The organism is Fodinibius salicampi, from assembly GCF_039545095.1.
GTDB classification, from domain to species: Bacteria; Bacteroidota; Rhodothermia; order Balneolales; family Balneolaceae; genus Fodinibius; species Fodinibius salicampi.
In genome coordinates this window covers 230,686-288,356 of record NZ_BAABRS010000003.1, presented here as the reverse complement: position 1 = coordinate 288,356, position 57,671 = coordinate 230,686, and the positions used below count along the sequence as shown (strand labels likewise).

Genomic DNA, 57,671 nt, shown 5'->3' with positions numbered 1-57,671 from the left:
TGCATCTGTGCCAGTACTTTGTGGGGGGTGGTATCCTCCAGGGGTGGCGTACTTATGCGTTCTGAGAGAATTTCCCCTTTCACCGTATCTACAATACATCCCTTGAGACCGTAGCTTCCAATATCGATTCCTAAAACTTCCATATGTTGTTATTGGGCAATGGTTATTTATTATTGGTTTTCCCCCTGACCAATAATCAGTAACCATTAACTATTTTTCTATAAGGACCCAGCTGTCTTCTTCGATCATGCGTTTGGCTTTCTTCCACTTGATGTCGATTACTTCCCCGCTACCCATGTTTTGTATTTTAACATAGTCGTTGCGTCCTGGTTCTTCTTCTACAGTAACCGGCTGGGGTTTTTGGTCACTCCGCTGTTGTTGTTGCTGTTGACCTCCATTTTGACTCTGCTGGGCATTGGTTTTAAAGCCCATGTTGGTAGCATCCGAATGCTCTGTTTTAGCTTGGTTCATATTCACCTTAGCGCGTTTTTCGGGTGCTTGCTGGAGCCGCTGTTTGTCGGCCTGCATTTCGGGAATCGCTTTCCAAATCAGGGAAATTGCCTCTTGGTTGATCTCATCAAGCAGCTGTTTAAACATATCAAAAGCTTCACGCTTGTATTCCAGGAGGGGGTCCTTTTGGGCAAATGAGCGAAGGCCGATCCCTTCTTTTACGGAATCAAGCTCCCGCAGATGATCCATCCATTTATCATCAATAATAGAGAGAACGGCCGTACGTTCAAGGGCACGCGCCACCTCATGTCCTTCATTTTCGAGTGCATTTTCTACATCCACCACAACGCGCATGCGACGAATGCCGTCAGTAAAGATAACCTGAACTTTGGAAGGTTTGTCCTCGGCATCGGAAGCCTCAATATTTTTGATAACTTCATAGAGCGGCTCTGAAATCATCTTTTCCTTTTTGTTGTAGACCTCGTAGGCCCGCTCTATAATATGGTCAATAAGCTTATCCTCTCCCAGCTTGCCCATTTCTTCACGTTCCAGGTCAATATCTACTGCCAGGAATCGGAGGATGGTATCCCGAATTTCTTCGAGTTCTCCTTTAGGATAGTGCTCCTCTACAACGCTTTGAACCAAGTCTTCGAGCATATCATAAATATCGCTCCTCAGTTCATCACCCGAAAGAGCGTGCTTTCGGCGGGCATAAATAACTTCCCGCTGATTATTGAGAACATCATCGTACTCCAGCTGTTTCTTACGAATGCTGAAGTTGTTTTGCTCTACCTTGGACTGTGCCCGTTCCAGCGATTTGGTAATCCAGGAATGGGTAATGACTTCGCCTTCTTCAAAGTTGAGCCGGTCCATTACTTTGGCGACGCGGTCAGAACCGAAAAGCTGCATCAAGTCATCTTCGAGAGAGACAAAGAACTGGGATTCTCCGGGATCTCCCTGACGCCCGGAACGTCCTCTCAGCTGCAAGTCAATGCGGCGCGATTCATGGCGTTCCGTTCCCAAAATAGCCAGTCCGCCTTTTTCCCTGACGCCCGGCGCCAGTTTAATGTCCGTACCACGACCGGCCATGTTCGTTGCTACGGTTACTGCCCCCGGCTGACCCGCATTTTCGACAATTTCACTCTCCTGGGCATGGTGTTTAGCGTTGAGAACGTTATGTGGAATTTCTTCGCGCTTGAGCATCCGGCTGATCGTTTCGGAAACATCCACGCTGGTAGTACCCACAAGTACGGGTTGTCCTTTTTCGTGATATTCGCGGATACGCTCGATGGCAGCGTTATATTTTTCGCGCTTAGTCCGGAATACCAAGTCCTCTTTATCATCACGGATAACCGGTTCATTCGTGGGAATGATAACTACATCCAGATCGTAAATTTCATTAAACTCCCCTTCTTCCGTAGCCGCTGTCCCCGTCATACCGGCAAGCTTGTTGTACATCCGGAAGTAATTCTGCAGAGTAATAGTGGCGTAGGTTTGAGTAGCTGCTTCCACGCTAACATTTTCTTTCGCCTCAATAGCCTGATGGAGGCCATCCGAATAGCGGCGTCCCGATAGTACACGGCCGGTGTGTTCGTCAACAATCTGCACTTTGCCTTCCTGTACGATATATTCTTCTTCTCGTTCGAAGAGGGTATAGGCTTTCAGGAGCTGGTTAACCGTGTGGATACGGTCACTGCGTTCGGCAAACAGTCGGTGAAGCTCATTGAAACGGCGTTCTCGTTCCTGTTCAACCTCTTGCCGCGCTTCTTTTATCTTCTTTTCCTTGTATTCTTCGCTGAACTCATTATTTTCTTTAATTTCGCTGATTTTTTCTTCCCGGAGTTCTTCGATCTCTTCTTCTATTTGGGAAGTTTCCGTACCCAGATCCGGAATAATAAAGAAATCGGGATCCTCATTCGCCTTTGTAATAAATTCCTGGCCCTTTTCGGTAAGCTCGATATTATTCATTTTCATATCGACCGAATAGTAAAGTTCTTTATCCACTTCAGGCAGTCGACGAGCATTATCCTGCAGGTAAAAGGCCTCTGTTTGCTGAACCAGCTTTTGATTGGCGGGCACCTGCATCATTTTGCGGAACTTCTTGTTCTTGGGAAATCCGCGCTGGGCACGATAAAGCGCCAGACCTGCCTCTTCCTCATTCCCCTCATCTAGTGCTTCCTGACCTTTTTTAACGAGAGAGGCCACCAGTTTCTTTTGTGCGTTAACCAGAGACTCAACACGGGGTTTAAGCTCTTCATATTTTTGGGATTTATTATCTTCCGGAACGGGGCCAGAGATAATGAGTGGCGTTCGCGCTTCATCAATCAGAATAGAATCAATCTCATCAATTATAGCAAAGTTGTGATCACGCTGAACAAGCTGTTCAGAGTTAATCACCATATTGTCACGCAGGTAATCGAACCCAAATTCGTTATTGGTTCCATACGTTATATCTGCCCTGTAGGCATTTCGGCGTTGCTCAGAGTTCGGATCGTAGAGATCCACGCAATCCACTTCAAGTCCGTGAAAGTTAAACAGGGGTTCGTTCCACTCGGCATCACGCTTGGCGAGGTAGTTGTTGACCGTTACGATATGTACTCCACGCCCACTGAGTGCATTCAGATAGGCAGGCATGATTGCGGCCAGTGTTTTACCTTCACCGGTTTTCATTTCGGCAATTTTCCCTTGGTGCATCGCTACGGCCCCGGCCAGCTGAACATCGTAGGGAATCATCCCCCATTCGTTCATGCTGCCGCCTACCTTCCATTTTTCACCGACAAAGCGGCGGCAGGTATCCTTCATTACCGCAAATGCTTCAGGCAGGATTTCCTCCAGAACATCTTCAATGGTATCGGTGTGTTCCTGTTCGAGCTCCTCCAGCTCTTCGCCGAGTTCCCGGCGCCGATCAACCGATAGTTCTTCATTGCTGTTCAGGATTTCCTTAACAGAGGCAATATCTTCCTTAACTTCCGCTGTTGCATTGGATATTTTTTGTCTGAAATTTTCGGTCTTTTGTTTGAGCTCTTCGTCGGAGAGCTGCTCCATCTTTTCATAGTGCTCATTAATTTCTTCAACGATGGGCCAGATTTTCTTAAGGTCCTGCTCGCTCTTCGTACCGAAAATACTAGTTAAAATGTCGCCTATTTTGTCGAACATAAAGCGTATTACTTAATCTCTGTATTATATATGATTTACGAAAGTTACAGCTAACTTAGAGTCTGTTCAAATTAATTAAGGCTTAAAAGCCGGTTTTTTCTATCTTTTTACTAATCCTTTCATTTAATGTAACCAATAAATTATGGTTCTTATTGTCTAAATTTATTTTTAAATTGTGGGTCTATCTACGAATTGAAGTTTTCATAAACCGATTTACCCATGAAGCGTACATATCAACCAAGCAATCGGAAGCGTAAGAATAAGCATGGTTTCCGTAAACGGAAGAAAAGTAAGAACGGAAAAAAAGTACTGAAAAGTCGACGTAAGAAAGGACGACATCGTTTGACGATTAGTGATGAAAAAGGACCGAAGTAATCAATCTTCGACCTCAAACGGTGATTTAAGCTTACCAAGAAAAAAAATCCTGAGGGGCCGGAAGAACTTTCAGCGTCTTTTCGAAAAAGATGCTCATATAATTCGCGGACGTGTTTTGGCGTTGCGATATCAAATTATCAATAAAACTTCTTCCGGTTGCCTTATGGGTTTTATTGTAAAGAAAAGCTTAGGAAAAGCTCATAAACGAAATCGCATGAAACGGCTTCTCAGAGAGGCTTATCGTCGGCATCAGCATATAGTAACCGATTCTTTAAGTAATGTGCAAAGAACATTACATGGAGTATTGATGGCCCGGCAAATCGATGCCACCTATACCGATGTTGAGAGTGATGTGAAAAAAGTATTGACTCAACTTCGCGATCAACTTCCCACCATTTCCTAATATATCCATGAAATATCTTTTTATAGGATTTGTACGGTTTTATCAGCTGGTGATTTCTCCATGGATGCCCAATAGTTGTCGTTATCATCCTACATGTAGTTCGTATAGCATTGAAGCATTTCAAAAGCATGGGGCTTTGAAAGGTTTATGGCTCACCGTTAAGCGCATCAGCCGATGCCATCCCTGGGGGGATGAAGGTTATGACCCCGTACCCGAATCGAAAACAAAAACAAAAGTTTAGACTGAGGTTTTCTCTTGGATCGTAATACTGTAACTGGACTCATACTAATATTACTTGTAATGGTTGCATGGGCCTATTTTACCATGCCAACAGAAGAAGAATTGCGTCAACAGCAGGCAGAGCAAGCCCGTCAGGATAGTATTGCTGCTGTGCAGGAAGATAGTCAGCAGGCTCGCCAGCAGGCCAATGATAGTGCCCAGGTTGTGGAACAACAAGCTGATGATACTGGCAATGAGAGTCGCAGTCCGTCTTTAAGTGCAGAAGATGAGGATGAACAAGCAGAAATGGGGATGTTTTCTGAGGCCAGCGTGACGGATACATCAACGACCGTTGTAAATACGCCTCTTTATAGGGCGGTGTTTACGAATGTAGGTGGCGGACTTTCGCAAATGATTTTGAAGGATTACGAGAGCTGGGACCATCAGCCCCTTCGCATGATCGCTGATACTACAAGGTCAGCTTATTCCCTGGGCTTTCTAACGAGTGAAAACTATAATGTCGAAACGGATGAGCTGGTCTTTGAGCCCCTGACGGAAGCTGATTCTTTATCGATTGGGGAGGGAGACACCACAGAAGTAAAATATGCCTTAAATATTGATGACGAACGACGCATCATTTATACCTATGTACTGAATGGGGATTCACATCAATACGAGCTGAATGTTCAGTTTGTAGGATTAGAGCGTGACATAATTGGAGGAGCGGTTGATTTTGGATGGAAGCCCCGGCTTCGGTTTACTGAGAAAGATCCGAGTGCGGAAGCTGTCTATGCTTCAGCTTATGTCTATACTGGCGGTGAAATGGAACAGCTTAAGCTAAGCGAAGCAGGCCAAAGCGAGCAGAATTATAACGGTGATATTGACTGGGTAGCAACACGCACGAAATTCTTTTCTCAAATTATTAAAACAGATAACCCAACACAGGGAGCCCTGCTGTTGGGAGAGCAGACAGGTACTACTGAGCAACGAAGTACAAAACATCATTATCAGTCGTTTATTACTACCGATATTTCTGATCAGGGAACGGCATCATTCCAGATGTATACGGGTCCCATGGCATACCATGCCCTGAGGGATTATAGCAGTACTACCTATGACATGGTTGATACAGGATATAGTTGGCTGAGCTGGATTTCTGATCCGCTGGTTAAATATCTCATCATACCCTACTTTGGTTTTGTGGATCCATATATGAATGTGGGGTTGGCTATTATCCTGTTTGCTGTTTTGATTAAGCTGGTGCTCTACCCGCTTACGAAGAAAAGTTATAAGAGTATGGCTGCCATGAAGGAATTACAGCCCAAAATGCAGGAGATAAAGGAAAAGTATGCGGATGATCCCGAGAAGCAGCAGAAAGCAACTATGAAGTTGTACAAAGAGGAAGGCGTTAACCCACTTGGAGGATGCCTGCCGAATCTATTACAGCTCCCAATTTTGATTACCCTGTGGCGATTTTTCCAAAATTCTATTCTTATCCGGCAACAGGAATTTTTATGGGCAGAAGACCTTTCGGCTCCTGATTATATTCTAAGCCTGCCTTTTGAAATCCCTTTTCTGGGCGACCAACTGGCTGGATTTGTATTACTAATGACTGCCGCAATGATGGTTCAGAGTCAGCTTACCGGGGGTATGGGTCCCGGTGGCGGAGGCGGTGGTGCCGCTGGTGGACCAAATATGAAGGCCCTTCAATATATTTTCCCCTTCATGCTGCTGTTTATTTTCAACAATTTTGCAGCGGGACTTAGCCTCTATTATCTGATCTATAATGTTGTTTCCATTGGTCAGCAACTGCTTATTTACCGTCAAATTGACAAGGAAAAAGAGGCTGCCGCAGCATAACGTTCAGAGTATCTTCAAAAAAAGGCTCCAATTGATCGGAGCCTTTTTTATTGGTTTTCGCTTTAAGATGTATCGCTATATTAAAGCCCTATGGAAAGTATAGCCATTTCAACATATCCACAGGTGGTGTGGAGGGCGGGTAAAAAAATGCTCTGGAATACCATCCATCGGAAACCGTTAAAAAACCTCCCGGAAGAGCGGGTTCGGCTTCGTATTATTGAGTTTTTAATCCGAGCTGGTTGGTCAAAGCATCGCATTTCTACAGAAGAGTCCATTGGTAAGCTGGCGGGTACAGAAATGCGCACGGATATTATTTGTTATAGTCAGCAGTTTGAGCCCCGGATTTTGGTCGAATGTAAAGCTGAGTATGTTCCTATATCGGGAGATACCGCCCGGCAGGCGGCCCGGTATAATCAACATGTGGAAGCCCCTTACCTGCTGTTAACCAACGGTGTAACGGATTTTTGGTATCAGATGGGCGGACAAAAAGTGAAAAAACTCGGAACTCGTCCCTCCGGCTTACCAGAAAACTTATCACAATTCCAGAAAAATTTTGAATACTGGAGGGAACGGGGATTTGCCGGTGAAAAAGCTTCACCTGTTCTTCGTAAGTGGTTTATGAAAATGCTACCCGAAATATGGGATTCTCGTCATTATGCAGATATTCGGTATCTGTCATTCAACCAGGAACTAAGTGATCTTAATTTGAGCCATTACTATTATGTGCATTCGCTGGAAGAAGAACGCCGGTTGGCATTTTCCACTTTAACAACGGCTTATGGAGGTAGTCGAATGACGGCCATTCTGAATGAGCAAAATAAAAACAGAGCGGTATTGGAAATTAATCTTGACCTTCTTTTTGACGAAAGCAGTCGTAACACAACAGTATATTCAAATGGGGGGACTCATTTATTCGACCTGTCCGATTATTTTGACCTTGATACGTTTTTAAAGCCATCTGAACTCTCTGAGAAGCTATTGGAAGTTATTAAGGAATATGCGACATAAAAGTCTATGAATACAGTTTTATCCCCTCTGAATTTCTCGTAAGTTTCAGACTCATTTTTTCATAAAATTATTAGACTCTTATGCACCATCTACATCGCAAAAAATTATTTTCATTATTTGATGAGGAAACCGCCATTGTTTATGTGAAAGGCGCTGAATTAATGTACCGTTATGATACGGATTATGAGTTCGCCTTTCGGCAGGAGTCCAACTTTTGGTATCTGACCGGAGTAGATGAAGCTGATTTTCATCTTATTTTAGATCTTAATACCCAGGAATATCATCTGTTCGTTCCAAATCGTGATGCACAGTATGCTGTATGGCACGGAATTGTGAAGAGCAAAGAACAATATCAGTCGGAGTATGATCCTGACCATCTTCACTATGACAGTAAACTGCCCCAGGTATTAAAAGAGTTGGATGCTGAAAAAATTTATTGCCTGGATGAAGAACAGGCGGAATTTATTGAAGAGTTTGACCGTGAAGTGTCTATTGATTTAGAGGCTCTGCCAGATGCACTTACTCATTGTAGGGTGTTTAAGACCGATTGGGAACTTGACCAGCTGCGAGAAGCGGCACGGGTAAACAACATTGCACACCGCGGCGTTTTGGAAGCGTTAGAGCCCGGTAAATACGAATATGAAATGAAAGCCGTATTCGATTATCATCAGATTGGCAATGGTTTGATGCAGGATGCCTATAACGGTATTTTCGCTGCTGGAAAGAATAGTGCTATTTTACATTATGTGGAGAACAGCCGTAAAATAAAAGATGGGGACCTGTTTCTTATTGATGCCGGATATGAATGTAATGGTTATGCCTCTGATTTTACCCGTACCTATCCGGCGAGTGGTAAATTTAGTGCTGAGCAGGCTGAAATTTATGAAGCCGTACTGGAAGCTCAAAAGCAGGTGATTGAGGCAGCTGAACCTGATGTGAAGATGGAAGATCTGCATGTTTTATCTGCCCGGGTCATGATGCAGGGACTTAAGGATGCGAATATTGTTACTGGCAGCATTGATGATTTAATGGAGAACGATGTGTTTGCCCTGTTCTTTCCGCACGGTTTGGGCCATTTCCTTGGACTCGATACACATGATGTAGGCGGTTATCCTAAAGGTGTTGAGCGTATTGAGCGGCCCGGAATCAAATACTTGCGAATGCGCCGGACCCTTCAATCCAGCATGGTGCTAACCATTGAGCCCGGACTGTATTTTGTGCCGGCGCTTTTAAAACCTGCTCTGGAAGATGAAGAAATGTCCAAATTCTTGAATGCTTCAAAGCTTAAAAATATGATGGAATTTGGTGGGGTTCGCATTGAAGATAACCTCATTATTACAGACGATGGCTTTGAAAATATGACGGATGTCCCCAAAGAACGATCCGAAATAGAAAAGGAGATGGCTTAATAAAAGAACACCTACCTGCTTAAAAGTCTTTTTATCTTAGTGATAAGAAAGTATAAAAGAAGATTAGAGGCTTTGAGATAAGTTATCTATTCGTCAAAGCTGTCGGGCAGGTCATTTTCGTATAGGACAATGTCGTCGGCTTTGGCGTATTCCTGCATTAACTTATTGGCGGCGGAGAGGCTTTGGACAACCTGGACGTTCTCCATGTCAAAGCCGGTTGAACGTATTCCTTCCCGGATGGGGCGACTTTGCTTTTTCCCCACGAGGATAACCAGATCCAGTTTTGCTTCTCCTATCTGCTGGCCAAACTCGTAGTTTTTTTCTTCCTGAATTTCTCCCAGCTCAATCATGCCTGGAGTTATAATGATGCGCCGTCCATCCTCAAACTGAGCAAGAATTTCTATTGCATTTTTTGCTCCAACGGGATTGGAGTTAAAGGCATCGTCAATGACGGTAAGGCTGCCTTGGTGTTTTAATTCCAGTCGATGTTCAACGGGTTCCATGCGTTTGGCTGCCAAGGCCATGGTGGCCATCCGCATTCCAAATGAGCGGGCGACCCCAATAGCCAGCAGCATATTTTGTACATTATGAGCGCCGAGTAGCTTCATGCTAAAAGTCTCGGATTCCCTCCCTCCGGTAACAGTAAACTGCATGCCCCGCGTACTATATCGAATGTCAGATGCCTGTATGTCACCTTTTTTCAACCCTACGCGGATAATTTCTAAGTCATCACGGAGTTTAGCCATAGCCGAAACACGCTTATCATCGGCATTAAGAATTGCTTTACCGTTCTCTTTCGTACGTTTTACCACCGTAGATTTGGTACGTGCGATGGCATCCTGTGAGCCAAAAGTTTCCAGGTGGGCAATTCCCACATTTGTAACTACGGAAATATTGGGTTCTGCAATATTGCATAGCTCGTCAATATTACCTTCATAGCGGGCACCCATTTCCAGAACCAGTATCTGATGATGAGCCTCCAGATCGTTATTAATAACCTTGCAAATGCCCATTGGGGTATTATAACTGCCGGGTGTGGAGCAAACCGAAAAGCGTTCACTGAGCAGGTCGCGTATCATAAACTTCGTGCTTGTTTTGCCATAGCTACCGGTAATTGCAATAACCGTCAGATCAGGCATTTGCCGCAGTTTTTTCTTTGCCAGCTTAATAAAATGCCGGTGAATATAATTCTCGATCGGTCTGGTTAATAGTCCCGCCACAAAAATAAATAGTGGTAAAAGAGCATTGCCCAATACCCATCCAAAAGAGAGGATATAGATATCAGCGAGGAATAGTATATCCCGGTTGAGATATGCAAGATAAGAAGAAGCAACCGGCAGCATCAGGCCTAGAAGAGCAAAAGGGATAGTCAGGCGGATCATGCGGGGCGTAAATACCAAGGGTTTCTTTTCTTCCTGCCCCCTATAATAGTCAAATGACCAGAACCAGATAATTCCAAAAAGAGAAAGTATCACAATAGCGGTACTGCCGGTTACTGAGGTAGAGAGTAACAACAGTAAAACGGCAATCACTATATTATAGAGTATATGTTCAGGGGTAATAACCCGCTGGTTCCAATGGTCAAGCAGCCATTGCCAGAATTCATTGAACTTATAACCGTGTTGCTGAAAGATATGAAGGAAATAACGTCCCCGAAGTATGGTATGACGGGCCATGATTATGACAAAAAATATAATGAGACCGTCAAGTACGTTTAGATACCAGTTCAATAGAATGAAATTTAATTATAGGATTTTTAAAAGACGCAAAGTCGCTAATTTCAAGAACATCTGTTATATTAATGTCGCTAAAAGCAAGGAACAAACTTTCATCTAAATTCGCTCAAATATATGAAATTAATAATCCCAATGGCAGGACGTGGAACCAGAGTACGTCCGCATTCGCATACTGTACCCAAGCCGTTGTTACCGGTAGCTGGAAAAATGATCGTAGAACGTATTGTAGAGACGTTTGGACGCACTCTGGACCGTGATATTGACGAAATAGTATTTATACTGGGACCTGATTTTGGTCAAGAGATTAAGGATGCTTTAAAAGCGATGAGTGATCGGCAGGATGCAGAGGCTACATTCCGTGTGCAGGAACAAGCAGAAGGAACGGCACACGCCGTTTACTGTGCGAAAGAAGACCTGGAAGGAGAATGCATTATCGTCTTTGCCGATACCATATTTGATATGGAGGGTTCGGTTACTATTGGTGACGCCGATAGCGTTATCTGGCTTAAAAAAGTTGAAGATCCTTCCCGTTTTGGGGTAGCAGTCGAAAAGGACGGTCGTATTACAGATTTTGTGGAGAAGCCTGACGAACCTATTTCCAATCTGGCTATTATTGGCGTTTATTACTTTAAAAAGGCAGAGAAATTGCTGGATGAAATTCAGTACCTGCTTGATAATGATATTCGTGGTCATGGCAGGGAATTTCAATTGACAGATGCACTTGATCGTCTGCTCAAAAAGGATAATGTCTTTAAAAAAGCTACCGTGGATGAGTGGCTTGATTGTGGAACGTTGCCTTCCTGGCTAAATACTTCCGGTGTTATTGTAGAAAAAGAACACGAAGATATAGATGAAGATCGATTTGAAGGGACAAAAATTATTCCTCCGGTCTATATCGGGGATAATGTGGAGCTTGAAAACTGTATAATAGGTCCCAATGCCAGTATCGCAGAAGGGAGTATCCTAAAAAAATGCACCGTTAAAAACAGCTTGATACAAGAGCATGCCCGGCTGGAAGGTTGTAATATCGAACGCTCAACTATTGGGCGCCATGCCGAACTGGATAATGTGGACCAGGAAGTACATTTGGGGGACCACTCGAAGGTAGGCGTTGAAGTTTAAATTCTTAGTAAAAAGTAGATCGTGGAAAGTGTTTGGATCGGGATTTTTGAATGCAAGGTAATCAGATCCAGGTTTTGAGTTGTATTAATCTAACGAATCATTTTTCTTCAACTCGAACACTTTCTGCTTGATACTTTCGCATTCTGCTAGCTAAATAAAATCCTCCAGCGGACGTTTCTGGTCGGCGTCTTTAAGTGGATGGTGAACATCTTCGTGGCTGCCTTCCGGCTCCAGATGGATGGTTACAATAACGTCTCCCGACAAATTGTTGATCAACCTTTTTTCTAAGATAGTGGCATCATCATGAGCATCTTCAAGAGATACACCCTCTTTGAAGATGGCATGCAATTCTATCCAGGTGGTATTGCCTGTTGTGCGATGACGAAGGTTATGGACACTCATCATAGAGCCCGGGTGTTCTCGGGTAAGTATATCCCGAATTTTACGATCGGCTTTTGGATTGCGTGAATCCATAAGACCGTCTATGGAATACCGTAAGAGCTTGAATCCCTCGAACATGATATAAAATGCCAGTGCTCCGGCCACGAGTGAGTCGAGTAAAACAAAGTCGGTAAACCGGATTATCAAAAGAGTAACTACCGCACCGGCACTGGTCCAAACATCAGTGAGTGTATGCTTGCCATTACTGATTACGATCATATTGTTTTCGCGCTGTCCAACTTTCATCAGATAGCTTCCCAGTGCCAGATTTATGATACCCGCTCCTCCAATCAGGTAGATTCCGTTCATCAATTGTTGCAGGTCATAGCCATGCAGGTAATTATCTATCGATTGATAAATAATAGTGATGCCCGCTATGATAATAACGGCTCCTTCAATGCCTACAGATAAGAATTCCACGCGCTCATGTCCGTACAGATGTTTTTTATCTGCTGGTTTGGCGCTCAATAGCAGGCCGTAATAAACGAAGGCCACAGCAAGAAGATGAATAACCGATTCGGCCGCGTCTGACAGGGCCGTCGTAGATGAAGTGATCCAGAAACCGCTCAGTTTCAGGCAGAGCGAGATAAAAGAAACCAACAAGCTGATACGCAGGGCTGTTTTAGCAGAAGATGATTTCATTATCTATAAAAATGGCCTTCAAATGTTTTCTGAAAGATCTTGCAAAGAATACCTGAAAGCAAGTGTATTTGTTCTTATTTTTACGCTCATTTTGAAAGGCTATAAAGCAGCAATTAAACTATTGAGTGTTTTGTAGTATAAGGAAAAGATATAGATACAGTGCAGGACATTCCTCCTAAACATAAAGAAGTATTTGATATAATATCACAGGCCGGAGCGGCTGTTGATCAGAAGGTATATGTAGTAGGTGGCTATGTACGGGATTTTTACCTGAACCGTATAAAGAAGCCGGAAAACCTGGATATCGATTTTGTTACCGTGGGCTCGGGAATTGCCGTGGCTCGCAAGACGGCCGAACTACTGGGGACCGATCACCTTTCTGTATTTAAGCAGTTTGGTACCGCACATATTAGATATCAGAATATGGATTTGGAGTTTGTCGGTGCTCGCAAGGAAAGTTATCGGCGCAACTCCCGCAAGCCGATTGTTGAGGACGGTACACTTGAAGACGATCAGCTACGGCGCGACTTTACCATTAATGCCCTGTCTTGGTCGCTCAATGAAGAAAATTATGGAGAGCTCATTGATCCGTTCCAGGGAATACAGGATCTTAAGAAAGAATTGATACGTACACCGGTTGACCCATTAACAACTTTTGATGACGATCCGCTGCGTATGATGCGGGCTATTCGTTTTGCTACACAGCTACAATTTGATATTGAGGAGGATACATACAGTGGTATAAAGGAGATGGCCGATCGTATTGAGATTATTTCCAAGGAGCGCATCATTGAAGAACTGAACAAAATTGTAATGTCTTCCAAACCTTCTCTTGGTTTTGCGCATTTGTTTAAAACAGGCCTCTTGCAGCACTTCTTTCCCGAAATGGTAAGGCTACACGGTGTCAAGGAAGTCAATGGTGTTCGTCATAAGGATAACTTTTGGCATACGCTTAAAGTATTGGATAACGTAGCAGAAATGGAAGGAAGTTTGTGGCTGCGCTGGGCGGCCATCATGCACGATATAGCAAAGCCGGCCACCCAGAAATTTATAAAGGGGGTTGGCTGGACCTTCCATGGACACGATGCCTTGGGGGCAAAGTGGGTGAAACGTATTTTTCGCCGCTTAGGGCTTCCTCTGGATGAACGCATGCGGTATGTTCGAAAGCTGGTACGCCTGCATCTGCGTCCTATTGCGCTTGTTTCGGAGGAGGTGACCGATAGCGCTGTACGGAGACTTATTTACGAAGCTGGTGATGATATTGATGATCTGATGATGCTTTGCCGAGCCGATATCACCAGTAAAAATGATTACCGGGTGCAAAGATATAACGAGAATTTTGATTATGTAGAACAGAGGATTGAAGAGGTCGAGAAAAAAGACCGACTGCGCAAATGGAAGAATCCCATCAGCGGAGATGAGATCATGGAAACACTGGGACTGGAACCAGGGCCGGTAATCGGAGACATAAAAGATGCGATTAAGGAGGCTATCCTAGACGGTGAAATTCCCAATGAACACGATGCCGCTTTCGATTATATGCTTAAAATTAAAGATAAATATCTTAGTTAATCGTTATTGGGATTTTAAATTTTTGGCTGATTATGCCAATAACGAATAGCTATTAACAACTAACTAATCACCTATCCATGTGGATTGCTGAATCATATGCTAAAATAAATTTGGGTCTGCACGTGCTGGAACGGTTACCCACCGGCTATCATGAAATTGAAACCGGTTTCTGTTTTATCGAGTGGAGTGATCGCTTTGAGGTCAAGCAGGCGCCGGAAATGAAGTTGGAAATTAGTGATGAGGATATTCCCACTGACGATCGCAACTTAATTACAAAAGCAGTAGGAGTATTAGATCGTTATGTAGGATTAGAGCATAATTATCTGATTCGCGTTGATAAAAAAATACCGGTTGGCGCGGGGCTTGGGGGCGGAAGCAGTAATGCTGCCCTGACGCTTCGGATGCTTAATAAAATTGAGGATCTGGGATTAAGCGAAGATGAGATGATAGACCTGAGCCGTGATCTTGGAGCGGATATTCCCTTCTTTATCAAGGGAAAGACAGGCCTCGGCCGGGGCATAGGTCATGATATAAAGCCCCTGGATATCCAGCCCAATTATTGGATCGTTACCTGTTTTCCGAATGAACAGAGCAGTACGGCCGAGGCTTATCAGAACTGTATGTCTAATTCTGATCCGGAATTTGATCTGGAGAAGATACTAACTGAAATTCATATCGATGAATGGCAATATATGCTCAGTAATGATTTAGAGCAGGCAGTATTTCCACGTATCCACGTAGCGGGGAACCTGAAAGACCAGATGTATGAATTTGGGGCTCTTTATGCCTCAATGACAGGCAGCGGTTCGGCCGTATATGGAATATTTGAGCAGGATTTTGTAGCAACTAACGCCTATAAAGGATTTTTAGAACTTGACCTTCCCGCAAATATAACTCGTCCCGGCTTTTCTCCGGATTACGGTATTTATCGCAAGGGATAAATGCCGGACTATAAACAGGGTATCATTTAAAATAGTGTTCTGTTTTACTGAAAAAAGCCTAATTAATATCGGGGTTAATACCGTATAGCTTCTTCCTCCTGTCATTGGGATCGGTTTTATTAATGATAAGCTGCTCATCCAGATCCAGATGTTGCTGCATCTTGTTGTTTATTGATTTGATAATATCATTCCTCATACGTCGCCTGTAGTCGTAATTATTGACATCCGGCCACAAGAATTCTTCAATCTCGTGGGTTTGTTTAAAGGCATCGCTTCTCTGTAGAAAATGAATTAGCTTTTGTTCCGACTCATTCAGCCATTCATAGCGGTCTAAACTCTCGAGTACGGATTTCTTTTCTGTTTTAATGGTTGAATGAGATTGGTTTCTGATATAGATATAACCGATTACCAGTATTATAAATAGTAGTGTAATTGCAATAATAATCCACGTCCAGGTATTGGGTGCATTATTCTGGGGAATTATTGCATTTGAAACCCGATTTTCATCTAATGCATATATCCGAATTGGATAGGTTGAGGTATGCGAAAGGTAATCAAGGCCCACAAAAAGAAGTTTCCTGGAATTGTTATACAGAAAATTGACGGGCAAAAATTCTCTGCTTAGTCCGAAATTGAGCAGTATCGGTTCTGCAGCCTGACCGGTTTCTACATTTAGAGGTTTGAGGTATATAACATCTTTTGATTGATTTTTACGCCAGAAGGGAAGATACCAGTAATGGCTGTCAGTGCTGAAGGCTGTATTTGAAATTTGGTTTGTTTTACTGAACTGTATTAATTGTTGGGATTCGTAAAAATTTAAGTTTGGCCAGTTATAATTAGTAATTTGTTTCCAACGCTGCTTCTTGAAATCGAACGTCCAGTAATCGTATTTTAAGTTAATTTTCGTGTATTGATCATCCTGTCTACCCTTTTCCGGATGGTTGCCTCCCAGAAGAAAGAATTTATCATCATTAGGACTGTAAGCTACGGCTAGCGGTTTTCTTGGGGCCGGGAGATCGGACGAGGGCTGAATCGGCTGAATATTCCATTCACGTATCTTTTCATTGTAAAAGGTGATGATATTTTTCCAGTTCCAATAACCATATCCCCCAAATGCAAAGAGAGATCCGTTTTTATGAAAGAACGGAGCGTGCCCAAACTGATTCCTGTGATTATGTGAGTTATCGATGCGTTCGATTGAGTAATCAGATAGGGAAATATCGTACATTTCTCCCACGCCGTGCGACCATAACTGTAACTTTTGTTTAGGAGTGTTAAAGCCGAACTCATAATGCTCGATATCATCCGGACGGTTTTTTAACGAATCCAAAAACTGCCATTGTTTATTTTCTAAATTAAACCTCCATAAACCCGACTCTATAAATAGATATACCTGTTGCCTGAGAGTATCGATATCAGCATATAAGAATGAATTATGTTGATGTATGGGGCCTTCTGAATCAGATATGAGTGTTGGCTGAAGCTCCTGTCCTGACACGACAGGAGTATAGAATATACCAATCCATAAAAAAACAGCAATAAATACTGTTAGCAGGCTATATGTGCAGGTAGTTCTGAACAGGTTCATAAAAGTAGTAGTAAATCAGTATTTGGATACGTACTATCTAAGTGTTGGCAAGTTGGCGGTATATTATTCAGAAGCCTCAGTGCAAATTATTCTTTTTTATAAATAACGGTAAAATAGTTTCATATTAAAGCATTAATTACGTAGGTAATGCTTCAGGGCTCAGTTATTTTTTATTATATGGGACATCGGGGATACGAGTACTGAATAACGGCGCTAATAATAACTGACTGTCTATTAAGAGGGATGTTTTGGGCGTATTTATCTTTTGTACTGAGTGACAAGTATATCCATATAATATGATATATTTGTCGTCCTCAACTTTTTTGTGTTTGTCCTATCTTTCTGTTTTTAATTCTCCTTTTTTCATCATTAATTACCCCTTCAATGAATTAGCAACCAGCAATAAGAATTTTATGCCTACAGATCAACGGCAAGCTTTAAATCCCCGAACCGGAATGGATGTTGATTCTTTCCGTGAGGATATTCGCCAGCACCTCCATTATACTCTGGCCAAGGATCAATACTCCTCCACTGAATGGGACAAATATAAAAGTGTGGTACTTGCGGTTATGGACCGCCTGCACGATCGGTGGATAGACACTCAGCAGCAATACTACGATCAACAGTCCAAGCGGGTATACTACCTGTCCATGGAGTACCTTATCGGACGGTTAATGGACAACATGCTTATTAATTTGGGCCTGCAAGATGTTGCGGCCGAAGCTATTGAAGAGGTAGGCTTCGACTATGATGAAGTGCGCGAAGCCGAAATCGATGCCGGTCTCGGTAACGGCGGACTGGGTCGTCTGGCGGCTTGTTTTCTGGATTCTATGGCCACACTTGGAGTGCCGGCTATTGGATACGGTATCCGTTACGACTATGGCATTTTTGACCAGGATATTAAAGATGGCTGGCAAATTGAAAAGCCCGATATGTGGCTGCAGTATGGCTATCCCTGGGGAGTAGAACGACCCCAAAAAAGTTATAAAGTTCCTTTCTATGGAAGAGTGAAAGCAACGGAAGATAAAGGCGGCCGATTGCATTTTGACTGGGTAGATACGCACAATGTGACAGCCGTTGCCTATGATACGCCCGTCCCGGGATTTCAGAATGATGTGGTAAATAATCTAAGACTGTGGAAAGCTTCTTCAGATGAGGGGTTTGATCTGAAGAGTTTTAATCAGGGGGAATATATTGAGGCGGTGCGCAGTAATCTGCTGGAAGAAAATATTTCGCGCGTACTTTATCCTAATGATAAGGTATTCAAAGGGCAGGAACTACGACTGAAACAGGAGTTCTTTTTAGTTTCCGCCTCTCTGCAGGACGCCATGGCCCGATTTAAGAAGAAATTCGATGATTTTCGTAAGATACCACAGCAGATGGCTGTGCAGTGTAATGATACGCACCCCAATCTGGCAATTCCAGAGATGATGCGTATGCTCATGGACGAGGAGGAGTTAAAGTGGGATACAGCCTGGGATATTGTAACCAAAACAATGAATTACACCAACCATACGCTGATGCCTGAGGCACTGGAACAGTGGCCTATCTCTCTGATGTCGGATCTTCTGCCCCGCCATACGCAAATTATACGGGAAATTGACCGACGCTTTTTGAATACTGTCCACATGACGAATGGGGATTCGAACCGGAAAGATCGCATGCGGATCATCAGTAATGAAATGAATCCCCGAATACGGATGGGCAATCTTGGTATTGTTGGAGCAAAAAAAGTAAACGGTGTATCAGAGCTGCACAGTGATTTGATGAAAAAGACCATTTTCAAAGATTTTGCTAAACACTTTCCAGAGAAATTCACCAACGTTACAAATGGTATTACTCCTCGCCGATGGTTGCGGCAATGCAACCGTGATCTGGCCGATCTTATATCCGATCGTATTGGAAAAGATTGGGTAACACACTTAGATCAGCTTAAAGAAGTAGAGCAATTTGCTGAGGATGCTGATTTCCAGGAAACCTTTAAAGAGATTAAGTACCGCAATAAAAAACGGCTGGCTGATCATATCGAAAGGACGAGTGGAAATGTGGTAAATCCGAACTCTATCTTTGATATACAAATTAAGCGTATTCACGAGTATAAACGTCAGTTGATGGCTGTAATGCATGCTATCGTACTTTATAACCGATTGAGGGAGAATCCCAATGCCGATATTGAACCTCGAACACTTTTGTTTGCTGGTAAAGCGGCCCCGGGCTATACGATGGCAAAACTGCATATTAAATTGATAAATAATGTAGCAGAAATCATTAATAACGATCCGGATGTTTCATCAAAGCTAAAGGTGCTCTTTTTGCCTGATTATAGTGTGTCATTAGCAGAGAAAATGATTCCTGCAGCTGATCTTTCCGAACAGATATCAACAGCGGGTATGGAGGCTTCGGGCACGGGAAATATGAAATTTGCACTGAACGGAGCGCTCACTATCGGTACGCTGGATGGCGCCAATGTAGAGATCCGCGAGCAGGTTGGAGAGGATAATATTTTTATCTTTGGTCAGACGGTAGATGAAATTGAAGAGAACCGAGACAGCGGTTATAGTCCCCGTAAACTTTATGAGGAAGATGAAGAACTAAAGCAGGTTATTGATCAAATACATGAAGGATATTTTAGTCCTTCCGAGCCCGACCTTTTTCACCCAATAACCAAAGCATTGCTCAGTGACGGGGATTATTTTATGGTGCTGGGCGATTTCCGCAGCTATGTGGATAAGCAGGAAGAGGTGGAAGCCTGCTATAAAGATGAATTCGAATGGAATAGAAAGGCCATTATAAATGTGGCCAATATGGGACACTTCTCCTCCGATCGTTCTATTCGCGATTATTGCGAGCGAATTTGGGATGTTGAAGTGTAAAAATATAAAAGGGTTGACTCCTTCTATAGTCAACCCCTTATTATGATTTTATAATCTGTTTAGGATTATTTAAAACTCAAGCTTTTCTGCCTCAAAAGCCTCATTAACCGGGGTGTCAGTAATATGATTTGTATAGTTGCTGATGGTTTTCAAGGCGATGATGAGATTTATTTCCAAAGCTTGGCGCTTCTTGTATCCGGTATTCAGGGGCGCCTTGATTGATATTTAGTCACATATCATTAAAATTAGTCTGCAGATTTATCTCTTCCTTTTTGTTGAAGTAAGTTTTTTGCACTTATAGCCTATTGAATTCCTTTCCCAGCTATTCTCAAGGCCTCTTCGGATTCATATTTCTATACCCAATTATTTGTACCAAATATAACTATCCGTTGAAAGCATAGACTTTATGTAGATCGGCATTCTTATGAGGACAGTTTAGAAACAAGAAAAGTCTCATCTTGAATGAGCGTGAAACTATTGTTAAATATATTAGGTAAGATAACCATAGTGTTAAACGTCAAAAAAATGATTTATTAAACTACAAATCTATCTGGGATGGCATTTATCGACATTATTGAACCTGAAGAAGCCACTGGTAATCTCAAAGAAATTTATAAAGAGTTAGAAGAAAAGCGGGGGAAACTGGCACGGATTCACAAAATACAAAGCCTGAATCCCGATACCATCGTAAAGCATATAGATTTGTATATGTCTATTATGTTCAGCAAGTCGCCATTGAGTAGAGCCCAGCGAGAGATGATAGCGGTCGTGGTTTCCGCTGTGAACGATTGTGAATACTGTCAGCTTCATCATGGAGAAGCTCTCAATCACTACTGGAAAGATCGCAAACGTGTTGAGCAATTGAGAGCAAACTACAATAAGGTAGATCTAAATAATGTAGATAAGCGACTATGCCAGTTGGCAAAAGATTTGACGCTAAATCCGAATAGCATTGACGAAAGAAAATATATCACACCACTCAAAAATACAGGTTTATCCGACCGGGGTATTTTGGATGCAGTGTTGGTGATTAGCTACTTCAATTTTGTAAACCGGTTGGTACTTGGTTTGGGCGTGAAAGCCGATGAAAAGGAAGTGCAGGGATATAAGTATTAATATTTCTAACGGAAAAGAGATTACATCTATACCTGGTTTTGACAATGAGTTTACTCAGCGCAATACCACCTTTATGACTTGGAACCTCATGCATATGGCACACATGCTCGACCAAACGGGTGGTATTCCTGCGCACGGAAATAAATCAGCGGTTCGAGTGGAAGGCCGGCTGCCGTTTAGATCATCCCAATCCTGAACACCGGTAGTACCCAAAAATTGCAAAATCAACATAGCATATTCTGTGTCATCCCGGCCTCCGCCCCGATATCTTGTGGAATCTGCAAACGCTAACTTTATCATTTGGCATCAAAAAAATAACATGAATACCCTATCTACTCAAGAAATTATTTCAAAGCTTGAAGAAACCAGTATCATCCTAATCGATGTTCGTCCCATTGCCGCTTATAATGGATGGGCCCTGCAAAACGAGCAGCGGGGCGGACATATCCCCGGTGCAAAAAGTATCCCCCTGCAGTGGACCCAGTATATGGATTGGGTGGAAGTGCTGGAAGAAAAAAATATTAATAAAGAAAAGGCGGTTGTGGTGTACGGGTATGATGAGGAGCAAAGCGCCGGGATGGCTAAAAGATTGATTGACCTTGGGTATTCAGATGTTGGAGTCTATAATACCTTTATCGAAGAGTGGGTCGGTAACCCCGACCTACCCTTGGATCAGTTACCTCGATTCAAGCACTTGGTGTATCCTGAATGGGTAAAAATGCTCATTGACAAACAAAAACCTCTCCATTACACTAATGGTGATTACGTTCTTTGTCACTCCCATTACGATCATATAGCGGATTACCATAAAGGACATATTCCGGGAGCTATTCCCATGGATACCAACAGCCTGGAGTCACCGGAAACATGGAATCGACGTTCTCCCGAAGAACTTCGGGAAACGTTGCTAAAGCTTGGGATTCGCCATGATACCACGGTTGTAATCTACGGACGTTTTTCATCGCCGGTTTATAATGAGGAGAAATTTCCCGGAAAAAGTGCAGGACACCTGGGAGCGCTTCGCTGCGCAGCTATTATGCTATATGCCGGTGTCGAAGACATTCGAATACTCAATGGCGGTATTACCAGCTGGGAAACCGAAGGTTTTGATTTGACAACTGATGAGTATAAACCGACCCCCGTTGAGGATTTTGGGAAGGAGATTCCTGTCCATCCGGAATACATGATTGATATGCCAGAGGCAAAGCAGTTATTGGCATCGGATAAAGGCGAACTGGTGAGTATCAGAAGCTGGGAGGAGTTTATCGGTAATCGCAGCGGCTATCATTATATTGAAAAAAAAGGACGAATACCCGGCGCTATTTTTGGCAACTGTGGGAGTGATGCCTATCATATGGAAAATTATCGTAACTTTGATCATACAATGCGCGAATACCAGGAAGTTGCCTCGGCCTGGGAAGAGGGCGGGATTACTCCTGATAAACATGTTGCTTTTTATTGCGGTACGGGCTGGCGGGGGAGTGAAGCTTTTATGAACGCCTGGCTGATGGGGTGGCCCAATGTATCGGTTTACGACGGCGGCTGGTATGAATGGTGCAATGATCCGGAAAATCTTATCAAGGCTGGTGTTCCTGAAAAGCAAGTCTCAACCACTAATTCTACAACAGTAAACCTATGAGAAGATGGAAATCACACTAAAAGGGTGTAAAACATTATTTTTTATACACTATTACTTAATTAAATAACCTGCGACGTAGAGCAAAAGTAGATAATATAATAACCAATCAGCTAAACCTCATCTGCAGGAGTGTTGGTTATTCCACCTATTTTGTTTTTTGTATAGTGAGGTATTTCTGATCTAATGATTTGTTAACTCTAATTGGATAATAATCCCTAATAGATGCTCTTCTTCATAGCGGGCGTCTAAAAAGTTTTCTAATTTTTCTGATTCTCTGCCCCGATTTACAACTATGCTCTGGGTAAAATTGCTCAAAGCGGCCAGCTTGGGATTCGGTATATTGTCATCGTTTCGAATCGCTCCCATGATTTCTTACAAGTATTGTAATAGTTTCTAAATAGATAATATTTGATTAAGTTATAATTGCATGTTCAAACAAATAATGGTTTATGGCAGATGAACGCGATTTAGATCTCTCACAAAACCTTTTTTTCTTGGCGGGCGCTTTATCCCGGGAATTATCTTACCAGGCGGATGAAGCTTTTGCATCGGTGGGCCTATCTTCCTCCCATGCTCTTCTCCTGCTGCTTATCCACAGGGATCCCGGAGTGCAACCCGGAGCCTTGGCCAATAAGTTGCATCTGAAGCCCTCCACTATAACGCGATTGGTGCAGAAGCTGGAGCGACGCGAACTGGTGGAAAAGGAATCGCAGGGCAGAGCTACGGCAATCAGCTGTACGGGTAAGGGAATCCGGATGGCGGAAAGAATAAGCGAGCAATGGCAGGAGCTGTTACAAGGTAAGCAGGAAGAGCTGGGAGAACGTTATGTATCGGTGCTTTCTGAAATGATTTCCAAAGCACTGGATACCATGGAAAATAGTTAAGAATTTATTTTCATTAGATCAAAAGTGGTATCCGATATTAATATTAAGTCGGGTGTTAATCCTTAGATCTGATACCCCTGCTCCCAATCCCTGTCCACAATTAGCAGTCAGTCATGGTTGATTTTTGCCGGAAGCGATACCGAAACTAGCCCGATATGATTCAGGGTATTTAAATATTATTCAGAATAATATTAACATGGGCTATTTCATCCTGATTAACCGTATGTCCCATTCCTTTATAAATCTGTTTGTTGACATCTGCTTCCAGCTGAAGAAAAACATTCTCGGTCTGATCAACACGCTCCTGTGGAATATGGGGATCGCGATCACTGCAGCCTAAGAAAATCGGCGTTTGCTGCAGGGAACCACTGTAGTTTGCAGGATCAATGGATTCACCTATAAGTCCGCCGCTAAGTCCGACCACTCCGCCGTATCTCTGTGGATGTCGGGCGGCAAATTCGGTAGCCAGGCATGCGCCTTGCGAGAAGCCCAGCAAAACGATAGTGTTGGTTGGAATGCCGGCTTCATTAAGTTCATTTATTTGATCATGGATGGCCTGTAACCCGCTTGAAATGCCCGGTTGATTCATTTCTTTGGGAGCCAGAAAGGAGCGGGGATACCAAGTATGTCTTTTGGCCTGCAGTGCCCGAAAATGGATATCATTTCGTTTAAATTCCCTGGCAAGCGGAAGCATGCTCTGGGGAGTGGCGCCGCGACCATGAATCAGAATCATGGCAAGTTTAGCCTCCTCAATTTCGGTTCCGGCAGTTATAATTTCTTGCTGTTGATGCGGACCACTAAATGGATTTTCAGGATCTACTCGGAATAGTGACATAGAGTTAATCTTAGGTTTTAATTTCAGGCAAAGCCGCCTCGATTTGCTCACGCTTGGATTCGTGCCAGGGAGTAAGCTCCAGTTTTTCGGCCTGATCTTCAGCGGGATCCGAATTTACAAAATAGCCCGGTCCGTGCGTCGCCATCTCAAACAGAACGCCGCCGGGTGTCTGGAAATAAACAGATTTAAAGAAATGCCGGTCAATAATTTCAGTAGGACGAAGTCCCAGTTGCAGTACTTTATGTCGCAAGTTCTGGAGGTCATCATTGTCTTCGGTTTGGAAAGCTACATGATGAACAATGCCGGCTCCGTTTTGTCCCTGGCGACTCGGCACTTTTTCTATGATAAGTGAGTGGCCAAGCTCACTTTGTGTTTGATAAAGGGTAGCATTGCCTTCGGAGGACTGTTTCTCAAAACCCAGGATAGAAGTAACGATGTGTTCTGTGTCCTCAACCACGTCAAGCTTTAGCGTGTTACTCCAGAATCCCTGTATCTGATGTTCGGAAGGTACCGCAGATTTATACCAGCCGGGGAGATCATTTTTGCGATCTTCAAAGACCAGATGCAATTGAAGTCCATCGGGATCTTCAAACGAAAGCAGCTTTTTGCCAAATCGCTGATGGGGTCCACTGTAGGTAATGTTTTGATCAGTTAATCGTTGCTTCCAATAGTCGAGGGATGATTCCGGTACAGCTAGGGAAACGGCGGTAGCCTCTCCGGATCCAGACTGTCCTTTTCGGGCGTTTGGCCACGGAAAGAAGGTTAGGCTTGAGCCGGGACTGCCTTCCGCGTTGGCATAAAACAGGTGGTATTTAGTAGGGTCATCCTGGTTAACGGTTTTTTTGACCATGCGCATACCCAGCTTTTTAACATAGAAATCGTAGTTATCCTGGGGATCGCTGGCAATGACCGATATATGATGGAGTCCTCTGTGTTTTGACATATGTTAGCCTCTATGTTAAGTCTGGAAGTTCACGTTCTATATTGAGCCGGTGCTTTTCCAGCCAGGGTGGAAGTTTAAGTTCCTGGCCCAGTTGATCAGGTTCCTCATCGCGGCTAAAGCCCGGCGGGTCCGTAGCGATTTCAAAAAGGATGCCTCCCGGCTCATGGAAATAAACCGACTTAAAGTACTGTCGATCCTTTACTTCGGTTAAATAATATCCTTTGTTGTGCAGCTTTTTACTCAGCAACTGCTGATGTTTTTCGTCTTCTGCACGGAAGGCAATGTGGTGAACTGTACCTTTACCGGGGTTTCCATCGGGACCGAATTGGTCAATAATTTCAATTACTGAACCAAAATCTGAGTCTGTTTCATAAAGAAAGCGGTCGTCTTGCTGACCTGTGAGCTCGAAACCCAGATTCTCTTCAAGCAGCCGCCCTGTCCCCTCATAATCTTTTTCGGCAAGAGTGGCGCCATGGAGTCCACGGATAGTATGTGTTTTCGGCAAGGGGCCCTCTTCCCATCCTTCTGCGTTATCCGCTGTGGGGTCCATTACGAGTTCCAGGTGCAGGCCATGCGGATCCTGTATACCGATGATCTCTTTACCGAAGCGGGTGAAGGGAGCTTCAAAGTCGATGTTCTGTTCCTCCAGATGATTGACCCAAAATTCTTTGGAAGAAGTAGGTACCGAGAACCCTATGGCTACTACCTGTCCGCGATCTGGTTTGCCCTGCTGCAGATGTTGCCATGGAAAAAAAGTAAGGATGGTACCCGGTTTGCCGGACTCATTGCCATAGTAGAGGTGATAAACCGATGGATCATCGAAATTAACGGTTTTTTTAACAAGGCGAAGTCCCAGCACTTGGGAATAAAATTTATAATTTACTTTGGGATCTCCTGCGACGGCCGTTATATGATGGATGCCGTTGGCGTGCGTCATATCAAAGATTAAATTCTATTTTCTGCGATTAGGTTATCAAAATAATAAGATACCGGATGCGCAATAAAAATCTTACTCCAAATATAGTTATTTAAACATATAAGAAGGCGCATCCGGTACCGGTACCCGGGACAACAATTGCCATTTATATTTTACTCAGCGGCTACCTTTTCGGATTCATCCATAAACGGGTAGTCGGTATACCCTTTTTCATCACCGCCGTAGAAGGTATCCGGATCGGGTTCATTGAGTCCGGCATGGGCCGCAAAGCGTTCCGGCAGATCCGGATTGGCCAGGAAAAGTTGTCCATACGCAACCAAATCGGCCGTGCCGTTTTCAATAGCTTTATTGCCACTCTTCTGATCAAAACCTGCGTTTGTAATCAGTGTGCCGTTATAGAACGGACGGAAAAATTCTGTTACTTTTTGGGGATAGTTCGGCAAGTCACTGATGTCTCCCATCGGTTCCATCAGGTGCACGTAGGCCAAATCAAAATTATTGAGCTGTTTTAACAGGTAATTAAAAACCTCTTTTGGATTAGAATCGCTGATTCCATAGTTATTTCCCACAGGAGAAAAGCGAATTCCGGTTTTTTCTGCACCAACGGCATTGGAAACAGCCTCGACTACTTCGAGCGCAAAACGACTGCGGTTTGCGATGCTTCCCCCATATTGATCGTCCCGTTTGTTGGTGCCGTCCTTAATAAACTGATCGATCAGGTATCCGTTAGCCCCGTGGATTTCCACGCCGTCGAATCCGGCTTCCACTGCATTACGGGCTGCATTGGCATAATCTTCAACAATACCAGGGATTTCATTTATATCAAGGGCGCGCGGCTTTACAAATTCCTTCATCCCTTTGGCTGTAAAAGTCTCACCTTCGGGTTTAACGGCAGAGGGGGCTACGGGTTTATCTCCATTGTGGTAAATTGGATGGGAAACGGATCCCACATGCCAGATTTGTGCAAAAATATGTCCGCCTTCCTCATGGACGGCCTTTGTTATTTTTTTCCAGCCTTCTATTTGTCCATCCGTGTGAATTCCGGGTGTCCATGGATAGCCTACGCCCTGTTGGGAAATCTGGGTGCCTTCCGTAATAATAAGTCCGGCCGAAGCTCGCTGTTTATAATATTTGGCCATCAGGTCAGTCGGGACATTGCCCTCACTGGCCCGGCTTCGGGTCATGGGGGCCATGACCACGCGATTTGAAAGTTCGATCCCTGAAAGATTATATGACTTTAAAAGTGGTTGTTGCTTGCTCATAGTTGTTAATAATGTTTTTACGCGTAGAAGAATTATAAGGAAAATGAGACCTCACAGTTTGCTGTATAACAATTCTTTTTCTAATGCTTTTAGACCTGAAAAGATCAGAGAGGTTATTCATAACTAATTCTTGCACGTGTATTGTTCAACTGTTTTAATTCCTTCAATTAGTTTAATGTTAAACTATATTATATCAAAATAGTTATTCTCTATGTAGTCGATTGGTATTCCAAATAGTTCCTCCTAAATAGAATGATTAGCGCTAATCATGTTTATTTGGGCCTTCTTGAATTAGCTTTCACCATATACAGTAGCGATATCGCCGCGGGTGACCTCATTATCGGATGAAACCAGATAGGCAATTTGCTTAGCCAGTTGTTTGGGTTTGGGCCATTTCTCAAAATCGGCGTTAGGCATGCTATCACGATTTTGGGGTGTGTCGATGGTCGAAGGCGCAATGGCATTTACCAGGATATTATCTTCAATAACCTCCGCAGCGAGTGATTGGGTAAGGGCTGCAACGCCAGCTTTAGCAGTGGTGTAGGCCGTCATGCCAGCTCCTTGCCGGGGTTCCAAAGCAGGTCGCGCGGCAATGTTGACAATACGTCCGCCGTTGCCTTGTGTTTTAAAGTGCTGTACTGCAGCGCGACAGCTATTATAGCAGGTAACCAGGTTAAGGTTAATTTGCTTCATAAAGTCGGCCTTGGATGTATCTTCTATGTTTCCCATGCCGAAACCGCCGGCAATATGGATAGACCCCCAAAGGTCGCCTTGCGCTGATACCGCCAGATCAAAGAAAGACTGGCACTGTTTTTCATCTGTCAGGTTGACCGGTGTTTTTATATAGACTCCCTGTTCATCTTTTTGCAAAAAGGACTCTAGCTCTTTGGAGTCAAAACAGGGAACACTACATTTGGCTCCTGCATTAATCAGCAATTCGACAACAGCAGATCCTAACGCCCCGGTGCCCCCGGTTACAACAATATGTCGGTTTGTGAAATCCATAGGTATAATACTTTTTTGCTTAATTCTGAATTAATTCAACGCATGGTTTAACTGATTCATTCACATTGGATTTAATTGTAGGATCAGTTATCTAATATTGTTTGAGAATCAAGGTTTTTATGATTCATTAACTCAGTTATTGATAAACGTATTCCTCTTCTCTTGCATCATTAAGAAAGCATTAATCAGTACTGTATATTGATTATATTAGTTTTTCCTTCTGTTACACATAAGATAATTATGAGCCTATGAAATGCTTTTATACTGCTATATTATTAATAACACTGACTATTATAGGCTGCAGTGAGCAACAGGAATCCTCTTCTGATGAGGAGTCAAGGGCAAAAGATACAGTGGCTGACTCGGTTTTGATTGAACAGGCTGATTCATTCAACCGTACTTCCAGCAGTATTGGACAGTTAATTTATGTGCCGGTTTATTCACATATCTATCAGCGTGACCGAGAAAAGACATTTAATTTGACAACTACGCTGAGTATCCGCAATGCCGATCCATATCGCACTTTTACTATTTCGAGAGTAGATTATTACGATTCCAGGGGAAATCTTGTTCAACAATATATTGATTCAGAAGTAAAGATAGACCCATTGGCTTCAACATCTTATGTAATTGAAGAGCGTGATTTACGGGGAGGGGTAGGGGCAAATTTTCTGGTCAGTTGGGAATCTGAAGAACCCATAATACCTCCCGTAATTGAGGCGGTAAATATCAGTACTTCAAATCAGCAGGGAGTTTCTTTCTTAAGCGTGGGACGCGTTTTACAAGAGAAGTCATCAATAGAATGAGATACTTATTTATTGTGCTTCATGAAAAAGAGTATCAATTCGCTTTAAGATTTTGTAATTATTCCTATCTTCGCTTTCTATGAAAATACCTAGGCATTGGAAACAAAAATGGTTTCGGTTCCTGAGGCAGTGGCGTGATTTTAAGAAAAGAGCCAATCTTTTCTTCCACTATGTACAGGATGACATTTATGAGATAGATAAGATTGCTCATCCCTATCTACGAGCATTTACAATTTTGCTAACTCTTTTGGTCGTTACCAGTATCCTCATCCCGGTGGGATTTGAATTAACACCTGAGTTGGAGCAGATAAACTATCAAATAGAAGTTTTTTTGCTTATTGGGTTTGCAGCGGGTTTTCTAGTAAGGTTTGTACTGACCAGCGATCGCCAGAGTTACTTGAAAAAACGCTGGTTTGAAGGAGTGCTTACCGTTTTTTCGGTATTTATTCTTCTCGATTTATGGGTCCCGTCGATTAACATCATTGAGCCATTATTCTTTATGGTGGAGGAACCCGAAGTTTTTTTCCTTCAGTTTCTAAAGGGATACCTCCTGTTTATTGTTGTTATCAAATTTATACAGTATCTGCCGGAGCTGCTTGAGGACCAGAGAAATACAGCTCGATTTCTGGTATATAGTTTTCTTTCCCTTATTGCTGGAGGTACTCTTCTGTTGATGCTGCCTGGTGCTACCCAGAATGGTGAAGGCCTGGTGTTTATTGATGCCCTGTTTACATCAACTAGCGCTGTCTGTGTTACCGGTCTCATTGTTGTAGATACCGCTACCCATTTTACTCTATTTGGGGAGCTCGTCATTATGACCCTAATACAGCTCGGAGGGATTGGAATCATTACCTTCGCCACTTTTCTGTTTCTGTTTATCAGCGGGGGGCTTGGCGTGGGACAAATGAATACCATCAAAGATATGGTGGCTGAGAAAAATACAAGCTTGGTTACAGCCACGTTAAAAAAAGTGATTGGATTTACCTTTCTGGTAGAAGCTATTGCTGTAGTTGCATACTATCTGAGCTGGAATATGGAGTTTTCTTCACAGGGGCAGCGGTTCCTTTTTTCCGTTTTCCATGCTATTTCCGCCTTTTGTAATGCCGGTTTTTCGCTCTTTACCAACAGCCTGGCCGACGCCCGTAATGCAACAAACTGGGGGATCAATATAACTACCATGCTGCTTATTGTGTTGGGTGGACTTGGATTTACCGTCATCTGGGAAGTTATCCAGCGAAAGACAGAACAAAAAATCTGGCGCCGCCGACTATCCATCCATACTCGTTTAGTGTTGGTTACCACAGCCATTTTAATTGTAAGCGGCACCGTATTGATACTCATTCTAGAATGGAATAATACCCTTGCCGGTCATTCTACCATTGATAAATTTTTATTATCACTTTTTCAAAGTATTACCACTCGAACGGCGGGCTTTAATACGGTTGATACCGGCGCGATGGGTATTCCTGTGATTCTGGGGATGTTAATTTTAATGTTGATCGGGGGTTCCCCTGCCTCCACAGCAGGCGGTATAAAAACTACCACATTTGCCGTATTGGTACGATCTATGACGATGACTATCCGCGGACACGGTCGCATGGAATTGTTTAAGCGTACCATTCCCAACTCTATCATTTTTCGGGCAATGACCGTGATTCTTTTGGCCGTATCCTGTATCAGTATCAGTACGATTTTACTTGCTATTGTTGAAGATCACGCATTTTTAGATTTGCTGTTCGAGGAAGTTTCAGCTTTTGCTACGGTCGGGTTATCCCGGGGAATTACGGGAGACCTGACTTCGTGGGGCAAAGCTATTATTATTGTATCGATGTTCGTGGGAAGAGTAGGAATTTTGACCTTTATGGTTGCTTTTGCCACCAGATCCGACAACCGAAAATACCGATATCCGGAAGAAAGTATTATGGTATCGTAATATTAACTATTAATATCTAGTAAGATGAAACGAAGAACCGAACTGCAGTTCGCTATTATTGGGATCGGCGCTTTTGGAAAAGCCTTGGCGAAAAAGTTGTCTGAAGAGGGGGCGTATGTCATTGCCATCGACAATAACATGGAACACATTGAGCAGGTCAAAGATTATGTTTCTGATGCCATTTGTTTTGATGGTACTGATGCTGATCTGTTGGAAGAACATGGAATTACGAACGTAGATGTAGCTATTATTTCAATTGGTGAGGCTTTTGAACCCGTGGTATTAATTGCAATGCATTTACTTAATGCGGGCGTTGCAGAAGTGTACGGCCGGGCTGGTTCTTATACCCAGGAACAGATTCTTAAACAAATTGGTATTACGGATGTCATCCATCCGGAACGACAGGTAGCCGAGCGTATGGGCGTTTCGCTGGTCCGCCGGGGCATGTCCGATGTTTTTGATCTCGGAGAAGGGATGGCAGTGTTTGAAGTGGATGCTCCCGAATCAATGGTGGGATATACCTTAGGAGAACTCGACATCAGGAAACGATATCAGCTCAATTTGATTACTATTAAACGACTAAGTAAGGAAGATCAAAAAATTGGCCTTGCCGAACGGTATCGGCCTATTGGAGTTCTGGATGGAACAACGGAAATCAAAGAAGGAGATCGCTTTTTATTGGTAGGAAATAAGGACGATGTAGATAAGTTACTGGATACAAATTAGCCCTCATTTTAACGTGAGTTTGATATTGAAGTCTTCATCTAAGAAATAAAACGCTGTATAGAAAAATCCAGCTATGCTAAACCTGCCTGCGCGGAGCCAATCAGAAGGTCGATCAGCAATCCGTCTCAAAGAGCTTCGGCATAGCAGGTGTCCACCCACGCTTAGCATAATTATATTGTTATCAAGCGTGGACGCTTAAAACAGCCAAAGAGATCTCCGGGTTAACTCCGCGCTAGCGCGATAAACGTTCGATAATACCTTCGGTTACTGACCGCGGTTTGTATTCTCGCCCCCGCGTGATGATTACAGTTCCTTCAGCTTTTTCTCCGATCTCTTCGGGAATTGAGCCAAAGAGAGCTTGGCGAACGGCTGTACTTCGAGTAGCTCCAATGCATATTGTATCGTAACTTTTCACTGCCTGTAGGAGTGATTCTCGGACATCATCAGACACCACAACTTCAGCGGAATAGTTTTCGGAATCTAATCCAACTTCATGAGCAACCGAAGTAACAAGTCCTTTTCCTTCTTTTTCAGGATCAACGGCTCCTTCTGTTTGTGGAGATTGCACCGTCAGTAAGGTCAGTGTAGTATCCTTATTGTTCGAAGATAGCTGCCGACCGCGTTTTACAGCCAGTGCCGTATTGGGACCTGTACCAACGAGTACGACAATTTCTTTTATAGCTTTATTGCCGGCTTTAACCAGCGTAATTTCACAGCTGGCATTCTTGACAATGTTATCGATGTTTGAGCCTAAAATGTGTTGGTAAGGTTTTCGTTTTCCACTCCAACCGAGAACCAAATGTTGGGCTCGTTCTTCCTTGATGACATTAAGCACTGCAGAACTGACACTGTGGCCTACAATCGACCGGGTCCTGAGTCCCAATCCGGCTTTTTCGGCCGTTGAGCGAGCATTGGTCAGCAGTTTTTGCTGTCGTTGAACGCGCTCATCTTCATACTGGATCCCTTGCTCAAGAGATGTCTGTCGAGGGACTTCTAACACGCTTACCGCTACAATTTCGGCTTCTCCATAATTGGTGCCAATAGCACCTCCTATTTGGATGAGGTGTTGTTCCGTTTCGGGATTCGCGACAGGAATAACGATTCGGTAACGCTCATTGGGCGCCGGAGTACGATCACGAGCCGCAATGGCATCCCCTACAAGACTGGGTTTAATGGCTCGACTGGCAGCATATCCAAAATACCAAAGCACGCCCAATACGATAATACCTCCGCCGATGATCATAACAAGCGGACGCATTTGAGCTACGATGACTAAACATGACACTGATCCAAGCAATGGAATAGTAGGATACGCCCAGGAAGACAGCTTAAAATCAGGATTATAATCCTCGGGTTCCGCTCGCCGCATCACAATCACGGCTATATGAACCAATGCATAGGTGATTAAATACAAGAAACTGGCAACATCGGCCAGGGTTTCAATGCCAACTCCAATACCGATAAGCAGGAGGATTACAATTCCTGTAATTAAAATGGCCCGAAAGGGCGTACGGAATTTGTCGTGAATTTTGTTAAGCCAACTGGTCAGGATTTTATCTCGTCCCATTGCAAAATTTACCCGCGCAGCAGAAAGAATAGAGGCATTGGCACTCGATACGGTGGCAAGAAGGGCACCTACGACCATCATAAATGCGCCAATAGTTCCTAAATATTCACTTGCTACATCGGCTACCGGAATATTAGAGCCGGCAAGTTCCGCCACCGGTAGCACACCCGTGGAAACCAGCATGACCAACACATAGAATATCATAGGCGTTAGTACCGATGCAATCATCGATAGGGGGAGGTTGCGACCGGGATCCTTTATTTCTTCTGCGCTGGTTGCAATAACCTCAAAACCAATAAATGAAACATAAACGGTTGCTGCCGTGGAAGCTACTGCCCCCCATCCGTTGGGATTAAACGGGCGAAATACGGACCAGTCGATATTAAAAACCCCAAACGAAAGGAATACGAGAATAAAACCAATAAGTAGTATCACGATGAGATTCTGCAGGGCTCCGGCTTCTTTAACACCCCGATAGTTCACCCCAATAAGCAAAAATGCCATCCCCAAAGCGGACCAAGCTACGGGAATATTACCATAGAAGAAGGTCAGATATTGCCCAAAGCCTAACATGTAAAATGCGGTAGCAAACATGAGGCCCGCCCACATACTCCAACCAACAATAGAACCGAAGAAACTACCCATCGCGCGATTTACATAGTAGTAGCTTCCACCAGCTTTTGGCATTCCTGTTGCCAGCTCCGAAAGAGAAAGAGCTGTTAGTAGTGATACAACTCCACCGATAGCAAAGGAAATCATACCCGCGGGTCCGGCATTATTTGCAACAATACCAGGCAGAACAAAAATACCGGCACCAATCATGGTGCCTACGCCGATAGTATACGCTTCCAAAAAACCAAGATCACGAGCTAATTCCTGGTCCGCTGGTGAGTCTGCCATAACTATACCCTAAATTTGTTTTTTATATAAGATGCACAAATGTACAAATTTCTATGTGTTTCACAATAAGATCCCGTAAATGAAATATGATTGGGATACCTATTTAAGGATCTTTAACACTTTCCGTAACTTTGAAATTCGAAAATAATTAAAGTTTTTGGTGTATCATTTCTACTAAAAGAGCAGAGATAACCTTAACTTAGGGAAATCGAACTCATACAGGCTAAGCACACTTAATTATTGATGCTAGGCCTGGATCAAGATAACATGGAAGCGCTTTAAAACTTTTGAAAACGCACTGGAATAGAAAAATAATCTGATTCATGAATATTTTTGCCGCTATAATATTAGTAACACTCGCCATCGATTTTGTACTGAACCTGGTGGCCGATTACTACAACCTCCAATCACTGGACAAAGGATTGCCCGATGAGTTCAGTGACGTTTATGATAAGGAGACGTACGAAAAGTCCCAGTCTTATACAAAGGAACGGACCAAATTTGGTATTTTTACTTCGGTTTTTAACCTGATTTTGCTGCTGGTGTTCTGGCTTGCCGGTGGTTTTAATTGGTTGGATGAGGTCGTTCGCAGCTGGGAACTCGGCGTTATCTGGACCGGTCTGGTGTATATCGGGATCCTAATCCTTGCCAAAAGTATTCTGTCACTGCCCTTTAGCATTTACTCCACCTTTGTGATCGAGGAAAAATACGGCTTCAATAAAACCACCCCCAAGACTTTTGTGCTGGATCTGTTGAAAGGCTTAGCACTGGGTATTGTACTTGGGGGACCGCTGCTAGCAGGTATTCTGGCATTTTTTACTTTCATTGATCAATATGCGTGGCTGTATGCGTGGGGTGCGGTGACGGCCTTTACGCTCTTTGTTCAGTTCGTAGCTCCCACTTGGATTATGCCGATCTTTAATGATTTTGAACCACTAGAAGAGAGTGACTTGCGCCAGAAAATCCGCAGTTATGCCGACAAAGTGAACTTTGCCATGGAGGGCGTATACGTAATGGATGGTTCAAAACGAAGCAGTAAGTCCAATGCCTTCTTTACAGGATTTGGTAAAAATAAACGAATAGCCCTCTACGATACGCTTATTGAAAATCATACGGAAGATGAACTGGTGGCGGTACTGGCTCATGAAATTGGGCATTATAAAAAGAAGCATATTATAAAAAATATGGGAATTAGCATCCTGCAGACGGGTATTATGTTCTTTCTGCTTTCGGTGTTCCTCAATTCCCAGGGATTGTTCGATGCCTTTTATATGGAGCAGATATCGGTGTATGCCGGACTTATATTTTTCGGAATGCTCTATGCCCCCATTGACATGATTGTATCGGTCTTTATGCAGGTACTTTCCCGCAAATATGAGTTCGAAGCTGATGAGTTTGCTTCAACAACCTACCAGGGAGAACCAATGATCAACGCCCTGAAAAAGCTTTCCAAAGATAATCTCTCCAACCTGACGCCGCATCCGTTCTATGTGTTTTTGAACTATTCACACCCCCCTGTACTGCAGCGGATTAAAGCAATTAGGGCCATAGATTAATGTGGATAAATAATTGATGTAAGAAACCAACTTTAGAGTTGTATGTCTGGAAAATCAGTAAACGTGAATACCGAAACCCTTTGGCAGCAATTCAGTGACCAAGTACGTGGATTTATCCGATCGAGAGTTTCCAGTGACCAAGAAGCCGAGGATATCCTTCAGGATATTTTTATCCGTATTCACAAGGGAATAGATAATCTGCGTCACGAAGATCGGGTGCAATCATGGGTATTTGGCATTGCCCGCCGGGCGTTGGTCGACCATTATCGCAAGAAAAACCGGGCAAGGGAAAAGCCAGCTGGCTCGGATATTCAAAAAGAGGAAACTGAAAAGCCAGTACTGGATCTCAACGAGTTTGAAGGAGAGCACGGTGTGCACGAAGAGGTGCTTTCCTGGCTGATTCCGATGATTGATGAACTGCCAGAGAAATACGGGGTACCACTTAAATTGGCAGATGTGGATGGAAAAACACAGCAGGAGGTAGCTGATTATTTAGGATTATCTCTATCCGGGGCAAAATCGCGCGTGCAGCGCGCACGGCAAAAACTGGGGGGAGTATTAGCTGCTTGCTGCAAAGTGGAGTTTGGTGAAGAGGGACGTGCCGTAGCCTATCACAAAATTAAAGATGAGAATGGAGAGGAGCCGTGCGAAGATTGTTAGATGAAATTGGAACAGGTATTTAAAGAAATAACTGTGCGGCTTACAATATGGCCTAAGAATTGTTTGCTGAGGCCAAAGAATGCGGGTGTGGATTTTGCACCGGTGAAGCCTGATTAACTACCACGAAAGTAAAAGGACCATCAAAATCCGCGCATTCTATAGGCTGAAGCTGATTTGCAATTCTACAGCCTTTATTTTTTTAGTACCTTTTGGATCAAGCCAAAAAGTACACGAAAGAATGATCTGATATATTATTTTAAAGGTCCTTCGCATACAGCGCTTGCTTCTGTAATTATACCAGTATGAAATTATCTTTTTCATCTTCCTATTGCCCGTTCTTCTTAGTTTTATTAGGGATAAATAAGGGACATGATATAGATCAAAATAATCCAAGTTAATTTTGCGTCTTTTTTAGTTGGTCCCCGACTACATAGGTGTAGATGGTTAATTACAATCTAAATCACCTAAAACAAAAGAAACCATTATGAAACGTATGCATGTAATGTTAAAAGTTAATAACCTGAACGAATCAGTTGAATTCTACAGGACGCTCTTTGGCGTTGAGCCCACGAAACAAAAGGAGGATTACGCCAAGTGGATGCTGGATGATCCACGGCTGAACTTCTCTATTGCAGAACGTGAAGGTGCCAAAGGAATCGAACACCTCGGCATTGAGGCAGAGTCAAAGGAGGAGCTTGAGGAACTTCGAACCAATATCGATCGCACACACGGCCTGAAGCGAGAAGAAGGGGAAACCACCTGTTGTTATGCCAATTCAGATAAAAGCTGGGTTACCGATCCCCAAGGTGTGGCTTGGGAAGCTTTCCACACGTTCGGGGAGAGCGATGTTTATGCCAACGAAGAGCAGGCGGCTTGCTGTTAATCATAAATAGTTCATAAGCTTAGGTCCGTTTCCGAATCTTCGGAAACGGACTTTTTTTATTTGCCAGAACTTTACGATTTTTATTAAGAACTGAATTTAGTGCTAAGCCGGTCGGAACATAAATTTAGAGATCTTCCGAAACCACCTTGGCTTCTGAGATTGAATATTATACATAGAACCAAAATATATTATGCATAAAGATACACAAGCTATCCACGCTGCTATGGAAGTGGCTAATCAGACACCGGATATCGTTCCGCCTGTCCACCGATCCACCGTTTACGAAATAGATAAAGAAGGTCGTTCAGAAGGTGATTGGCACTATACCCGCCTTGAGAATCCCAACCGGGTACAGTGGGAGCATGTGTTGAAGGTATTGGAAGAGGGAGAAGCCGCGGCAGCTTTTTCTTCCGGTGTGGCGGCGGCATCGGCTGTGTTGCAGGCACTCCGGCCGGGCGATCATATCCTGATTCCCGAAGATATCTATGCCGGTAATCGCAGGCTGGTGAAAGAAGTATTGCAACCTTGGGGCCTTGAGGCTGATTTTATTAATATGACGGATTTGGATAACATCGACCGGCATCTTAAAGAAAATACACAGCTTATCTGGGTCGAAACTCCTTCAAATCCCATGATGAACATCATGGATATTGAAGCGATAAGTAATTTGGCGCATGATAATGACGCCGTTGTTTGTGTAGATAATACTTGGCCAACCCCGGTGAATCAGCTTCCGTTGAACCTGGGAGCTGATTTGGTAGTGCATTCAACCACAAAGTATTTTGGGGGGCACAGTGATATCCTCGGAGGTGCAGTAGTAACGAAGCAGGAAAACGAATTCTTTGAAAAACTACGTGTTGTCCAGCGTATAGGTGGAGCAGTACCCTCCCCGGATGATTGCTGGCTCCTCGCCCGAAGTACGCGAACGTTGCCTTATCGGATGCGGGGACACAACGAAAATGCCATGACACTAGCCAGGTACTTACAAGACCATCCAAAGGTAGAAAAGGTATATTATCCTGGACTATCCTCTCATGAAGGATATGAAGTTGCTCAACGACAGATGAGTGGTTTTGGTGGAATGATTTCTTTTCTAATTGGTGGTAATCGGGATCAGGCCGTAGATATTATTGGCAAAGCTAAGCTTATAAGTCGTGCTACGAGTCTGGGCGGCGTCGAAAGCACCTGGGAGCACCGGCGCAGTAGCGAGGGGCCCGATTCACAGACGCCCGAAAACCTGATTCGCATTAGCGTTGGACTGGAACATCCTGATGATCTCCTGGAGGACCTGGAATACGCGCTGGGCTAATGCTAAATGCTATTTGGTAAATCAGGTATCAGGGAAAACTCATACCATTACTTTTTCCGAATTTCGATGATACCTTTTTCAGTAATTTGAACTAAGCCGATTCCTGTATCTTCTGTTACTGTGCGATCCAGAACTTTTTGCATAAGGATTTCCGATGTGGTTGACATCATTTCCCAATTCGATATAGTGAACGATCCATAATACCACTGCACGTTGTTGAGCTTTTGCCAGGCTAATGGGAAAACATATTGCTGTTCTTGAGCTATACCACATTCTTTTGTTAAGGAGCCATCTCCAAACAAGCGAATAACCGCTTCGGGAGATCCGTCTTGTGACCAGGGCTTTGTCAGTTCTTCTACATCTATTGCTCTATTCGGGGTCGTGCAGGATCCATTTCCGGTAGGGCCTGGATAGGAGTAATGACGCTCAATAGGTCCGTAACCATCATAATAATTATCATCCTCATCAAAAGAGAGTTCAAAATTTGCCTGGAGACTGTCAACATGAACGTCAATATTAACTTCGTCTTCCTCAGTTTCGGTAGTTATAGTTGTTGTTATTTTGGTTTTTAAATGTACCTGTAGGTCCATTATGTCTCCACAAGGAGTGGTCGCATCTTTGATGTCCGACTGTTGTTGCATTTTATTCCAGGCTTCGCTCATAGCATTCACCAGCCAATTTGGATCCGGAAGTTCAGGTTCTGCCATCACAGACTTTTCTATTTTTCCGGTTGCTATATCTATATAATTAAATTGCACCGATTTGGAATCGGCAAAGATTGTAAATTCTAAAAGTGTTCGGGCCGGCTCCATATATTGACCATTTTTAGAGCATATATTTGGATTGGCTGCCTGCCAGTCAGGTTTTGGAATAATATTTCCATCCGGTCCAAGCCACAACCGAACTTTTAAATTCCCGGCATCATTTATGTCCGTATCAATATAATCCGTGGCAAACAAGTTAATGTCAGATAAGTCCTTGGTATCTAAACCTTTATTTTTGGACGATTGCTTGTTTTTGGATGGGAAATACAGGCCGGCATCGTGTATAACCTGAATGAGCGTTTCAATTGCCCGCTCTTCTGTAAGCTGTTCAGTATCAGGCTCCGAACCCGTTGAATTTGAGCATGCAGTCGTGATAGGGAATATGGCTAATGATAGGAGTAAGAAAAATAACGTATATTCCTTTCCTTGACGCTTGATTGCATTATCTATAGATGTCTTCATGATATAGTCACTAATTAAAAGGTTTCTAATATTGTATACGTTATTTTTGGGCAAAGATGGCTCAAAGTAAATCAGATAAATAAAATGAGGACTCATTTCTTGCAGAATAAAGAGTCTATTTTGGAGTTCTAATCGACCCGAAGAATTCTTATCTTTGATAATGTTATCCATTAAATATTAGTAACTTAATTTTATGAAGCCTTCCCGATTTATAACCTACGCTGCAGCTATTATCATCATAGCCGGTGGAGCTATTTGGTATATCATCGCCAATTATTACGAACAGCAGTCCGCAATGCAGGGCCAATCAGATAACCAGGTAGTGATGTATAAAAATCCCGGTTGTCAATGCTGTACGGCCTGGGGAGATCATATGGAGGCGGCCGGCTTGAATGTTACCGAAAAACCAACGAGTGAATTGCTGGGAATAAAAGCGGATTTGGGAGTGCCTTACAATATGGGATCCTGTCATACTGCCGTAGTTGGCGGCTATGTGGTTGAGGGGCATGTGCCGGCCAAAGAGGTAAAAAAAATGCTGGATGAACGTCCGGATGCTATTGGACTTGCCGTGCCGGGTATGCCTATCGGCTCTCCGGGTATGGAGCAGGGGAATCGGGTTGAGTCATATGATGTTATCATCTTTAGTGAGGACAGCAGCGGGACCTACGCAAGTTATTGATGAAACCATAGATTAGATTATAGATTGAATATGTATCTTCGACAGCATATCCCACTCATTATCTTTTTATTGACTCTGTTTACTGTATGGGGTTGTTCATCTGATAATTCTGGCAGTGAAGGAGCAAATATCGGAAAAACCGAACAGGCCAAACGGTTAGATTCGGCTTCGGCTCCACTTTATGCCGCTCAAAACGAAGCCCGGGCACAAGACTTTTCAGTAGAGCTCGTCAATGGGGAATCCTTTCAGCTTTCTGATCAAAAGGGAAAAGTGGTACTTATGAATATTTGGGCGACCTGGTGTGCACCTTGCCGTGAAGAAACGCCGGAGCTGGTAGATTTGTATTCGGAATATCGTGATCAGGGTTTGGTAGTATTAGGTGTTTCAATCGATGAGCAGGGCCGATCAGTGGTTGATCCCTTTATGGAAAAGTATGAGGTGAACTATCCCATGGTTATTGATGATGGAAGAATTATGGATAAATATGGCCCGACCATGGGTATCCCGACTACCTATATAATTGGCAAGGAAAGGAATTTGCGGTACTTTGCAGTTGGCGCCGTAACACTCAAAGAATTAAAACCGCGAATTGAAGAGTTGTTGGCAGAATAAATAAAATTTAAAATCGAATACGATCTTTCGTAGAAGCAGAGTCTGTATTTTGATGTGAGTGCATTTATTATGATCTTTGAGGGCTGCTTAATCAGCATATATAAATCAGCCTTTTTGTTTAAAAATTTACTTAATAATAACGATCTAATCTGAGTAACGATGGCCCGAGTTGAAGTAGAAATGCCCCAGATGGGCGAATCCGTGATGGAAGGAACCGTCATCGAGTGGTCCAAAAGCATCGGTGATGAAGTAAAAGAAGATGAAACCCTCCTTGAAATTGCCACCGATAAAGTAGATACAGAGGTCCCCTCTCCCACATCTGGAATTCTCGTGGAGATTTTGGCCGAGGAAGAGGAAACTATTGAAGTCGGACAGGTGATTGCGGTTATTGAAACCGATCCGGATGCAGCAGATACCTCGGGGGCTGGTGAGGAACAAACAGATACAGATGAGCAGCCTCAATCAAAAGAAGCTGAAGATGATGAAGGACAAGCAGAAGAAGAGGCTGAAACTGAAGAGGCGACGGCTGTTGATAGTAATGATGATGAAGATGCCGATACCGAAGAAGGAGAACGGGTGGAAGTACAGATGCCTAAAATGGGTGAATCTGTTATGGAGGGAACGGTCATCGAATGGAGTAAAAATATTGGTGATCAAGTAGAAGAGGATGAAACACTGCTCGAAATTTCTACGGACAAAGTAGATACGGAGGTTCCTTCTCCACAGGCCGGAACGCTGGTTGAGATTTTGGCTGAAGAGGGAGAAACTATTGAAGTGGGACAAACGATTGCTGTGATTGCTACCGGTAAAGTGGCTTCTGCGACAGATACCGAAACAAAGTCAGAAACCACAGAGGAGGAAAGCGAAGTTCAAGAGCCCGCTTCCGTAGCTGATTCCGGAAAAAGCACAAACGGTACATCCTCATCTGAAGGAGAAGGGACGGAACCTCAGCGTATCGGAAGTGACGGACGGTTTTATTCTCCATTGGTTCGGTCTATTGCTAAAGAAGAGGGTATTTCCCAGGAAGAACTCGAAAGCATTAAAGGATCGGGTCAGGGCGGACGTGTTTCCAAAGAGGATATTATGCAATACCTCGAAGATCGCAAAGCTGGTAAAACGGAGGAGCCAGCTAAAGAAAAGGAACAAGGGGAACCCCAAAAAGCCGCTCCCGCAGAGAAACAAGCTCCGGTTGAAGGTAAGCAGCGGTCAATTTCGGCAGGCGAACTGGATATACAGCGACCTTCCGATAATGTAGAAACCATTAAGATGGACCGCATGCGCAAGATGATTGCGGAGCATATGGTTCGCTCCAAGCAAACATCTGCTCATGTAACTACCTTTGCCGAAGTGGATGTCACGAACCTAGTCCGCTGGAGAAACGAACATAAGGAAGAATTTAAGGAACGAGCGGGCGTGAAACTTACCTTTACGCCTCTGTTTATTGAGAAAATGATTCAGGCAATACGGGAATTCCCGCTCATCAATAGCTCGGTGGATACTGAAAACGATCAGATTCTGCTGAAGAAGGATATTAACTTTGGTCTGGCTGTTGCGCTGGGCGAAGGCGGTAAAGGCGGACTGATTGTGCCGGTTATTAAACAGGCCCAGGAGAAAAACCTGGTTGGTCTCTCGAAAGCCGTAAACGATCTTGCTGTGAAAGCGCGTAATAAGAATTTGAGTCCCGATGATCTGGTAGGCGGTACTATTACGCTTACGAATTATGGAAGTGTAGGCAACCTGATGGGCACGCCTATTATTAACCAACCGCAGGTAGCTATTATTGGAACAGGAGTCATTGAAAAACGACCCGTGGTCCGCGAAACAGATGAAGGCGATGTAATAGCCATCCGTCATATGATGTATCTGTCTATGAGTTACGACCATCGTATTGTTGACGGAGCACACGGAGGGGCTTTCCTCAACCGGGTAAAACAGTTGCTTGAGGATTTTGATACGGATCGGGCTGTGTAGTAAACCGAAATTATAATAATATTAAAGAAGGGGTTTATTGCAATAAACCCCTTCTTTATTGATGATTATATGGAAGCACAACGAACCGTTGCCGAGATACGTGAAAAAGTGCGCTCCCTGAAAAAAGAAGGGCATACAATTGGATTTGTACCGACTATGGGAGCCTTGCACGAGGGACATTTTTCTCTTTTTCGATTAGCCCAACAGCATGCCGATAGGGTGATTGTTTCTATTTATGTAAATCCCGAACAGTTTGCTCCTGATGAGGATTTTGAAGAGTATCCCCGCCAGCTGGAAGAGGATGTGGCCCGTTGCGAAAAGGAGGGAGTTGCCGCTGTTTTTGCTCCTACTGATGAGATGATGTATCCGGGGGAGCAATTCTTGCGCATCGAAGTGGATGAGCTTAATACATACATGGATGGGGGATCGCGTCCTGGTTTTTTTGAGGGAATCCTGCTGGTGGTAAATAAGTTGTTCAATATTATAAGACCGGATATAGCGGTTTTTGGACAGAAGGATATCCAGCAGTTTCGGATTCTGCAGGAGATGGTCCATGAGTTTAATCATGATGTAGAACTGGTAATGGGACCTATTAAACGGGCCAATGACGGTTTGGCGCTGAGCAGCCGTAATGCCTATTTGAGTGATGAACACCGTAAGCTGGCACCCGGGCTTTATCGTTGTCTGAGCTATATTGAACGTCAGATATCCGAAGGTGCCCAAAACATTAAACTTCTGCTGGATCATCAGAAAAGCGAACTGCAAGCAAAAGGGTTTAAAATTGATTATCTTAATCTTTATTCCTTTGATAGAATGAAACCGGTTGAGAAAGTAGAATCTGGCGGCAAATATATATTGGCCGGGGCCGTTTATCTTGGGGAAACCCGTTTAATTGATAATGTGATTGTTGAAAGATAGTAGCAGCTATGAAAGTGACGATGTTCAAATCGAAATTGCATCAGATGAAGGTTACCGAAGCCAATCTTCATTACGAGGGAAGTATAACTATAGATAAGGAGCTGCTTGACGAGGCAGGTATTCTTCCCTATGAAAAGGTTCAGGTCGTTAATATTACCAACGGTGCGCGTTTAGAAACCTATACTATTCCTGGAGAGGCTGGTTCGAGAACCTGTTGTTTAAATGGAGCAGCAGCCCGTAAAACACAGGTTGGTGATCGGGTTATTATTATTTCCTACGCCGAAATGACCCCAAAAGAAGCGGAGGAGTTTAAACCCAAAGTGGTTATTGTGGATGAAAATAATGATCCCAAAACCATTGTGGACGAAACGGAATATGGTACAAAGTATGACCTTAAAAAAGGCATAGTAGATAATACTGTAGTAGACTAATATGAGAGTGTTTTTTCTGTTGCTACCTTTATTCTCCAGATAGAATGATCTGTAAAATAAATTTGAATTAATACTGTGTGATCCACAGCGAAGCTTTTGTATAGCTCTATCAAGAAGAGTTAGAAGAAATAGTAAGGACGGCTACTTGACGTTCCTTTTGATAATCCTTCCAAGTTGTAAAAAGATATCAAATTGAGATTCTACTGTAACTAACACTTCCATTTTTCGTTATTGTTAGTAGCAGTTGCAATAATACTACTTTAATAATAGATTATATTTATAGGAGATTGGCTGCGGAAAATTCAAAATTGCTACAGTTTTTGTATAGATATTACTATTTGAGGACTGAAATAAAATATAATCTGGATAACTTTATAAAAAAATGAAATGAATTTCTTCAAGAAAAGAAAAAATCTACTTTGGACGGGAGCAATAACGCTTGTCTTTATTTTTTGGTTTACGTTTGGCGGTGATTCCAAAGAGAGCGCAGTAATTTACACATCGCCGGAAAGAGGGACGTTTAATGTAGAAGTAACTACCACGGGCGAATTGCGTGCTAAAAATTCGACCAGCATACGCGGTCCGGAGGGTATTCGTGAGTTCCGAATATTTAATGTTCCCATTCAGCGTCTGATCCCGGAAGGAACGGTAGTCGAAAAGGGAGACTTTGTAGCAGAACTTGATCGATCAGAGATCTCCACTAGTTTACAGGATGCACAGCTGGAATTGGAAGAAGCAGAATCTCAATATGAAAGTGCACAGCTGGATAGTACGCTAAACTTGTCTGAGGTACGTGAAAATTTAATCAATCTCGAGTATGCCCTTGAAGAAGCAGAGATAGCTGTTGAACAATCCCAGTATGAGTCGCCGGCTGTTCAGCGACAGGTGAAGATTGACTTGGAACGCGCCAAGCGAGCACTGGAGCAAGGACGGAAAAATTATAAGACTGAAGTACGAAAAGCAGAAGTGACGCTTCGTGAGATTGAAACAGATCTGACCCAAGAGCAACGGGAGGTTCAGCGAATACAGGAAGTGATGAAGCGGTTTACCATTTACGCGCCTGAAAATGGCATGGTAATTTATAAGCGAAACCGGGATGGATCTAAGGTTACGGAGGGGAGTTCTATTAGCGCTTGGGATCCGGTAGTGGCGGAGCTTCCGGATTTTAGCGTTATGAATTCGGTAACCTATGTTAATGAAGTAGACATCCAAAATATCCGCAAAGGACAGACAGCCGACATCGGTTTGGATGCGATGCCCGAGAAAAATCTGTCGGGTGTTATTACCGATGTAGCCAATATTGGAGAACAAAGGCCTAATTCGGATTCGAAGGTATTTCAGGTAGTTATTGAGGTCAATGAATCTGATACGACGCTACGCCCGGCTATGACAACGAGCAATACTATCCACATAGAATCTGTAAATGATGCACTTTATGTACCTCTTGAAGCTATACATACCATTGATTCGTTGAACTTTGTGGCTAAACGGGATGGAATAAAGCCTGTAATGCAGCAGGTGGTCCTGGGTTTGATGAACGATGATGATGTAATCATTAAGGAGGGTATTGACATCAATGATCAACTCTATCTGTCGCTGCCACCAGATACTTCTGGTATCGAAAAACAACTGCTTCCTGATGAAGTGCTTAATCAGTATGAGGAGGAAGAGGTAAAAGTCGTAGATCCCAATGCTGCTCCGGTTGAGGATGTTGAGGATAATGTTGAGCCCCCTCAAAGAGAACAACAGTTGGAAAATAACTCCCGGCAAATTGAGGAATAGTATTATTGTTATTCATCAGAGCAAGTATTTACGTTTTTAAACTTTTAGGACCCCGATCTATTGGTACAAATCATATTATATAATCTCGATATTGCCCTTGAGGCTATTCGCCGCAATAAAATGCGCTCGCTTCTAACTTCACTGGGAATCATTTTCGGTGTAGCTTCTGTAATAGCCATGCTGGCTATAGGTCGCGGAGCACAGGAAGAAGTGTTAAGCCAGATGAAGCTACTTGGTACCAATAATGTTATTGTTGAGCCAGTCATCAGGCAAATTGACGAAGAGGTCTCAAATAGTCAAGCACCTTCTCGTGAGCGCAATAAATATAGTCCGGGTCTTATGCTTAGTGATCTGGAGAGTATAAAGGAAAAGATTCCACAGGTCCAGTATGCCACGCCGGAAGTAATTTATGAAACTAATTTTATACGTGATGGCCGTTTGCGAAGTGGAAAGTTGGTTGGGGTTAATCAGCACTACTTTAATATTAATAACTTTACGCTTGCCCAGGGTAGCGGTTTTAACCCGATACATATTAAAAATGCCGAGCGTATTTGTATTATCGGATCAGATGTTAAAGCTAAATTTTTTGCTGGCGAAGACCCCATAGGGAAGCAGATCAAGGCTGGGAATATATGGCTGACCGTTGTTGGTGTACTTGAGCAAAAAGAACTGACTACAGAAAACATTCAGAACCTGGGCATCAGAAATTATAATTTGGATATCTTTGTGCCGGTGACCTCCGCTCTCCTGCGGTATAAAAACCGGGCACTGGTCACCGAGCAGGAAATCCAGCAAGCGGTTGCTGAACAAAATAATAATAATTCAGATGAGAGCAGTTCCACCACCTCTAACAATAATTACCATCAGGTGGATCGGCTTATTGTGCAGGTCAGCGATACGGAGTATAGTGTCCCGGTAGCCGACGTCATCCGCCGTATGTTACAGCGCCGTCACAATGCCGTGGTTGATTTTGAGGTGATTGTTCCGGAACTGTTGCTACAGCAAGAGCGTCGTACTCAGGAAATTTTTAATATCGTGCTCTCTTCTATTGCTTCCATTTCTCTTATTGTAGGAGGTATTGGCATTATGAATATTATGCTGGCTTCTGTAGTGGAACGATATCGCGAAATCGGTGTCCGTCGTGCCGTGGGAGCACAAAAACGTGATATTCAGCTACAGTTTTTAACAGAGGCACTGGCGATTAGTATCTCCGGTGGAATTATAGGCATAATATTGGGTATTGCATTCAGCTACCTGATTGAGATATCTGCCGGAATTGTAACGATGGTAACTTTAACTTCAATATTTATTTCTTTCGGTGTAGCGATGGCCATAGGGGTTATTTTTGGCTATTTCCCTGCGCAAAGAGCTGCCGAACAGGATCCCGTACACGCATTACGTCATGAATAGATATCTAACAACATTCTTCGTTTATCTTACTCTTTCTCTTTCATTTTTTTTGGGAGATTTGAATGCCCAGCAATCCAGTGAAGAGGACTTGGGTAGTTTGACCCTTGAACAGTGTATTACAATTGCACAGGATCAGAGTGCCGTGGCCAATGCGGCACGATACGCCCTTATCTCCAGTAAATGGCAGTACCGCTCCTATAGGGCAGACTTACTCCCCAGCCTTTCTTTGTCGGGTGATGCCCCCAATTATAATAAATCTATTTTTTCAAATGTACTGGACAACGGGCAGATTACTTTCTCCTCCAGAACACAGTCAGAAGCTTCTGCTTCTCTAAGTATTAATCAGAATATTCTGCCAACCGGTGGTAATCTATCTCTTTCCACGGGTATCACCAGGCTGGGAATATTTAGTAATGAAAATACCTACCTGTGGCAAAGCACACCAATGGTTGTGGGGATTAGTCAACCGTTGTTCCAGTTTAATAATTTAAAGTGGAGAAGCCGGATGGAACCTCTGCAATATGAAATTGCACAGAAAGAGTATGTAGAGGAGATGGAAGATATTGCTATGACGGTAACACAGCGCTTCTTTGATGTCTATTTAGCAAAAATAAATCTGGAAAACGCTGAGTTTAACGTAGCCCGAAATGATTCTATTTATCAGATTTCACAGGGTCGATATAACGTAGGCAGTATTGCTGAGAATGACCTGTTACAAAGCGAATTGGCTTTGCGTAACGCAGAATCATCCCTGACAAGTGCAAAAATAGAATACGAGCGGGTTCTTAATGAGTTCAAAATTCTACTGGGTTATCCCACAGATGTTGAACTTGATTTAGAGCCTCCGCAGGAACTACCCGAAATTGATGTGGATATAGTGAAAGCACGTCAGCTGGCACTGGAAAATAACAGTGAGGCCCTTAATTATAGATTGAGTGAAATACAGGCTGATCGGAATTTGGCACAAGCCAAAAGTGAAGCCAGTCTGGGACTAACACTTAATGCCAACTATGGATTGAATCAAACTTCAAAGGATTTTTCTGACCTGTACAGAGATCCGGAAAATCGTCAGTTTGTTACCCTGGGTTTTGAAGTCCCTATCTTTAATTGGGGAAAGCAGCGTGCCCAGATCAATGCCGCGAGAAACCAGCAGCAGCAAGTAGCAAATAGTATTGATTTTCAGCGGCGGCAGTTTATACAGCAAATTGACTATACCGTCAGCCAGTTTTTACAATTAAGGGGACAGGTATTACTGGCAGCTCAGGCCGATACAATTGCCCAGCGACGCTATCAGGTAGCGCAAAATCGCTATCTGATCGGTAAAATTGATATTACCAATTTATATATTGCCCAAGACGAAAAGGATTCCGCCCGGCAGGCATATATACGGGAGCTTCGCACATTTTGGACCGGCTGGTTTGAACTGCGCGGCTTGACCCTGTATAATTTTGAGGATGATGAACCCATAGCGTATGATTATGAGTAATTATATGCTGGATGGTCTGAAATATATTTTGCTGACGTGATATAGCAAGAAATAATTATTCTTCTGATTATATTTTTCTTTTCATTTCGTTCTTTTGAAAAAAACGTCTTGTTTGCTTGCAATTTATTTGCAATTCTATAAATTGCAAAGGTTATAAAACTTAATTGACAAAAAAGGTGTGGCTTTATGAGTAAAGATCAGAAGGATGGCAAAGGGAAGGCTAATGACATGTCGCGTAAGGATTTCTTAAGCACTTCAGCCGCCGCAGCGGCTGGATTTTTTGTAGTGCCCCGGCACGTGTTAGGCGGACCGGGATACAAAGCGCCGAGCGACCGACTGAATATTGCCTGTATTGGTGTAGGTGGAATGGGAGCTTCAAATACGGAGTCGCTATCTGAGTTAGGCGAAAATATCTATGCGCTCTGTGATGTGGATGAAGAATATGCAGCCGAAACACTATACAGTTATCCCAAAGCCAAGCGCTATATCGATTTCCGGGAAATGTTGGATAAGGAAGATGAGATAGATGCGGTAATGGTAGCTACGCCTGATAACACACACGCAGCCATTGCTATTTACGCGATGGAAAGGGGGAAGCACGCTTTTGTACAGAAACCACTGACACGGACTATTTATGAATCCCGCCGGATGGCAGAGGTAGCAGAGGAAACGGGGGTGGCCACACAGATGGGAAATCAGGGCCATGCTTATGAAAGTACCTATAAGATTGTAGAGTACATCCGTCAGGGAGCAATCGGAGAAGTTACCAAAGTTGATTGCTGGACCAACCGTCCCATGGGATACTGGCCGCAAGGTGCTGACGTTCAGGAGTCGGATGAAATGCCGGTTGTACCCTATACAATGCATTGGGATTTATGGGTTGGTCCCTCGCCATATCGGCCCTATGACCCGGATATCGCACCATTTGCCTGGCGCGGCCGCTGGGATTTCGGCGCAGGTGCATTGGGAGACATGGGAGCTCATATCATGGACCAGCCGTATTGGGCCCTTGAATTGGGAATGCCTGAACAAGTACATGCCAGTTCCACTCCTTTCAATAATGAAGCATTTCCGCTCGGCTCATCCGTACACTATACATTTCCAGCTAAAGGAGATCGTGCTGAAGTAGAACTCAACTGGTATGATGGAGGGTTATTGCCACCACGTCCGGAAGAACTGGAGGATGGTAAACAGATGGGAGCTAGTGGTGGCGGGATGATTTTTCATGGTTCTGAGGGCAAACTTATGGCTGATGTTTATGGGCAGAATCCCCGATTTATTCCCGAATCGGATATCGAAGAAATTGGCGAGCCGGAAAAGACGATGGAGCGTTCACCGGGCATCCATGAAGAATGGGTGGCGGCAGCCAAGGGTAATGGAACCACTTCGTCAAACTTTGAATACGCTGCAGCCCTTACTGAAACAATGCTGATTGGTAACATGGCGATCCGCTTCAAGGATGCCAATATTAAGCTTCAGTGGGATGCGGAAAATATGCGTGTGAAGAATCTGGAAGAAGCAAATGAATGGCTGGATGATCGCAATGATTTCCGTCCGGGCTGGAGAGAGGTTATTGGATAAGCATAATTTTGCCTGTTAAAAATTAATAAAATTCTCAATCCTGAAAGGATTTAAAATCCTTTCAGGATTTCTATTTATGGGTAATATCTCAAACGGCTAAAAAAGGACTGGACTGTTTATTGCAAGCTCCGCTTTTTAACGCCTTCGAAGGTGATGGTTACCGGTTTGATGCGTCCATTTTCATTAAATTCTAGCTTGTCGATGGAAGTTACCCGATGATTAGGATCAGTCTCGTCCAGCGGTCGCCGATGATAAACAATATACCATTCGTCTTCTTCCGGCACTTTAATCAGCGAATGGTGTCCGGCGCCGGTGGCTACCGAAGGATCCTGTTTAAGCACTACTCCAATCCGCTCAAAAGGTCCGAATGGAGAATCAGCAATAGCATAGGCTACTTGGTAATTGGGGCCGCCCCATCCGCCTTCCGACCACATAAAATAATATTTGCCATCTCGGATAAACATAAACGAACCTTCAACATATCCTTCCGGAGTAATCTCCTTGAATACCGTGCCATCATCGTAGGGTTCAAAGCCAGTAAAATCGTCCTTTAGTTTCACGATGTTGCAGTGTCCCCATCCACCGTAAATCATATAGTATTGACCATCTTTATCCTGAAATACGAACTGGTCGATTGGTTGTGCGCCATTATGGAATTTATCCAGCAGCGGCTCTCCTAAATAATCTTTATAGGGACCGCCCGGTTTATCAGAAACGCCAACGCCAATACCACCCATTTGCTCGTTATTTTGGATGTCGTTGGCTGCAAAAAAGAGAAAGTATTTGTCGTCTTTTTGGATGATAGACGGAGCCCACATAGCGCTGTCGGCCCAGGCCACGGCAGCTGTATCGATAATCTGCTCGTGTTTGGTCCAATTGACTAAATCCGGGGAAGAGAAAGCATCCATATGTACCTGTTGGGCATAGGGAGCCGAAAAAGTGGGAAAAATCCAATACTGATCTCCAAAAACAGTGCCTTCGGGATCGGCATACCATCCATCGAATACGGGATTGCCGGCTCGTTCGATATCTTGTTCTTGAGCAAATAATGATCCTGAATACAGGAGAAAAATGAAGAGGAGAATGCTCTTTTTCATAATGGATTTTGATTTTGATAAGGAGTTCGATTTAACCATAGTCAGGCAGTACCTCAAAGAACTTGGCCGAAGTTTGTATGCCGCGATAGAAGTCTTTAAGTGCAAACTTTTCATTGGGAGAGTGAATAGCATCGCTGTTTAAGCCAAATCCCATTAAAATAGACTGTGCTCCCAAAATTTTTTGGAAGTCAGCGACGATGGGGATGGATCCACCTTCACGGCTAAACAGTGGTTCTTTATTATATACTTCCTCGAAAGCTTCGGCTGCCGCTTTTAATCCATAGAAAGAGAGGTCGGTCATGGCCGGATGTCCGCCGTGGTGTTTCGTAACGGTAACCGAGACCGTTTCTGGTGCAATGGATTCTACATGCTCTTTAAAAAGTTGGGCAATATTTTTGGGATCCTGATCGGGAACTAAACGCATGCTTATCTTAGCCCCGGCTTTGGATGGAAGTACTGTTTTGGCCCCTTCGCCCTGGTAGCCGCTCCAAAGTCCGTTAACGTCAAGAGTAGGACGTGCAGAGGCCCGTTCCAGGGTACTGTAGCCCTTTTCACCGTGTAATTTTTTAAGTCCGAGGTCGTTTTTATACTTTTCTTCGTCAAAGGGAAGTTTGCTATAGGCTTCACGTTCCTCTTCCGAAAGTACTTTCACTTTATCATAGAAATTCGGAATCTGGATGACACCGTTATCATCTTTCAGTTTGGCTATAATTTCTGCAAGTGCATTGGCTGGATTTTTAACAGCGCCCCCATAAACACCGGAGTGTAAATCGCGGTTGGGCCCTGTAACTTCAACTTCCATATACGCCAGTCCCCGTAATCCATAGGTAATAGAAGGAGTATCTTCAGCAAACATTGCGGTATCAGATATTAAGACCATATCGCAGGAGAGCAACTCTTGGTGCGATTCAATAAAGGGTACTAAATTTGGAGAGCCGACCTCTTCCTCTCCCTCAAAAATAAACTTAATATTTACGGGAAATTCTTTGCCTGATTTCTGATACGCTTCAAGCGCTTTTACATGAGTAAATGACTGACCCTTATCGTCACTGGCACCCCGTGCATAAATATCTCCTTCCCGGACCGTAGGTTCAAAAGGCTGGGTCTTCCATAAGTCTAATGGGTCGGGGGGCTGGACATCGTAATGCCCGTAAACCAGAACTGTTGGCTTTGAATGATCAGTTTCCAGTTCACCGTAGACAATAGGATTACCGTCTGTTTCAAAAAGTTCTACCCGATCGAGGTTGAGTGACTTGAGGTTTTTGATCAAAAAATTAGCAGCGTTTCGAACATCTTCTTTATGTTCAGAGCTGGTACTGATACTAGGAATCCGTAAGAATTCGAAAAGCTCGTCCTTAAACTGTTCCTTATGGTCAGTAATGTAATCAGATACATCAGACATAAAATAGAGAAGTTAATTTTTAGAATAATGATTCGTAATTCTATTTGAATATATCAATATAAATAGATGCGGAAATTTGCAATAGCAGTTCAAAGCACACGAATTTCTTCGGTAGGAATCCATCCGTAAAGGCCATTGCTCATTCGAACATAGCTCCAGTTGGATTGTTGCTCGCTTTTTCGATGGTCAACCGTAAAAGTATAGCCTTCATAGGCTTGGCTAACCAAAGAGGCCTCCGAATTTGGATTTTCGACAACAGCGGTTTGTTGTGTAACCATAACAGCTGTACTATACCGCTGATCTACATAATAGGTATAGAATCCCACGGTCATAATAAATATCGAAAGACCAATAATAATAAGGCTGCTTTGGCGAAGGTATTGTGACAGCCGACCCATAAACCAATGTCCAATAAAAAATAGAACGCCAATATTTAATAGTAAAATCCCGACTCCAACTAGGGTTACGGCCCCGATCTTTTCTTGCAGCCATTCGGTAGCTCTGTCCCAGGGAAGTTTTGGAAGCGTTGCGGATTGTCGGCTGAATTGTCTATTTACATATTCCAGTGCCTGGTTAGCTTTGTCATGGGTTTCTTCAAATTCGGTAGATTTTAAATAGTAATATTTTGCCTTGCCAAGCGAATCCATACGCTGATAAGTGACTCCCATATTCAGGAAAAGCGCTCCCGACCATTGTTGATCGTATTCGAGTTGCTGATAGAGTGACAGGGCTTCCTGCAATTCACCGGATGATAAATGTTCATTAGCCTGATCAAAGACCGATTGCGGACTTTGAACGGCGCTGCACATAACTGGTGTCAAAATCAATACCAGGATGGCGGCAGCTATCATACCAATAATATTTCGATCAACAGATATATTCACAGGCTATAATACTTTTTTCAATTTATCCAGGGTGCTTTGTGCCAACCCTACGTGAGATTTAAGATATTCGTGGGAAGTAGAGGGAGCATAACTGATGGAAGCACATTTGTCGAGGAGCATACGAATGTTTTTGACAAGCTCTTTATCGATATTCTCCTTTTGAAGTGCTTCTATAATATCACTGTTGGAAAGGCCGGCTTCCGGAAGATTTAACCGGTCACTGATAAACCCTATTATCGCTTTTTGGAGCATATTATAGGCATCCTTAATATTTCCTTCCTCGGAAAGAGTGATTGCATCTTCAAGCCGCTGGTCTGCCTTGTCAGAAGCTTTCTTAGACCGGGCAAAAGCGCGATCCGTCTGCATTTTGTCGATATATGATTTCTGCCGGTAAGCAACTGCTAATAGAATGATCGGGATAATGATTCCCGCCCAAAACCACCAATAAGAAAGCAGCGATTGACTAGTAGGTACAGACCAGCTGGCAAGTCCGGTGACGGGAGCTACCGGCAATGACTGGTTATTGTTATCCACGGCAACTCGATCAGGATTTCGTTCAATAGCGATATTAAGAGCGGGAAGCGTTTGGGTAGCGTAAGAATTTTGCGAGGGATTGTAGTAGGCGATCTCCTTTTCCGGAATTGTATAATTTCCGGCTGAACGGGCAATAATTACATCGGTAAATGTTTTGGTACCACTGATACGTCCATTACGTCTGTTAATATTTTCATTTTCCTGGGGCTCGTAGACCTCAATACCATCTGGCAGCGTATACTCAGGTTTCGAAATGAGAGGTATATTCCCGGTCCCGCTTATGCGAGTCGTGATTTCAATAGATTCTCCTTCAATCGCGTTGCGGGTGCTGATGCTTCGTGATATATCAAAATTGCCTACTGCTCCAAAATATATTTCCTCTCCAATGTCAGGTAGCGGTTGTACATTGAGGGCAACGGGATCCGTTTCCAGCTCAACCTGTCGTTGATTACTACCGAATCCTCCAAAAAAACTACTAAAGGAATCTTCCCGTGAACGGCTGGATCGTACCGATACGACAATTTCATAGGGACTTATCTCGAGCTCGCCACTTTTGGTAGGGAATACCGCAAATTGTAACAATCGCGCTTTCCGATAACGCACCCCATTTAAAATGGTCGAAGTCGCCTGTGGGCGTTCGCTGTTTTCCAGTTCCTCTTTCCAAAAGCCTTCTGCTTTCCAGCCAGGAATAGGCTGATAGGAGTTTACTTCCAATCCATCCCTAAAATATAGCACTACATCGGCCACCACTTGCTGGCCCTGTATGGGTTGCTGGTCAGAAACCTCTAGCCGGAGAAAAATTTCGGGCCGGTCATCGCCGGAAGAGCGGGCTGATTCATTACGATTTATGATCTCAACGCTAATGGGATTGGTCGAATGCTGTTTGCCGTCGATGGTAATAGGAATAGAGGGGATCTCAAAGGTTCCTTCCTGCTGGGCTATTAATTGATAACTATAGGTATATGAGGTACTGCTCTGGCCATTAATATATTGATAGCTTCTGGAGGTAGACGGAGTATTACTCAGCAACCGCATGCCTTCAAATTCCGGAAGTTCAGGCCGGGATATATCGCTAAAATCACCACTGATTTGGATTGAAAGCTGTATGCGTTCGCCGGTATAGCTGGTATTTTCAGAAACCGTAGCCACAACCGTAACATCCGATTGTGCCACCACCTGTAACGAAAGGAAGGTCAGCAGTACAGCCGCAGAACCCAGTATCCGGCAAAAATTACCAATCTTTTTCATTTTTGTTATCGGTGGACTCTACTTTCTGTTTCTTAAATTCTTTCATCAATTCTTTTTCCTTCTGTTCTAGGGCTTTTAAAATTTGTTCAGCCTCGGCCTGAGTCATCTGGCTCTGCCGCTGTTGGGGCTGTTGATCCTGATTTTGTTCCTGCTCACCTTGCTGGCCTTGTTTATCTTGGTTCTGCTGCGAATTATTCTCTTGGTTTTGTTGATTCTTTTTCTGCTGTTGATTCTGATCTTGCTGCTGCTGATTGTTTTTATTCTGTTGGTTCTGCTGTTGATCCTGATTCTGGTTTTGCTGCTGTTGTTTCAGGGCCAGCTCGTAATTATGTTTGGCATCTTCATCATCAGAAAGATATCGCAGTGATTTTTTATAGTACTCTACGGCTTTATCCCACTGTTTTTGTTCAGCCAGGATATTCCCAATATCGTAATTCGCCATAGCACGGCGTTCTTCATCGTCAGTCATGTTTTTAAACTGTTCAAAGGTCCGGACTGCTTCCTGACTGTTGCCGGCCTTGGCTTGGGCGCTGGCTAGATTATAGTAAAGTTTTGCGTTTTCAGGATCCTCATCAATAGCTTTTTTATAAAGGGTGATCGCCTCTTCATAGTTTCCATTATTATAGGCTTCATTTGCCTTGCGGGCATCTTCCAATGAAGCTCCCATTAATAGGAAAGCCAATATGGTAATAAGAATATATCTCATAATACTATCCGTTTTTTGAGGGAAGATAACGAAACACTCCCCCGATAAATTGTCGCATCAATCCATTTGTTCGGCAATAGCCAGTGTTTCTTCATCCATTTTCATGTTAGTAAACACATCGGATACGTCATCATTATCCTCAAATTTATCCATCAGCTTGAAATTAGATTCTGCTACGTCCGCTTCAACCTTTACTTCGGTCATAGGAATGCGAATCAGTTCAGCTGATTCAATTTCATATTCCATCTCTTCCAGCTCGTCTCGGACATCATACATAGTTTCTCGACCGGTTGTTACGTTAAAAAACTCTCCTTCTGTATCAATTTCTTCAGCACCGGCATCAATGGCATTGAGCATAAACTCTTCTTCATCGTGGTCTTCTTCTTTTACGCGGATCATTCCTTTTTGTTCAAACAGATAACCAACCGAACCATCAGTACCGAGATTTCCACCATGTGAGGTAAAAATATGGCGAATTTCACCAACGGTACGATTATAATTGTTGGTTGTCACTTCAATAAAATAGGCAATACCGCCGGGACCATAGCCCTCATAAGTAGCATCTTCATAACGGCCATCGCCTTCGTCAAGCTCACCGGTCCCTTTTTTAATAGCGCGTTCAATATTATCTTTGGGGACATTATCGCTTTTGGCGTTGTCGATAGCCGTATCCAGTCGGGGATTCATTTCCGGATCACCGCCGCCTTCGCGGGCCGCAACAGATATTTCACGCAGGTGCTTATTAAATATTTTTGCTCGTTTTTTGTCTTCTTTGGCCTTTTTATGCTTTATATTAGACCACTTGGAATGTCCTGCCATAATATTGAATATATCTGGTTGTGAATGTATGACAAAAGTAAAAAGAAATCGTATTTCGTACGATCTCCACAAGATCTATAATATAACAGATAGCTGGCTTTACACCTAATATATCGAAGTACGGAAATG

Annotated in this window: 48 protein-coding genes and 1 pseudogene (1 of these 49 running past the window's edge); 30 read left to right on the top strand and 19 right to left on the bottom strand. The window is 43.4% G+C overall.

The genetic code is table 11. The features are described 5' to 3' along the window. Both ppgK and secA read right to left on the bottom strand, forming a co-directional pair. On the bottom strand, nucleotides 1-143 hold the 5' end (the start) of the coding sequence (gene ppgK / locus ABEB05_RS12420) for a polyphosphate--glucose phosphotransferase (RefSeq protein WP_265790565.1). 616 nt of this gene lie to the left of the window's left edge; 143 of the gene's 759 nt are visible here — the first part of the coding sequence; it begins with the start codon at nucleotides 141-143; the stop codon falls past the left edge of the window. 67 nt (nucleotides 144-210) lie between these two features. After that, nucleotides 211-3,594, bottom strand: coding sequence for a preprotein translocase subunit SecA (gene secA / locus ABEB05_RS12415; protein WP_425558415.1), 3,384 nt, complete (start codon nucleotides 3,592-3,594; stop codon nucleotides 211-213). Between the two features lie 231 nt (nucleotides 3,595-3,825). On the opposite strand from secA, the gene rpmH reads away from it, so the two are divergent. The 6 genes from rpmH (at nucleotide 3,826) to ABEB05_RS12385 (ending at nucleotide 8,880) form a co-directional block, all read left to right on the top strand. Next, nucleotides 3,826-3,981, top strand: coding sequence for a 50S ribosomal protein L34 (gene rpmH, locus ABEB05_RS12410; RefSeq protein WP_265790562.1), 156 nt, complete (start codon nucleotides 3,826-3,828; stop codon nucleotides 3,979-3,981). Next, complete coding sequence (locus ABEB05_RS12405; RefSeq protein WP_265790560.1) at nucleotides 3,962-4,384, top strand: ribonuclease P protein component; 423 nt, start codon at nucleotides 3,962-3,964, stop codon at nucleotides 4,382-4,384. Before rpmH ends, ABEB05_RS12405 begins: the two co-directional genes overlap by 20 nt. Before the next feature lie 7 nt (nucleotides 4,385-4,391). Beyond that, a complete protein-coding gene (gene yidD / locus ABEB05_RS12400) occupies nucleotides 4,392-4,625 on the top strand; it encodes a membrane protein insertion efficiency factor YidD (protein ID WP_265790558.1) in 234 nt (77 codons plus the stop codon). A gap of 14 nt (nucleotides 4,626-4,639) precedes the next feature. Further along, nucleotides 4,640-6,463, top strand: a complete 1,824-nt coding sequence (yidC, locus tag ABEB05_RS12395) for a membrane protein insertase YidC (protein WP_265790556.1) — start codon at nucleotides 4,640-4,642, stop codon at nucleotides 6,461-6,463. Nucleotides 6,464-6,553: 90 nt separating this feature from the next. Continuing rightward, complete coding sequence (locus ABEB05_RS12390) at nucleotides 6,554-7,471, top strand: type I restriction enzyme HsdR N-terminal domain-containing protein (RefSeq protein ID WP_265790555.1); 918 nt, start codon at nucleotides 6,554-6,556, stop codon at nucleotides 7,469-7,471. An 80-nt stretch (nucleotides 7,472-7,551) separates the two neighbouring features. Next, nucleotides 7,552-8,880 carry an aminopeptidase P family protein gene (locus ABEB05_RS12385; protein WP_265790553.1) on the top strand — a complete coding sequence of 443 codons (1,329 nt, stop codon included), beginning with the start codon at nucleotides 7,552-7,554 and terminating at the stop codon, nucleotides 8,878-8,880. Between the two features lie 86 nt (nucleotides 8,881-8,966). On the opposite strand, the gene ABEB05_RS12380 is transcribed toward ABEB05_RS12385, so the two are convergent. Then, nucleotides 8,967-10,610, bottom strand: a complete 1,644-nt coding sequence (locus ABEB05_RS12380; RefSeq protein WP_265790551.1) for a UDP-N-acetylmuramoyl-tripeptide--D-alanyl-D-alanine ligase — start codon at nucleotides 10,608-10,610, stop codon at nucleotides 8,967-8,969. A 120-nt stretch (nucleotides 10,611-10,730) separates the two neighbouring features. On the opposite strand from ABEB05_RS12380, the gene ABEB05_RS12375 reads away from it, so the two are divergent. Continuing rightward, entirely contained in the window at nucleotides 10,731-11,738 is a 1,008-nt protein-coding gene (locus ABEB05_RS12375) for a sugar phosphate nucleotidyltransferase (RefSeq protein WP_265790549.1), read from the top strand. Between the two features lie 150 nt (nucleotides 11,739-11,888). Here the strand turns inward: ABEB05_RS12375 and ABEB05_RS12370 are convergent, their stop codons facing one another. Next, nucleotides 11,889-12,821, bottom strand: a complete 933-nt coding sequence (locus ABEB05_RS12370) for a cation diffusion facilitator family transporter (RefSeq protein WP_265790548.1) — start codon at nucleotides 12,819-12,821, stop codon at nucleotides 11,889-11,891. 159 nt (nucleotides 12,822-12,980) lie between these two features. Between ABEB05_RS12370 and ABEB05_RS12365 the strand changes: the two genes are divergently transcribed. Both ABEB05_RS12365 and ispE read left to right on the top strand, forming a co-directional pair. Further along, entirely contained in the window at nucleotides 12,981-14,393 is a 1,413-nt protein-coding gene (locus ABEB05_RS12365; protein ID WP_265790546.1) for a CCA tRNA nucleotidyltransferase, read from the top strand. Between the two features lie 77 nt (nucleotides 14,394-14,470). After that, nucleotides 14,471-15,334 carry a 4-(cytidine 5'-diphospho)-2-C-methyl-D-erythritol kinase gene (gene ispE / locus ABEB05_RS12360; protein ID WP_265790544.1) on the top strand — a complete coding sequence of 288 codons (864 nt, stop codon included), beginning with the start codon at nucleotides 14,471-14,473 and terminating at the stop codon, nucleotides 15,332-15,334. Between the two features lie 58 nt (nucleotides 15,335-15,392). On the opposite strand, the gene ABEB05_RS12355 is transcribed toward ispE, so the two are convergent. Then, the gene (locus ABEB05_RS12355; RefSeq protein WP_265790542.1) at nucleotides 15,393-16,922 is read right to left on the bottom strand and encodes a Kelch repeat-containing protein; all 1,530 of its coding nucleotides are present in this window, start codon (nucleotides 16,920-16,922) and stop codon (nucleotides 15,393-15,395) included. Between the two features lie 413 nt (nucleotides 16,923-17,335). Here ABEB05_RS12355 and ABEB05_RS12350 point away from each other — a divergent pair, with 413 nt between their 5' ends. The 4 genes and pseudogenes from ABEB05_RS12350 to ABEB05_RS12335 all read left to right on the top strand — a co-directional run bounded on the left by ABEB05_RS12350 (nucleotide 17,336) and on the right by ABEB05_RS12335 (nucleotide 22,550). Continuing rightward, complete coding sequence (locus tag ABEB05_RS12350) at nucleotides 17,336-19,795, top strand: glycogen/starch/alpha-glucan phosphorylase (RefSeq protein ID WP_265790541.1); 2,460 nt, start codon at nucleotides 17,336-17,338, stop codon at nucleotides 19,793-19,795. 555 nt (nucleotides 19,796-20,350) lie between these two features. After that, a complete protein-coding gene (locus ABEB05_RS12345; RefSeq protein ID WP_265790540.1) occupies nucleotides 20,351-20,911 on the top strand; it encodes a peroxidase-related enzyme in 561 nt (186 codons plus the stop codon). Between the two features lie 34 nt (nucleotides 20,912-20,945). After that, nucleotides 20,946-21,117: pseudogene (locus ABEB05_RS12340) on the top strand (flavodoxin family protein); the annotation flags it as partial. A gap of 113 nt (nucleotides 21,118-21,230) precedes the next feature. Further along, nucleotides 21,231-22,550 carry a rhodanese-like domain-containing protein gene (locus ABEB05_RS12335; protein ID WP_265790538.1) on the top strand — a complete coding sequence of 440 codons (1,320 nt, stop codon included), beginning with the start codon at nucleotides 21,231-21,233 and terminating at the stop codon, nucleotides 22,548-22,550. 180 nt (nucleotides 22,551-22,730) lie between these two features. Here the strand turns inward: ABEB05_RS12335 and ABEB05_RS12330 are convergent, their stop codons facing one another. Continuing rightward, on the bottom strand, nucleotides 22,731-22,916 hold the full coding sequence (locus ABEB05_RS12330; RefSeq protein WP_265790537.1) for a hypothetical protein: 186 nt from the start codon (nucleotides 22,914-22,916) through the stop codon (nucleotides 22,731-22,733). Between the two features lie 83 nt (nucleotides 22,917-22,999). Between ABEB05_RS12330 and ABEB05_RS12325 the strand changes: the two genes are divergently transcribed. Further along, nucleotides 23,000-23,434: a MarR family winged helix-turn-helix transcriptional regulator gene (locus tag ABEB05_RS12325; protein ID WP_265790536.1), complete on the top strand. Its 435-nt coding sequence runs from the start codon at nucleotides 23,000-23,002 to the stop codon at nucleotides 23,432-23,434. A gap of 169 nt (nucleotides 23,435-23,603) precedes the next feature. Here ABEB05_RS12325 and ABEB05_RS12320 read toward each other — a convergent pair whose 3' ends face one another. The 5 genes from ABEB05_RS12320 to ABEB05_RS12300 all read right to left on the bottom strand — a co-directional run bounded on the left by ABEB05_RS12320 (nucleotide 23,604) and on the right by ABEB05_RS12300 (nucleotide 28,416). Then, nucleotides 23,604-24,269 (bottom strand): alpha/beta hydrolase, encoded by a 666-nt coding sequence (locus ABEB05_RS12320; RefSeq protein WP_265790535.1) that lies wholly within the window; start codon nucleotides 24,267-24,269, stop codon nucleotides 23,604-23,606. 10 nt (nucleotides 24,270-24,279) lie between these two features. Next, nucleotides 24,280-25,212, bottom strand: coding sequence for a ring-cleaving dioxygenase (locus ABEB05_RS12315; RefSeq protein WP_265790534.1), 933 nt, complete (start codon nucleotides 25,210-25,212; stop codon nucleotides 24,280-24,282). Nucleotides 25,213-25,222: 10 nt separating this feature from the next. Next, nucleotides 25,223-26,149 carry a ring-cleaving dioxygenase gene (locus ABEB05_RS12310; protein ID WP_265790533.1) on the bottom strand — a complete coding sequence of 309 codons (927 nt, stop codon included), beginning with the start codon at nucleotides 26,147-26,149 and terminating at the stop codon, nucleotides 25,223-25,225. Between the two features lie 152 nt (nucleotides 26,150-26,301). Then, entirely contained in the window at nucleotides 26,302-27,411 is a 1,110-nt protein-coding gene (locus ABEB05_RS12305; protein ID WP_265790532.1) for an alkene reductase, read from the bottom strand. A 291-nt stretch (nucleotides 27,412-27,702) separates the two neighbouring features. Then, complete coding sequence (locus ABEB05_RS12300) at nucleotides 27,703-28,416, bottom strand: SDR family NAD(P)-dependent oxidoreductase (RefSeq protein ID WP_265790531.1); 714 nt, start codon at nucleotides 28,414-28,416, stop codon at nucleotides 27,703-27,705. A gap of 248 nt (nucleotides 28,417-28,664) precedes the next feature. Here ABEB05_RS12300 and ABEB05_RS12295 point away from each other — a divergent pair, with 248 nt between their 5' ends. From ABEB05_RS12295 to ABEB05_RS12285, 3 genes are all read left to right on the top strand, one after another. Beyond that, nucleotides 28,665-29,222: a DUF3124 domain-containing protein gene (locus ABEB05_RS12295; protein ID WP_265790530.1), complete on the top strand. Its 558-nt coding sequence runs from the start codon at nucleotides 28,665-28,667 to the stop codon at nucleotides 29,220-29,222. Nucleotides 29,223-29,301: 79 nt separating this feature from the next. After that, nucleotides 29,302-31,155 (top strand): TrkH family potassium uptake protein, encoded by a 1,854-nt coding sequence (locus tag ABEB05_RS12290; RefSeq protein ID WP_265790529.1) that lies wholly within the window; start codon nucleotides 29,302-29,304, stop codon nucleotides 31,153-31,155. Nucleotides 31,156-31,179: 24 nt separating this feature from the next. Beyond that, the gene (locus ABEB05_RS12285) at nucleotides 31,180-31,881 is read left to right on the top strand and encodes a potassium channel family protein (protein WP_265790528.1); all 702 of its coding nucleotides are present in this window, start codon (nucleotides 31,180-31,182) and stop codon (nucleotides 31,879-31,881) included. A 232-nt stretch (nucleotides 31,882-32,113) separates the two neighbouring features. Here ABEB05_RS12285 and ABEB05_RS12280 read toward each other — a convergent pair whose 3' ends face one another. Beyond that, nucleotides 32,114-34,348 (bottom strand): amino acid permease, encoded by a 2,235-nt coding sequence (locus ABEB05_RS12280; protein WP_265790527.1) that lies wholly within the window; start codon nucleotides 34,346-34,348, stop codon nucleotides 32,114-32,116. A gap of 323 nt (nucleotides 34,349-34,671) precedes the next feature. Here ABEB05_RS12280 and ABEB05_RS12275 point away from each other — a divergent pair, with 323 nt between their 5' ends. The 4 genes from ABEB05_RS12275 (at nucleotide 34,672) to ABEB05_RS12260 (ending at nucleotide 38,756) form a co-directional block, all read left to right on the top strand. Next, complete coding sequence (locus tag ABEB05_RS12275; RefSeq protein ID WP_265790526.1) at nucleotides 34,672-35,904, top strand: M48 family metallopeptidase; 1,233 nt, start codon at nucleotides 34,672-34,674, stop codon at nucleotides 35,902-35,904. A gap of 42 nt (nucleotides 35,905-35,946) precedes the next feature. Next, nucleotides 35,947-36,564 carry an RNA polymerase sigma factor SigZ gene (gene sigZ / locus ABEB05_RS12270; protein WP_265790524.1) on the top strand — a complete coding sequence of 206 codons (618 nt, stop codon included), beginning with the start codon at nucleotides 35,947-35,949 and terminating at the stop codon, nucleotides 36,562-36,564. Nucleotides 36,565-37,048: 484 nt separating this feature from the next. Beyond that, nucleotides 37,049-37,447, top strand: coding sequence for an ArsI/CadI family heavy metal resistance metalloenzyme (locus ABEB05_RS12265; RefSeq protein ID WP_265790522.1), 399 nt, complete (start codon nucleotides 37,049-37,051; stop codon nucleotides 37,445-37,447). 190 nt (nucleotides 37,448-37,637) lie between these two features. Then, nucleotides 37,638-38,756, top strand: coding sequence for a trans-sulfuration enzyme family protein (locus ABEB05_RS12260; protein ID WP_265790520.1), 1,119 nt, complete (start codon nucleotides 37,638-37,640; stop codon nucleotides 38,754-38,756). A 47-nt stretch (nucleotides 38,757-38,803) separates the two neighbouring features. Here the strand turns inward: ABEB05_RS12260 and ABEB05_RS12255 are convergent, their stop codons facing one another. After that, on the bottom strand, nucleotides 38,804-39,982 hold the full coding sequence (locus tag ABEB05_RS12255; RefSeq protein WP_265790518.1) for a hypothetical protein: 1,179 nt from the start codon (nucleotides 39,980-39,982) through the stop codon (nucleotides 38,804-38,806). Nucleotides 39,983-40,175: 193 nt separating this feature from the next. Here ABEB05_RS12255 and ABEB05_RS12250 point away from each other — a divergent pair, with 193 nt between their 5' ends. From ABEB05_RS12250 to ABEB05_RS12210, 9 genes are all read left to right on the top strand, one after another. Beyond that, nucleotides 40,176-40,661 carry a DUF411 domain-containing protein gene (locus tag ABEB05_RS12250; RefSeq protein WP_265790516.1) on the top strand — a complete coding sequence of 162 codons (486 nt, stop codon included), beginning with the start codon at nucleotides 40,176-40,178 and terminating at the stop codon, nucleotides 40,659-40,661. A 30-nt stretch (nucleotides 40,662-40,691) separates the two neighbouring features. After that, complete coding sequence (locus tag ABEB05_RS12245) at nucleotides 40,692-41,273, top strand: TlpA disulfide reductase family protein (RefSeq protein ID WP_265790514.1); 582 nt, start codon at nucleotides 40,692-40,694, stop codon at nucleotides 41,271-41,273. 159 nt (nucleotides 41,274-41,432) lie between these two features. Beyond that, on the top strand, nucleotides 41,433-43,244 hold the full coding sequence (gene sucB / locus ABEB05_RS12240; RefSeq protein ID WP_265790512.1) for a 2-oxoglutarate dehydrogenase, E2 component, dihydrolipoamide succinyltransferase: 1,812 nt from the start codon (nucleotides 41,433-41,435) through the stop codon (nucleotides 43,242-43,244). 69 nt (nucleotides 43,245-43,313) lie between these two features. Further along, complete coding sequence (panC, locus tag ABEB05_RS12235) at nucleotides 43,314-44,162, top strand: pantoate--beta-alanine ligase (RefSeq protein WP_265790510.1); 849 nt, start codon at nucleotides 43,314-43,316, stop codon at nucleotides 44,160-44,162. Nucleotides 44,163-44,170: 8 nt separating this feature from the next. Next, entirely contained in the window at nucleotides 44,171-44,593 is a 423-nt protein-coding gene (gene panD, locus ABEB05_RS12230) for an aspartate 1-decarboxylase (RefSeq protein ID WP_265790508.1), read from the top strand. A 387-nt stretch (nucleotides 44,594-44,980) separates the two neighbouring features. After that, nucleotides 44,981-46,375, top strand: coding sequence for an efflux RND transporter periplasmic adaptor subunit (locus ABEB05_RS12225; protein WP_265790506.1), 1,395 nt, complete (start codon nucleotides 44,981-44,983; stop codon nucleotides 46,373-46,375). Between the two features lie 60 nt (nucleotides 46,376-46,435). After that, complete coding sequence (locus ABEB05_RS12220; RefSeq protein ID WP_265790504.1) at nucleotides 46,436-47,785, top strand: ABC transporter permease; 1,350 nt, start codon at nucleotides 46,436-46,438, stop codon at nucleotides 47,783-47,785. Beyond that, nucleotides 47,778-49,271, top strand: a complete 1,494-nt coding sequence (locus ABEB05_RS12215) for a TolC family protein (protein ID WP_265790502.1) — start codon at nucleotides 47,778-47,780, stop codon at nucleotides 49,269-49,271. Before ABEB05_RS12220 ends, ABEB05_RS12215 begins: the two co-directional genes overlap by 8 nt. Before the next feature lie 186 nt (nucleotides 49,272-49,457). After that, the gene (locus tag ABEB05_RS12210; RefSeq protein ID WP_265790500.1) at nucleotides 49,458-50,852 is read left to right on the top strand and encodes a Gfo/Idh/MocA family protein; all 1,395 of its coding nucleotides are present in this window, start codon (nucleotides 49,458-49,460) and stop codon (nucleotides 50,850-50,852) included. 116 nt (nucleotides 50,853-50,968) lie between these two features. Here the strand turns inward: ABEB05_RS12210 and ABEB05_RS12205 are convergent, their stop codons facing one another. The 6 genes from ABEB05_RS12205 to ABEB05_RS12180 form a co-directional block, all read right to left on the bottom strand. Beyond that, complete coding sequence (locus ABEB05_RS12205) at nucleotides 50,969-51,949, bottom strand: glycoside hydrolase family 43 protein (protein ID WP_265790498.1); 981 nt, start codon at nucleotides 51,947-51,949, stop codon at nucleotides 50,969-50,971. A gap of 31 nt (nucleotides 51,950-51,980) precedes the next feature. Then, nucleotides 51,981-53,351, bottom strand: a complete 1,371-nt coding sequence (locus ABEB05_RS12200) for a dipeptidase (protein WP_265790496.1) — start codon at nucleotides 53,349-53,351, stop codon at nucleotides 51,981-51,983. Nucleotides 53,352-53,440: 89 nt separating this feature from the next. Further along, the gene (locus ABEB05_RS12195) at nucleotides 53,441-54,235 is read right to left on the bottom strand and encodes an SH3 domain-containing protein (RefSeq protein ID WP_265790494.1); all 795 of its coding nucleotides are present in this window, start codon (nucleotides 54,233-54,235) and stop codon (nucleotides 53,441-53,443) included. A 3-nt stretch (nucleotides 54,236-54,238) separates the two neighbouring features. Then, complete coding sequence (locus ABEB05_RS12190) at nucleotides 54,239-56,017, bottom strand: BatD family protein (RefSeq protein WP_265790492.1); 1,779 nt, start codon at nucleotides 56,015-56,017, stop codon at nucleotides 54,239-54,241. Further along, nucleotides 56,001-56,723 (bottom strand): tetratricopeptide repeat protein, encoded by a 723-nt coding sequence (locus ABEB05_RS12185; protein WP_265790490.1) that lies wholly within the window; start codon nucleotides 56,721-56,723, stop codon nucleotides 56,001-56,003. Before ABEB05_RS12185 ends, ABEB05_RS12190 begins: the two co-directional genes overlap by 17 nt. Before the next feature lie 57 nt (nucleotides 56,724-56,780). Beyond that, complete coding sequence (locus ABEB05_RS12180) at nucleotides 56,781-57,542, bottom strand: YebC/PmpR family DNA-binding transcriptional regulator (RefSeq protein WP_265790488.1); 762 nt, start codon at nucleotides 57,540-57,542, stop codon at nucleotides 56,781-56,783. Nucleotides 57,543-57,671 lie beyond the last annotated feature (129 nt).

Excerpts from the sequence above, each read along its gene's own strand:
- rpmH (WP_265790562.1), top strand. The coding sequence starts at position 3,826 with ATGAAGCGTACATATCAACCAAGCAATCGGAAGCGTAAGAATAAGCAT.
- ABEB05_RS12405 (WP_265790560.1), top strand. The coding sequence starts at position 3,962 with ATGAAAAAGGACCGAAGTAATCAATCTTCGACCTCAAACGGTGATTTA.
- yidD (WP_265790558.1), top strand. The coding sequence starts at position 4,392 with ATGAAATATCTTTTTATAGGATTTGTACGGTTTTATCAGCTGGTGATT.
- ABEB05_RS12390 (WP_265790555.1), top strand. The coding sequence starts at position 6,554 with ATGGAAAGTATAGCCATTTCAACATATCCACAGGTGGTGTGGAGGGCG.
- ABEB05_RS12385 (WP_265790553.1), top strand. The coding sequence starts at position 7,552 with ATGCACCATCTACATCGCAAAAAATTATTTTCATTATTTGATGAGGAA.
- ABEB05_RS12375 (WP_265790549.1), top strand. The coding sequence starts at position 10,731 with ATGAAATTAATAATCCCAATGGCAGGACGTGGAACCAGAGTACGTCCG.
- ABEB05_RS12370 (WP_265790548.1), bottom strand. The coding sequence starts at position 12,821 with ATGAAATCATCTTCTGCTAAAACAGCCCTGCGTATCAGCTTGTTGGTT.
- ispE (WP_265790544.1), top strand. The coding sequence starts at position 14,471 with ATGTGGATTGCTGAATCATATGCTAAAATAAATTTGGGTCTGCACGTG.
- ABEB05_RS12355 (WP_265790542.1), bottom strand. The coding sequence starts at position 16,922 with ATGAACCTGTTCAGAACTACCTGCACATATAGCCTGCTAACAGTATTT.
- ABEB05_RS12350 (WP_265790541.1), top strand. The coding sequence starts at position 17,336 with ATGCCTACAGATCAACGGCAAGCTTTAAATCCCCGAACCGGAATGGAT.
- ABEB05_RS12345 (WP_265790540.1), top strand. The coding sequence starts at position 20,351 with ATGGCATTTATCGACATTATTGAACCTGAAGAAGCCACTGGTAATCTC.
- ABEB05_RS12335 (WP_265790538.1), top strand. The coding sequence starts at position 21,231 with ATGAATACCCTATCTACTCAAGAAATTATTTCAAAGCTTGAAGAAACC.
- ABEB05_RS12330 (WP_265790537.1), bottom strand. The coding sequence starts at position 22,916 with ATGGGAGCGATTCGAAACGATGACAATATACCGAATCCCAAGCTGGCC.
- ABEB05_RS12325 (WP_265790536.1), top strand. The coding sequence starts at position 23,000 with ATGGCAGATGAACGCGATTTAGATCTCTCACAAAACCTTTTTTTCTTG.
- ABEB05_RS12320 (WP_265790535.1), bottom strand. The coding sequence starts at position 24,269 with ATGTCACTATTCCGAGTAGATCCTGAAAATCCATTTAGTGGTCCGCAT.
- ABEB05_RS12315 (WP_265790534.1), bottom strand. The coding sequence starts at position 25,212 with ATGTCAAAACACAGAGGACTCCATCATATATCGGTCATTGCCAGCGAT.
- ABEB05_RS12310 (WP_265790533.1), bottom strand. The coding sequence starts at position 26,149 with ATGACGCACGCCAACGGCATCCATCATATAACGGCCGTCGCAGGAGAT.
- ABEB05_RS12305 (WP_265790532.1), bottom strand. The coding sequence starts at position 27,411 with ATGAGCAAGCAACAACCACTTTTAAAGTCATATAATCTTTCAGGGATC.
- ABEB05_RS12300 (WP_265790531.1), bottom strand. The coding sequence starts at position 28,416 with ATGGATTTCACAAACCGACATATTGTTGTAACCGGGGGCACCGGGGCG.
- ABEB05_RS12295 (WP_265790530.1), top strand. The coding sequence starts at position 28,665 with ATGAAATGCTTTTATACTGCTATATTATTAATAACACTGACTATTATA.
- ABEB05_RS12290 (WP_265790529.1), top strand. The coding sequence starts at position 29,302 with ATGAAAATACCTAGGCATTGGAAACAAAAATGGTTTCGGTTCCTGAGG.
- ABEB05_RS12285 (WP_265790528.1), top strand. The coding sequence starts at position 31,180 with ATGAAACGAAGAACCGAACTGCAGTTCGCTATTATTGGGATCGGCGCT.
- ABEB05_RS12280 (WP_265790527.1), bottom strand. The coding sequence starts at position 34,348 with ATGGCAGACTCACCAGCGGACCAGGAATTAGCTCGTGATCTTGGTTTT.
- ABEB05_RS12275 (WP_265790526.1), top strand. The coding sequence starts at position 34,672 with ATGAATATTTTTGCCGCTATAATATTAGTAACACTCGCCATCGATTTT.
- sigZ (WP_265790524.1), top strand. The coding sequence starts at position 35,947 with ATGTCTGGAAAATCAGTAAACGTGAATACCGAAACCCTTTGGCAGCAA.
- ABEB05_RS12265 (WP_265790522.1), top strand. The coding sequence starts at position 37,049 with ATGAAACGTATGCATGTAATGTTAAAAGTTAATAACCTGAACGAATCA.
- ABEB05_RS12260 (WP_265790520.1), top strand. The coding sequence starts at position 37,638 with ATGCATAAAGATACACAAGCTATCCACGCTGCTATGGAAGTGGCTAAT.
- ABEB05_RS12255 (WP_265790518.1), bottom strand. The coding sequence starts at position 39,982 with ATGAAGACATCTATAGATAATGCAATCAAGCGTCAAGGAAAGGAATAT.
- ABEB05_RS12250 (WP_265790516.1), top strand. The coding sequence starts at position 40,176 with ATGAAGCCTTCCCGATTTATAACCTACGCTGCAGCTATTATCATCATA.
- ABEB05_RS12245 (WP_265790514.1), top strand. The coding sequence starts at position 40,692 with ATGTATCTTCGACAGCATATCCCACTCATTATCTTTTTATTGACTCTG.
- sucB (WP_265790512.1), top strand. The coding sequence starts at position 41,433 with ATGGCCCGAGTTGAAGTAGAAATGCCCCAGATGGGCGAATCCGTGATG.
- panC (WP_265790510.1), top strand. The coding sequence starts at position 43,314 with ATGGAAGCACAACGAACCGTTGCCGAGATACGTGAAAAAGTGCGCTCC.
- panD (WP_265790508.1), top strand. The coding sequence starts at position 44,171 with ATGAAAGTGACGATGTTCAAATCGAAATTGCATCAGATGAAGGTTACC.
- ABEB05_RS12225 (WP_265790506.1), top strand. The coding sequence starts at position 44,981 with ATGAATTTCTTCAAGAAAAGAAAAAATCTACTTTGGACGGGAGCAATA.
- ABEB05_RS12215 (WP_265790502.1), top strand. The coding sequence starts at position 47,778 with ATGAATAGATATCTAACAACATTCTTCGTTTATCTTACTCTTTCTCTT.
- ABEB05_RS12210 (WP_265790500.1), top strand. The coding sequence starts at position 49,458 with ATGAGTAAAGATCAGAAGGATGGCAAAGGGAAGGCTAATGACATGTCG.
- ABEB05_RS12205 (WP_265790498.1), bottom strand. The coding sequence starts at position 51,949 with ATGAAAAAGAGCATTCTCCTCTTCATTTTTCTCCTGTATTCAGGATCA.
- ABEB05_RS12200 (WP_265790496.1), bottom strand. The coding sequence starts at position 53,351 with ATGTCTGATGTATCTGATTACATTACTGACCATAAGGAACAGTTTAAG.
- ABEB05_RS12190 (WP_265790492.1), bottom strand. The coding sequence starts at position 56,017 with ATGAAAAAGATTGGTAATTTTTGCCGGATACTGGGTTCTGCGGCTGTA.
- ABEB05_RS12185 (WP_265790490.1), bottom strand. The coding sequence starts at position 56,723 with ATGAGATATATTCTTATTACCATATTGGCTTTCCTATTAATGGGAGCT.
- ABEB05_RS12180 (WP_265790488.1), bottom strand. The coding sequence starts at position 57,542 with ATGGCAGGACATTCCAAGTGGTCTAATATAAAGCATAAAAAGGCCAAA.